Source organism: Colwellia sp. BRX8-7, from assembly GCF_014077275.1.
Taxonomy (GTDB): domain Bacteria; phylum Pseudomonadota; class Gammaproteobacteria; order Enterobacterales; family Alteromonadaceae; genus Colwellia_A.
In genome coordinates this window covers 1-57,671 of the sequence record NZ_JACGVP010000003.1, presented here as the reverse complement: position 1 = coordinate 57,671, position 57,671 = coordinate 1, and the positions used below count along the sequence as shown (strand labels likewise).

Here is a 57,671-nt window from a genome sequence, read left to right as displayed (position 1 = left end):
TACCATTGGTGGTATTGCTGAGCAGACTAACTTACTCGCTTTAAACGCGGCTATTGAAGCAGCAAGAGCCGGAGAGCAAGGTCGTGGCTTTTCAGTGGTTGCTGATGAGGTAAGATCATTAGCTTCTCGCACTCAGGCGTCCACCGCTGAAATACAAGTGATGATTAATAATTTACAAAAAGATACTACTATTGCGGTCAAGGCGATTTCTGAAGGCCAAACACAAGCCAGTGAATGTGTGGCTCAAAGTCAGCAATTAAGCCATGCCATTAACCAAATTGAGGACACCTTAAAAGCAATTGACTCGATGAGCAAAAGTATTACTACTGCAGCACAAGAGCAGTTGGTTTATAGTGAGCAAATAGAACAAACAATGAATGAAACGGCTGATGCGGCAAATAAGAATGCTATGGAAGCGAGTAATATGCACAAAAGAAGTGAAGATGTCAGTACTTTAGCGCATTCTCTAACCAGCTCAGTAGAGCGTTTTACACTTTAAGCGGCGGATTTATTAGCGCTAGTTAAAGTAGTGTCGAGCGTCATCATTAATAGCCAGAAGATGACGCCAACACAACTTTGTATGGTGTGGTTAACGCCACTTAATTCATGGTAACAAACTCTTCTGCACTTGTTGGGTGTATCGCAATAGTGTTATCAAAGTCGGCTTTAGTTGCGCCCATTTTCATGGCAACCGCAAACCCTTGCAACAATTCATCACTACCAAAACCAATACTGTGAATGCCAACAATTTTTTCTTCTTTACCAACACAAATAAGTTTCATACGCGTAGGATCACGATAATCTTCAGTCATCGCCTGATACAAAGCAGTGAACTGTGAATTGTAAACCTTAACCTCTTCTACGCCGTATTCGTCAAGCGCTTCTTTTTCTGATAAACCAACCGTACCAATAACTGGGTGACTAAACACAACTGTGGCAATATTTGAATAGTCTAAATGCTCGTCAGGTTTATTATTAAATAAACGTTCACATAAGCGACGACCTGCGGCAACAGCGACCGGTGTTAATTGTGCACGACCGGTATTATCACCCACTGCATAGATACCTTTAACATTCGTATTTTGGTATTTGTCTGTTGAAATAAAGCCTTGTTCATTCATTGCGACGCCAGCCAACTCAAGATTAATTTTATCTGTTGCTGGCTCTCGCCCTATTGCCCAAATTAAAGAGTCAACAGGCCCAACAGACTTACCATTTTCCAAATGGATGGTCAGTTGACCATTATCGTGTTTTTCAACATGACTGGGTGTACTGTGGGTATGCAGTGTTGGACCATGTTTTGCCATTTGTTCGACTAACGTGTCACTGAGCATATCGTCAAAACCACGTAGTGGCTTTTCTTTACGCACTAATAAATGTGAGGTGGTGCCTAAAGCATGAAATACACCAGCAAGTTCTACGGCAATATAACCTGCCCCAACAACCGCAACACTTTTCGGTTGTTCTGTTAATGCGAAAAAGCCGTCAGAATCGATACCATGCTCTGCACCTTCAATACTTGGAATGCTCGGACGACCACCGGTAGCAATAACAATATGGTCAGCGGTAATTTGTTCGCCATTAACTTCGACAGTGTTTTTATTGATAAATTTGGCAAAACCATCAATGACAGTAACACCGTTACTGGCAAAACCACGAGCATAGGCTGCATGAATGCGCTCTATATAAGCTTCCCTGTTTTTAACTAACGTGCTCCAATTAAAACCTTGTAACGGCGCATTAAAACCGTAATCAGCAGAGTAGTGTAACGCATCGGCAATTTGCCCGGCATACCACATGGCTTTTTTCGGCACACAACCCACATTGACACACGTGCCACCAATTTGTTTAGCTTCTATTACTGCTGCTTTTTTACCGAGCTTTGCTGCGCGATTTGCAGAAGCAATACCGCCACTTCCTGCGCCAATGGCAAGAAAGTCAAAATGTTGAGTCATGTTATTATTCCTAAAAAAATGTATGAGTTATATATGTGGCTAAACAAGCGTTATTCAAGCCAATTAGCTATTCTGGCTTATTCACTTTTATCGCGATAATGTCATCATGCAAAAATTGTTCAATTTTAGCAGCTCCAACTGGCTTACTATAAAGGTAGCCTTGGATAAGGTGACAGTGTTTTTCGCCTAAAAATTTCAGTTGTATTTCATTTTCTACACCTTCGGCAATACAAATCATTTTCAAGTTTTTTGCCAAGACTAACGTCGCAGCAACAATCGCTTCATCAGCAGAGTTAATGCCAATGCCAGAAATAAAGCTCCGGTCAATTTTTAATATTTTTAAAGGTAGCTTCTTTAAATAAGACAAGGATGAGTAACCGGTACCAAAATCATCTAAAGCAAGTACCACACCTAATTTATCAAGCGCGGTCATAGTTGCAATAGCTTTATCAGGATCAGAAATAAGCATGCTTTCAGTGACTTCAAACTTAAGCGCTTCTGGAGGTAAATCATGTTCTTGTAAAATATTTTTTAAATAATGAATTAAATTGTCTTCAAGAAAGTGCTGAACAGACAAATTAATTGATAAATAGATATCAGGGCGAATAGCTCGCCATTTTTTCAAATCTATCACACCACGTAAAATAGCCGCTTCAGTCATAGATATAATCAAACCCAGATCTTCAGAAAGTGGAATAAAATTATCAGGTAGAATTAACTTGTCGCCACTTTGCCAACGTAATAATAATTCGGCGCCAACGGCCTTACCTTGGTATGAGTCAACAATAGGCTGATAATAATTAACAAACTCACTGTTTTCAAAAGCGAGCTTAAGTGCAGACTCTGCATATAAACGTTCACTTGCTTCAACGTTCATACGTGGCGTGTAAAATTGAAAGGTATTACGACCCAGTTGTTTAGAATGATACATAGCGACATCTGCGTGACGAAGCAATTCATCACTATCTTTGGCATCTTCGGGAAAAAGAGCAATGCCAATACTAGCGCCCACACTAACGGTATTACCGTTTAATAGAACAGGCTCGCCAACGGCAGTAATCACCTTCTGTGCAACTCGACCCAGCTGACCATGGCCGCGAAAAGACTCTAGCAGAACAACGAATTCATCACCGCCAATGCGAGCAACGGTATCATCAACCCTCAGAACTGCTTTTAAACGCCTGGTGACTTCTTGTAAGAGCAAATCGCCACAGTCATGACCCAATGAATCATTAACTTGTTTAAACCTGTCTAGGTCAATAAAAAACAAAGCAATGGATTGTGACATGCGGGCAGAATAGTCCATTGCATGTTTTATTCTGTCGAGCAATAATGAACGATTAGGTAAATCCGTTAAATGGTCATAATTGGCTAAATAACGCAGCTCTTTTTCTGCATGCTTTTGCGCGGTTATATCGGTAAAAATACAAACAAAATAAATACTATTGGTTGACTCATTAAGGCTGGCACTGACCGTTAAAATAACATGGAATTCTTCACCAGCCTTTGTTGTTATTAGCTCTTCACCTCGCCAATCATCCCCAGCCTTTAAATGAGAAAATAAGGTCTTATAAAACTCAAAACGATCGTTTGTTAATCCAAATAATTTCGCATCGAAAGCGAACTCTTCATCTTGCCAAGCAAAAACCTCACGCAAGGACTCATTCGCGATAACCCGACTAAAATTGTCACTAATAATTAAGACCCAATCTTTGGTTTTCTTAAAAGCTTCACCATAGAAGTGAGCACGTTCGGCGTCAGCTAACGACTGGGTAATATTTGTATACGCGCCGGTAATTCTGGTTGGCTTGCCATTAATGTCAGTTGCCACAATTTTTCCAAGGTCTTTAAACCACAACCACTGACCATTGGATTTTTTCATTCGATAACTACATGAAAAGCTTACCTTAACATCAGCCGCACCCAAAAACTGTAACCATCGTGAATGAAACAATTCACGTTCATCGTTGTGAATTAACGACAAATGCTCATTAAAGCTATAAGAATATTTAAGGTCGCTATAACCTAATTCTTCAGAGGCTCGTTTAGCGAACATTAAGTTATTATCGCTTTGCCAATCCCACACTTCACTATTACTGCCGGTTAAGGCTAGCTGCAATCTATTTTCTCGGTATTTTACCTCTTCATGTGCGGCAAGTAATAAACGCGTATTTTGTTGGCGCTTTGCATACCACAGCATAAATAAAGTCAACAAGAGCACAATGTAAACTAAGTAAGCTAGCGGCGAAGACCAAAGAGCATATTTCACCACGAAGTTAATAACAAAAGCTTCAGAATATTTTTTAGTTTCAGCTGATTGGATACGCACTACCAGCGAATGCTCCCCTGAAGGTAAGCTCGGAAAAGTAATGTGATTTTCAGTGGTTAATGGATAACTTATGTTATCAGCACCTTGTAACTTGTATTCAAATAGGAAATTATTTGTGTTGTTGTAAGATAATGGCGAGAAGTCAATACGAATACCGACATCATCATAATTTAACTGAACGGTATCACCATTACTCAGCACAAAAGGCAAAGCTAAATCACGTGATAACACATCAATATTGGTGGCATGAACACTAAGCTGATCTTCATAATTTTTCTTCTTTAAGCTGAGAGGGTTAAAAATACTTACGCCATTCATCGCACCGTAAGCAAAATTGTGATTATCCATTTCATAGAAAGCGCCACCATTAAACTCTCTGCCAATTAATCCGTCACTTATACCAAAGTTACGAATATGGTGTGTTTTAATATCTATCATATAAATGCCATTATGACTGGCATACCAAAGGTCACCTTCAGGGTCTACCAATAAGCCATAGATATTATTGCCGATAATAGAATTACCTTTGTGGTAGAAATATTTTTGTTCGTAGGTTTTACTGTCTAAACCAACAAGCCCTTTGCCTGAAAAACTAAACCAAAGCATGCCTTTTTTATCAAAGGCTAAGCTTTCTATAAAGGTCCACTCGGTTTCTTTAATGCTAAGCTCTTGATATATAAGTGTATTTGTGCGAGTTTTCAGGTCAAAAAACCAAAGGGAATTATTGGTAGCAAAAAGCATTTTGTCACTATTAGGTAAATAGCCTAGAATACTAGAAATTTTATCTTCTGCTATTTTTTCGCTCATCTCATCAAGTGGGTCAATAATCCCCGTTGTCAGTGAAATACGATTGACACCTTTTTCAGTAATACTCCACAACGTATTATATCGATCATAAAAGAAAGAATACTGCTCTAACGCAAGGAGTTCTTTGACTTTATCGTCGTACGGAATATCAATAAGTTTTTTACTTTCTATATCAAATAACACCACGCCTTTTGCAGTAGAAAGCCATATACGTTGCTGTAAATCTTCATAGATACCTCGTATATGGCTAATATTAAAAGTGCTTTTGGGGTTGCTTGTTGTTAAATAGTGTAATATTTTTTTGTCACGCGTATTAAGTAAATTAAGCCCATTTCTTGTACCCACCCATAGCTGTTCAGGATCGCTACGTAGTGCGGTAATAAACCAAATAACATTGTCTGTTAGACTATTTGCATTGTCTTTTTTGTAACCATAATTACTGATTAAGCTCCGCTTAGGATCCCACTTATACAGGCCCGTTGCCGTTGAACCTAACCAAAATGAACCTCGTTTGTCTTTCATAATAGAAACAACATCATTGCTTTTAATATGGTCAAAAAATTCATTAAATGAGAAAAGAAATTCGGTGGTATCGGTGGTGGTATTAATGACTGACAACCCTAAGTGACTGCCTTGGTATAAATTATCGCCATCAGCATAAAGCTGCCAACTTGACACGGCATCAGTGATCACTTTATAAGCCGGCAATTGAAAATCGCCGGCTAAATAATTATTCACTTGATTAACGGCTAAGCTATAAACACCATGGTGTGTCCCTAAATAAAGCTCATTGGTTGCACTAATATGCAGGTTGTATACATTATTTGCACCGACAGCGCTGAAGCTGTCCGAACTAATTTCAGTCGACGTAACCGCAGGTAACTTTTTCCATGCTTTAGTTTCGGTGTTCAGCGCAAAAACACCAACACGTGTCGCAATGTATAAGATGTTTTTGTGTAACAATATTTCGAAAATATTATTAACCGCAGCAAGCTCATTTGATAAATCTAATAGACGCGTACTTTTTTGAGATATTTTGTTATACACGATGATAGTTTTTGCACTGGCAATAAAAAAGTCATTATTGTTGCCCTCGACCATATCAGCTATATAATAATCTTTATTGATCGGATCTGTTTGTAGAATTTTTTGGTAAGTATCTGTTTTTTTGTTGTAAGTAATTAGCCCTTTATCAACGATGTTGAACCAAAGTAGTTTGTCCTTATCTTGAATAATTCGGTACGTTTCATAATTTTCAAAATCATTATCTGGCCCAGATAAACTGCGAAAATTATAACCGTCATACATATTCAAGCCACTTTCAGTGCCAACCCAGATAAAACCTTCATCATCTTGAAAAATAGCTTTAACCGAACCTTGAGACAAGCCATGTTCAACTGACAAGTTTTCTAAATATAAATTGTTCACCTCTGCTTGTGCTGTATTTGTAAAAAGCATAGCGTACAGTAAAAAAAGTGAACATAAGGAATTCACAGCAAAAAAACGAAACATAACACCTCAAGAAACTCATGACGAAGACAAATCATATATTTTTAGTATAAGTAAAATACAATTAAAATAAATATTTATCCGATCTAAAATGGTAAATAAAGAGCCTAATTAACAATAACAAACAACGTATTAACATAGACAGTAGCATTTATTTTTTTAAGGTGATCAATTTTAAGTAAAATAGATTGAAAACAAAAAGCGCTACACCTTGAATCTTTCCCATTAAGGTCTTACATCTACATCATCATTTAATAAAGAATACCGCATTATGAGCAATCCATTATTAACAGTTTCAGATTTACCCCAGTTTTCTCAAATAAAGCCTGAACATATCAAGCCTGCTGTTGAGCATGCGATAGCAGAATGCAAAAAAGTGATTGCAGCAGTGCTTGAAGAAAAAACATTTACCTGGGCAAACTTAGTTATGCCTACGGACGAAGCTGACGATACGTTAAGTAAGCTGTGGTCGCCGGTATCCCACATGAATTCGGTGGTTAATAGTGACAAATTACGTGACGCATACGAGTCATGTTTACCACTGTTATCTGAATACAGTACTTTTGTGGGCCAGCATCAAGGGTTATATCAAGCCTACCAACAATTTGCCAACAGTGATGAATATTCACAATTAAATATTCCTCAAAAGAAAGTCATTGAGAATGCCTTACGGGATTTTAAATTGTCGGGCATCGCATTAAACGATAATGATAAAAAACGATACGGTGAAATCGTTACTCGTTTATCGGAGTTAAGCTCAACATTTGGCAATAATGTACTCGATGCTACGCACGCTTATAGCGTTAATATTACCGATAAAAGTGAACTTACTGGCTTACCTGACAGCGCTATAGAAGCCGCAGCAGAACTAGCAAAAGAACAAGAAAAACAAGGCTGGCTATTTACCTTAGATATCCCTAGTTATTTACCCGTAATGACTTATTGTAGCAATGCGACATTACGTGAACAGCTCTATCGTGGCTTTGTTACTCGCGCTTCAGACCAAGGTCCCAATGCCGGAAAATTCGATAACAGCGACATCATGAACGAGCTATTACTACTTCGTCATGAATTAGCACAGCTATTGGGCTTTAATAACTTTGCTGAGAAATCAATTGCTACCAAAATGGCATCATCAACCACTGAGGTTTTAGACTTTCTAGAAAACCTAGCGGTAAAATCGAAGGTTCAAGGTCAACAAGACTTAGATGAAGTTAAAGCTTTCGCTGAAAAAGAATTTAACCAAACAGACTTACAAGCTTGGGATCTGCCCTACTATAGTGAAAAATTAAAGCAAAGCCGTTATGCTATTTCAGACGAAGAATGTCGCCCTTATTTTCCAGAGGAAAAAGTTGTAGCTGGCTTATTTGAAGTTGTTCATCGTTTATTTGGCATGACAATTAACCAAGTAGCTAACATCGACACTTGGCACAAAGATGTGAAGTTTTATCAAGTATACGATCGCGATAATAATTTGCGTGGCCGCTTTTATTTAGATTTATACGCCCGCGCCCACAAACGTGGTGGCGCATGGATGGACGATTGTAAAAGTCGTCGTGAATTAGCCAATGGTGATATTCAATACCCTGTTGCCTACCTAACCTGTAATTTTAATAAGCCTATTGGTGATAAGCCTGCGCTATTTACCCATGACGAAGTGGTTACTTTATTTCACGAATTTGGCCATGGTATTCACCATATGCTGACACAAATCAACACCAGTGGCGTTTCAGGTATCGACGGTGTGCCTTGGGATGCAGTAGAGTTGCCTAGCCAATTTTTAGAAAATTGGTGTTGGCAGCCAGAGGCATTAGCCTTTATCTCAGGACACTATCAAACGGGTGAACCACTGCCACAAGCTATGCTTGATAAAATGTTAGCGGCAAAGAATTACCAATCTGCGATGCAAATGTTACGTCAATTAGAATTCAGTATTTTTGATTTTAAAATGCATAAAGATTACCAACCTGCACAAGATAACTCTGGGTATATTCAGCAAACATTAAATCAAGTGCGTGAAGAATATTCAGTATTGAAAGCCGCCGACTTTAATCGCTTTCAACATGGTTTTGGTCATATTTTTGGTGGCGGTTATTCGGCTGGTTACTATAGTTACAAATGGGCAGAAGTATTATCTGCAGATGCCTTTAGTCGTTTTGAGGAAGAAGGCATTTTTAACCCGAAAGTAGGTAATGATTTCTTAACTAATATATTAGAAAAAGGCGGGTCTCAAGAACCCAGTGTCTTATTTAAAGCCTTTCGTGGCCGTGAGCCTGAGATTGATGCTTTACTCAGACATTGTGGTATTGAAGGATAATGAGTGGCCCTAAATAATGGAAAAATTTGACTCACTTTATCAACGCGCCGCCGAACGTAAAGGTGGTGCGGCTATACTCAACCTCTTATTAGGTGATAACCAACAAGATCATTTAGTTGCCAAGTTAGGAGACGATAGAATTTTATCGGCCTTTAGCAAAAAGATCTTTCAAAGTGGTTTTGTCTGGCGTGTAGTAGAAAATAAATGGCCAAACTTTGAAGAAATGTTTTTTAATTTTGATCTCGCTAAAGTCTTAATGATGCCCGAGGAAATGCAAGAACGTAAAGCGGCGGATGCGCGAATTATTCGCAACTTTAATAAAGTAAAAACTATTCAAGCTAATGCCCATATGATGTTTGATGAAATACATAGCGATAATAGCCAGCACGATAGTTTTGCTAAATTTATTGCGGCATGGCCAAGCAATGACATGATAGGTTTATGGGATTACTTAAAGAAAAAAGGTCAACGTTTAGGGGGCAATACTGGCCCCTACGCTTTACGTGCTATCGGTAAAGATACCTTTTTACTTACCCGTGACATTGAAGCCTATTTCCGTGCCAATAAAATTATTGACGGCGGACTGCAAAGTAAAAAAAGCTTAGTTGCCATTCAAAATGCTTTTAATCAATGGCAAAGTGAAAGTGACTTATCACTGAGTCAACTCAGCCGCTTAGTTGCCTATGCAACCGGCGATAACAATGTTCAAGTAGAGTTTGATTAATGGATATGTCTAGAATAGCGGTTGGGTACCTTGATAAAACCGATGTTGATTTAGCTAAAAAAATTGCTAAAAAATGGCAATTAGCCTATATCGGTGACAGCGCTTCAGTTACTAAGCATCCAAACTTACTGTTTTTATTACAAGTCAACTTTCAAGAATTAGAACTGATCAAGCTTGATGAGCCTAAACTCGGCGGTATTAAAGTAGACTTTGTTGATGGCGCGGTTGCCCACCGACGAAAATTTGGTGGTGGACGCGGCCAAGATATAGCTAAAGCGATAGGACTAAAACATGGTTTTACTCCACATGTACTAGACGCTACCGCAGGCTTAGGACGAGACTCTTTTGTATTGGCTACCTTAGGTTGTACAGTAACCATGAAAGAACGTATGCCTATTGTCGCAGCACTGCTAGAAAATGGCTTAGAGCGCGCTAAATTGAACAGTGAGGTCAGTGATATTGCCAGTCGTATGTCACTAGTTCATGCGGCAACGATTGAAGAATTGGCATTCACCCAACAGCCCGATGTTATTTATCTCGACCCTATGTATCCACATCGTGAAAAGTCGGCCGCAGTGAAAAAAGAAATGCGCGTATTCCAATCACTCGTTGGTGAAGACTTAGATGCAGATGATTTGCTTGAACCGGCATTGAAATTAGCAAAGTACCGTGTTGTGGTTAAACGTCCAAGCTATGCGCCACCATTAAATAACAAAACGCCTTCAACCAGTATAAAAATGAAGAAGAATCGTTTTGATGTTTATGTGAATCAGGCAATTCCTAAAAACAATTAACCTTGTATCCCTCGTTTAAACAGTCGTTAAGATGAATAACGGACTACGCTGTATTTACGCAAGCCCTCGAAACGACTTTCACTGGGCTTGCGGTACATTTTAGCCTCTTGAGTTAAAATCAATCAGATCTAACCACAACACACTTCATACTTGTTCAGTAAACATTTGTCATAAAACCGCAACAAAGATCAGTAAGAATCGGCATTAATTTATCTGTGAATACCCTTCAAGGATTGACTATGCGAGTATCAAGTTTTTCACGACTGTCTGTTATTGCCATTAGTGTTTTTGCCATCATTTTCGTCGCAACTATGTATCATGTAGGAACTTCTCTTACATCAAGTCGAGGCCAGTACGCTGAATATCATGCATTAAAAACGTTAACCACCGTTAAGTTTTATCGCACCATTGCAACCTATCTACAAACTGGTGATGCCAGCATGCTTAACGCCGCACAAGAGCAACTCAACGAAATAATTACACGATCAACAAGCTTAGATATTGGTAACTTAAGCCATAACATTACTGAAGAAGCGGGCAAACTTAATAAAAATATTGAAACAAAGTATCGTGCCATGGGTAAGTTAAGTGGTAACCCACTCGCTTTGCTTCGTAACAGCGAACAGAATATGGTAGCTATTACTCACTCGCTGATAAAATATGCCTCTGAAAGTGAGGCGCTAGACGAACAGCAGCGCATAAATTATTTAGTAACAGTGAGTAATATTGCTCGCGCATTAAACCATTTAATCAACACGCGTGAAAAGTTGTTCCTTAGCCAAAACATTAGCGATACCGGCTTTAAAAATGCTTTACAAGAATTAGCACAACGGCATCAACAATTAACAAACTATCCTTTATTGGCTATTTTCCTTGAAAGCGACGGTAATACTGATGAAGATGACTTTTTTTCCAATGACGATGACAAAGAAGACATCAGTGAAGAAGCGATTGATGAACTCAATTCACTCATTAATCGTTATCAAAGTGAGTTTGAAAACACCCTAAACTCACAGAATCAGCGCACCGCTGGCTTAGCACTACTCAAGAAAAATGTTACTGCATTAGAAGATATTATTCTTATCGCTGAAACAGAAATACTAAAAAAACAACAAGTGTTGAATCAGCAACTTTATCGAATAGTTATTGGTTTGCTATCCTTTTTAATCTGTTTCTTAGTCGCCAATTACTGGTTGCAACGCAGTGTTATTTTAAATCCGTTACGTAAATTACGAAATGGCTTTGTTCAACTTGTTGAACAAGGAAAGGTTGATAACATTACTGATATTTCGGCGGAAACTGAGCTTGGAGAAATATCGTCCAGTTTTAATAAAATGGTCAACAAACTTGCACAAGATGATAAAGCAAAAGCACAACAGCTTGATTTGGTCGCCAAAGCATTAACAACCATGGAAAGCCAAGTTAAAAACATTTATCAATCGTCAAATAGTACCAGCACGCATGTGCAAGGTGCTCGTGAAATTATGAATGCATTAGGCCAAGCGACTGAAACGGTAAACACGTTGTCCGAGCAGGTTGTAAACAACGCACAAGCGACTCAACAGGCAATGGAAACAAGTCAAAGCCGAGTTGCACAAGTGCTCGCCGCAAGCGACTCAACCAGCATCGCGGCACAACAAAGTAAAAGCGCAATAACCTCACTCTTTCAATCTGTTGATAGTGTTACCTCTATTGTTGACGTTATTAGTGCCATTGCCGACCAAACTAACCTACTGGCTTTAAACGCGGCAATTGAAGCCGCAAGAGCGGGTGAACACGGCAGAGGTTTTTCTGTCGTTGCCGATGAAGTCAGGCAACTAGCCGGTAAAACTCAAGATTCACTTAAACAGATATCACAACGCTTAGACCAACTGCAAAGTGCCAGTAATTCAATTGAAAAAACAATTATTGATATAGAAACAGCATCCCTCAATCAAAAAACAATTGCTGACCAATTACAAGAAACTGCGTTAGAAGTGACCGGACAGGCTAAAATATCCGCCACGGTCGCACAAGACTCTCTGACGCAAATAACGCTGCAACGCCAACATTTTATCGCTTTTGAGCAAGCGATGAGTAATGTTGATGAAGAAGTGAGCAACTCTCAAAAGCTTGCTAATATCATTTCAATTGATGTGAATAACCATGTTAGCGATATTGGCTTGACGCTCGATAAAAGCGCATAACACTTAATCATGCCGCTAATTAATTTAACCGTTTTTAACGATAAATAGATGCATGTCGGTGCGCTATATCCTAAAATGAAACAAGTAATGAGATTCATTTTAGGATAGTTTATGGCAAAGGCGCTTTGTAAGTGGAAAAAAAAAGACATAGAAAAAAGTCTTCACGAACTTGCTCGTATTGTTGATAAACCATGTTTTATTTGTAAAGACTGTGCGCGTTCTGCAAACAGCAAAGATTTTTTATGTAAAGCGATAATACTTCCTTTACCCCATCAAAATAGTTAACGTTAAATGAGAAGAATTTTATGATTGAAGAAAATAAACCCATGCCTTCAGGCGAATTGTCACAGTTAAAAGACGGCAATATGATTACCCATAATACCGATGAGCTTTTTGCCAACAAAAAAGTGGTGCTATTTGCCGTTCCCGGTGCTTTCACCCCAACTTGTTCAGCCGCTCATTTACCCGGCTATGTGGTATCAGCGGATGAATTAAAAGCTAAAGGTGTCGATGCCATTATCTGTTTATCGGTAAATGATGCTTTTGTAATGAATGCGTGGGGCGAAGCACAAAATGCTGAAAATATTATGATGCTTGCTGATGGCGACGGCAGTTACACTAAAGCACTTGGTTTAAGTATGGAGACCGCAGGATTTGGTGGTTTACGTTCTCAGCGTTATGCTATGGTCATTGAAAACGGTACAGTAACGAATTTACATGTTGAAAAGCCTAAAGAATTTGAAGTAAGTACCGCTGAATCTATTCTAAAAACACTATAGATAAGATGTAATGATAATGATTTGTGTTATTTATCATATTGTTTTTTATGACTTTTAAATCTTACAAATCAAAAATGTTACACTTTATAGCTTGTGTCCCAGCCATAGAACAGGCAAAATTTACTGATATTTTTTAATGAGGTACCAACATGTTAAAACCTGAAATGGTCAAACAACTAAATAAACAGATCAACTTAGAGTTTTACTCTTCCAACTTGTACTTACAAATGAGTGCCTGGTGTGAAGAAAAAGGCTTTGAAGGTGCAGCAATATTTATGCGTAAACATGCGGCAGAAGAAATGGACCACATGACACGCTTATTTACTTATGTCAGTGAAACAGGGGCATTACCTATTATAGGTACCATAGATGCGCCGCCACACGAATATAAGTCATTAGCTGACGTTTTCGAAAAAACTTATGAACATGAATGTTCAATTACCGAACGTATCAATTCTTTAGCGCATCAAGCCTTTACTAACCAAGACTATTCAACGTTTAATTTCTTGCAATGGTATGTAGCTGAGCAACATGAAGAGGAGACTTTGTTTAAAAGTGTCTTAGATAAAATTAACTTAGTGGGTCAAGACGGCCATGCTTTATTTTTTGTTGATAAAGATTTAGCCGAAATGGCTAAAGTAGGTACTACAAGTATCATGACGGGCGCACCCGTTTAGTCACAATCAATAATATACCGCATAAAAAAGGCTTCTATATGAAGCCTTTTTAAATAATAACCTCTCATTATTCGTTAAAAAACATATCCTTCACCACGAAAAGTTTTAATCCGTGATTTGTCAGTGTTCACCAATAACTTTTTTCTGATGGTTGAAATATGCATATTAATACTTCGATTAGACTCGACCAGGCTACGCTTAAATATATGCTCAGCGATACTTTCACGGGTAACTAGTTGTGGAAAATCACTCATCAGCAACCACAATAAATTAAATTCTAATCCGGTCAGTGTAACCAACTGGTTGCAGCAATAAACTTCTCGACTACCCGGAAAAATTTCTACATCGGCGATTATAATTTTATCAGATACCAACATTATATTGTTTGATCAAACAAACTCACTTTATAACCAGTAGGAGCAGTATCATCAACTTCAACAACCATAAATTGTTCTTTCGATTCTTCATCTAGGATGAGTTCAAAAGCATTTAAGATAATCTCACTGCTGTTGTCTTTAGCAACCACATAAACTTGGTAGGTATTATTTTTTAAATACACGAGTTCGCTGTTGGCAAAGCTAACGGCTGTTTTATAAAAAGCACTTTCAATGGTTTCATCACTTCGGACAAAATAAATAGTAAACGCACCAAATTCAGTACTGTCGACAAGATTAACCATTTTAATTTCATGATCATAAATACTCGTTCTACTACTATTGCTAACGACTAACGAATGCACATCTAGCTGTATCTCATCAATATTACCATCACCGTCTTCATCAACATCACCATCTCCATCGTCATCGACCGCCACTTCATCAATATAAAAGAAAGCGGTTTTATGGCTATTTTCTCCTAAAGAAAGTAAATGGTTTTTCAACAATAGTTCATTTCCATCACCGACGACCAAATCGACACTGTAGTCACCTTTAGCAAGTTCAATCGGCTGACTTAGCTCACCTAGCGATAAGGCTTCAATTTCTGGCGAGTCGTCTACACCATTTAAATATAAGGAAAATTCACCTTGATAATCAGGTAGTAAATCATGCTTACCAATCGCATTGTACGCATTAAGTTTTGCTTCTGAGTCGGTATTAATAAATGATTCTATGAGTGAATTAGACATTTTATCAAGCATATATGGTGAGCTTCCCACGCCATTATTTTCGCGTATTGCGATGATATATTGGCTACTGTATGAAAAGCTTATATCATTCGATTGAAACAAAATTTCAGTGCTTCCTGGTGTCGTGATATAAAAAATATAATCATCTTGGTCAAATTTTTGATTAACCGACAATTCTTGATAACTATAGCTGCCAATAAAGTTAGCTTCATTGAAGGTTTCATCTGCTTTAGATAAATAGACATCGATACCTTCGCTATCGTCATGCATGTTCAGCACTCTAAAATTGAAGCGATCGTAGGTATCATCATCTTCATCATCAATAATATCTATATCGTAAGTGGTCACTGAAGGCGCTAAAATATCTTCTCCGATAACAATCAATTGAATCGCATCATTATTAATTTTTATACTATCGGTATAAACGACCGTTAAGTCGCTACTGTCTGTACTATCGCCATCTTGCCACGCCAGCTCATAGAAGTAAGAACCATTATCTACAATGTTTGCGTTTGATGCACTGCCATAAGGGACACCGTTATAAGTAAACTCAATTTCATCGTCACTTGTCGAAAAATCTTCATCTATCGTTAAATAGATCGCAGGAGAATTCTTTGTGGTGTTGTAGAGCTTCACATAACCTTCTGCATTAGAGTCACTATCAGACCCACCGCAGGCTGAAAGACTTAATATTACCGTCGTTACCATTAAAAACTTTATTCTTTTAATGCAAAGTATGTACTTTTTAGTATTCATTGACTCACCTAACTCTTTATTGTTGTCTGCGCTTTATTAGCTGTTTAAATATTGCCAATGAAATTTTGGCAGTTTCAATGGCAATAGAGTCACGTGCTGCTGATTAGTTCTGACCTTTACACAATCTTTGCATTTCTTTATCTTGGCGGCTTTTTGTTTAAACAACATCTCGTGTAATAACACGACTATTCAAGATATAATGATTTATAAGAAATAAAGTAAACTTAAAATCATAGGAAAATGCTTTGCAAATTGACGTGTTAGTTATTGGTGCCGGTGCTGCAGGATTGATGTGTGCCGCAACAGCTGGTTATCGAGGCAAAAAAGTCGTTGTCGTCGATATGGGCAAGAAACCAGGCCGTAAAATACTGATCAGTGGTGGCGGACGCTGTAATTTCACTAATGAAAATGCCGGTGCTGAACACTATATTTGCCAAAATCCTCACTTCATAAAATCAGCATTAAGTCGTTATTCAGCACAAGACTTCATTGAACTTGTTGAACGCCATGGCGTAAATTATCATCATAAAACATTAGGGCAGTTATTTTGTGATGACAGTGCAAAAGATATTGTTGACGTTTTGATGACCGAATGTGATTGGGCAGGCGTTGAAGTTAAAATGCGTAATGAAGTACTTTCAGTCGCTAAAACTGACAGTGGTTACCAAGTCCAAACAACAGAAGCGAGTTATAGCTGTAAATCATTAGTAGTCGCCTCTGGTGGCTTAACAATGCCAAAACTTGGCGCAAGTCCTATTGGCTATAAAATAGCAGAACAGTTTGGCTTGAATGTATTACCAACAACAGCGGCATTAGTGCCTTTTACTTTGCATGATCACGATAAAACCCGCTTCGATGGTTTATCTGGTATAAGTATATTTACCGAAGTCGCTAGTGACAGCGGCGAAACCTTTAAAGAAAATATTTTATTTACCCATCGAGGTTTGTCTGGCCCCGCCATTTTGCAAATATCCTCTTTTTGGCAAGCAGGTCAAGCAGTAACCATTAATTTGTTACCCGATCACAGCTTAAATGACATCATCGCTGAATGGCGCCAGCATCAAGCGCAAAAATCGCTTAAAAATTTGCTCGCGACCTTACTACCAAAAAGGTTCATTGAGTGCTTAATTGAAAGCAAAGATATTCCTGACAAAGCGGTTAACCAACTCAACCATGCAGAAATTCAAGCCATTCATGCTTTTATTCACCAATGGCAAATCAAGCCTAATGGCACTGAAGGTTATCGAACAGCGGAAGTTACACTTGGCGGTGTTGATACCGACGAATTATCTTCAAAATCTTTTGCTGCCAAAAAGAGCGATGATTTGTATTTTATTGGTGAAGTGATTGACGTTACGGGTTGGTTGGGTGGTTATAATTTTCAAGCGTGCTGGGCTCAAGGAGTGGCGACCGGCTTGGCAGTAGTGTGATGAATAATAGTATCTTAGTCTGCGCTATTCGGGTTGTGATTCTAACGTCTACTAAGAACTACGACCTATAAAACCACTACTCATCAGTAGATATGCAGATTTTTGTTAACCCCGTTCTTAACAAATCTGGTTACGACCATTACATTTCGCTTGGTATAAGCGTTTATCTGCATTATTCATTATTTGGTCAATCGATTTGATCTCATTTGAATTTTCTACCACACCCACTGATACCGTGATCTTTAATGATTGATTTTCAAAAGGAATAATAAGGGTTTCTATTGATGCTCTTATTCGTTCGGCAATGATACTGGCATTATTTTTGTCGGTATTAGGTAATAATATGGCAAATTCTTCCCCACCCACCCTAGCAAAAGTATCATAGCTTCTGAGGTGCGTCTGAACATTGTCTGCAAAACCCTTTAAAAATGCATCACCGGCAGCATGACCAAATTTATCATTAATATGCTTGAACTTATCTAAGTCCAAAAACATTATTGAAAATATTTTGTTTTTCCTGCTACTTCGATTGAACTCGGCCTCGGCTTTTTCATAGAAATAACGGCGATTATAAATACCGGTAAGAGAGTCGGTAGTAGCAAGCTTTTGAAATTGTTCAGACATAAGCTGTAACGCTCTCGCGTTTGCCTTTTTTTCTGTAATATCTGTGATGTACATATAAAGGTAATCATTGTGAACAATCTGTTCGGTAACGAGAAACCACTTACCTTCTTGGGTATCGACTTCAAACGATCGATAAGGACAACTTCTTCTCTTCGCTGAGGCATGAGATAACCAAGCTTCTAAAGTTGTAAATTCAATATTAATCCCTTTTGAACTATTGAAGCAGTCTGCACTTAGCTCAGAAAAGCTTTTGTTAAGCGCCTCTTTAGCAGACATACCAAATAATCGACCAATAGCATCATTACAATAAATGAGACGATCATCTCTATTGAAAATTCCTACTCCATCTTTAGTTAATGCTAAAGACTCAATGATTATCTTCTCAATTGAAATGTCCATCATTTACTTATCCCATTACAAAGATACGCTAACGTATCTTAGCTAACTCCCAGAGTGCCGTTAACTTATCGACAAATAATTTATCGCCTGCATTTGTCGAAGCAACAAACAGTTTAAAATTAGTGTCATCAAGACGAGTAACCGTCACTATGGTATTTTCATCTGTTGCTTTGCCATATGTAACACTGATGTCTTTAATCTCATGAAATTGGACTTTTTCAAGCTGGAAACCATCATTGTCATCTTGCCAATAAGAGAAAACTTCTTTATCGGTAAAGCCATTTCCGTCATCACGAATAGTTAGAAAAGCATCACTATAAAAATAATGGATCGTTTCATCGGCAGCAACAACATTCTGTCGATAAAGATATTTCATGTCGTGTTGCATAATTTCATTTTGCGAAATAACCGAATCACTTGGCAAAAAAGGCGTTTCTTGGGCGATGGTTAAACTCAGCAGTGGTAAACATAATATAATCGCAACAATGCTGTGTACATTCCATCTTGAATTGTACTGAATGGCCTCACTGTTTCGATCGTTAATACTATTAATGTATTTTACAAAAGGAATGAAGAGTAAAGGTAATAGCATTATCAATACATTCAAAACCTTTTGCTCTGTATAGTTACCCACTAATGAGAGTATTAAATATACTAATGCAAAAATTACCGCTATAAAAGGCAGCATCACTTTGTTTTTATCAAAACGTTCAATACTGTCATTTTTTAATGCTAAAAATAGTGGATAGAACCAAATGATAGAAAAGAAACCTCGTACGATTGGCATGATATCGCTTTGCTGCTTTTGTTTAATAACCTGCCAATTTCGATACATCCAATAGGCACTATAAAGTCCAAAGGTAAAAAATGACAGGGTAATAAATTTAACTAGTGCTACAGGAAAAAAATGACTATTAGCAAATACCGGTCGTTTATTAGACTCGATTCGCCAGCTAACAAGAAGTGCAACCAAGCCGATAGCATAAGTCCACATTGCGATAAGCATCCAACTCGCTAAAGGGCTTTCTTCATCGTCAACGTCAACCGTACTGGCTGTCTGTTTCGCATATTTAGTAATGCCGTAGTAAGCTTTACTTCTTAACGTTTTTCTTGCAGCAAGATAACTTTCCACTTCATTTGCCGGAATATGATCAGTCTTAGAGCGGTATTCAAAGGTTAAGTTTAAGATATTATCGGTAAAGGAAACATCGCGTTTAAAAAAGAAAAAATCATTGTCTTCAACGAAGCTATCATCATCAAATTCCCAGTTTTGTTCTTCGAATTCTAAGGTGATTTTATTAATAATATTATTTGGGTAAGCGAACCACAGCGGCGCAACTCTTGCGACTTGCTTGGGCTTATAAACAGCATTTCTGATATCCGTAGGATAGAAGCTTCTTTCATAATCAACCTCTCCTTTTTTCCAAAATTCGTTAATCGTGTAGCTTTCGGCTAATTTCAAAACGCCTGTTGAATAATCTGTTGTAATATCAACGGCGGAAGTAGCTGTTAATTTAGGATAAGTACTTTGATAAAAGGTTTCATAGTCTGTGGAAAGTTTCTTTTTACCCGCTTGTTCAATTTGACTGTGCTTAGTTTGCGCGGTATCACCTAAATATTCACTGACAATATAATAGGGTACTGCTTGCTCTACATTTTCGACAATAACATAACGGTCTTCAACATGAGTATAAGAATTTGACTGACTATTAGCCATTGATGTTAATGCTGTTTCTCCCGATTTAACTACCAAGGAAAATCCATAATCCGGTTGAAAAAGATAGGCTAAACGCCCTTCTTGATAACTTAACGTCGGATCTAACCAAATACGTTTACCATTAAATTCTAAGGTAACAATAACGTGATCAAACAAATTAACCGCAGGGAGTTGTTCAACAAGAAATTTAGTTTCTTCGGTATTAACTAAGGCGGGATATGCATCAATGCCCAATGCCTTCAACAGCGTAATAAACAATAAGGCTTTGTCTTTACAGTCGCCATATTTCAACGCTAAGGTTTCATGGGCCGGTGTCGGTAAATGGGAATTAACCCCCATTTCTAAGCCAACATAGCGTATATTGTCTTGCGTATATTTTAATGCTGCTGCAATTTGCTCTGCTTGGCTTTTATTTTTTTGCTGAAGCTCATTAGCAATTTCAATAATCGTTTTATGTTGTTCACTCGGTTGATATAAGGTTTCAGCCCAGACAGCAACATCGCCCCAGTTTTTACTTTCACTAAATGATACTAAGCCATAAGGTTCATACCAACCCGGCACTTCGCTTGCTGATGACAGTGTTTCAGCGTTATGCATATGCACTTGGTATTCGGTGTACTCACCCAGCTTTTTTTCTGTAATTGGCACTGACACATTGCGCGTGCTGAAAAATAAAGGCTTACTTTTCCCCCAAAGCACTCGAACAAATTGATCTCGTACTGGCACACTCCAACTCAGTGTTCGGCTATAAGCAAAAATACCTTTATAAACCGGGTTGTCGCCATAACGCGTAAAACTATAATCAAGGGTGTCACCCTCTTGAATATCGTCAATAAGGATATTGAGTGTTAAGGAGCCATTGTAAATTTGATTTTCTAATTCGGTTTCTCGGTTTAATAATGAAATCTTTGCACTCGACAATTTGTCAATACGTTGCCCATCTCGAATAACGAACAAGGTATTGAGTACCAGCTTTCGGTAAGTAGGGTCAAAATCGAGATTTATTTGCGAGATATAATCAACACCAGCTTGGTTTACAACTGTTTGAACATAGCGAGAATACCAAGCACTTTGTTGTTTTTCAGATAATTTCCTTTGTGAATCCAGTAATTGATAAAATACACCATCGGTTATTTCGTCTACGGGAATGTCTTTTGCTAGTGTGATATCACGAAACTCAACCCAAGTAGGGGCTGCTTCAATATAAATGTCATCATATTTTTCGCCGTGCGTTAAGCCGCTCAGTAAGAGTAATAAGGCACTAACGATAAATATTTTTATTGGGGGTAAAGAATTGAAAATACGCAAAAAAAATCCTTTTTGTTTTTATTATCTAGCTAGTTTGCCTTTAATGAGGTCAATAAAGCAACATTTTTAACAACATTAGCCATGCGAATCAAAAAACTACACTACTTATAAAAGTAAAGTCAGCTTAGGTTTTTCTTGCTATGCTTGTCGAGCTACACTGTCGCCCTACAATTCAAGCGTAAATAATCTATGACTATAAATATAGAGACCAGCAACTGCCCTCTTTGCCAACAAAAAAATCGTTGTGATGTCAATTCACCTCAGCAATGTTGGTGCACTTTAGAAAAAGTGCCCAAAGCCTTAATTCAACAAGTTCCTGATAAAGCCAAGGGTAAAAGTTGTATCTGCCAAGCATGTATTAGAAAATTTAATTTAACTGAAAAAGATAACTTCACCGCACTTTAACAAAATTCTCAACTCGCTAATCTTTTAAATATTTAGCACTGCAAGCACTTAATCAACAGAGAAAAAAACACTTTCCCTATTTACTGTAAATGTTACTACTGAGTGTTTTCTCTTTATGTCCTAATACCAAGGAAAAGCAATGTTAGCTGATGCACAAAAAATAGCGGTAACATTAACTGAAACTCGTCGCCCGTGGAGCGCTACAGCAACGTTAGGGTTAACCTTACTGTTTTTTATCCTCTACTTTATTATTTCGATTACTGTTCTTGCTATAGCCGCAGGCATAGAAGTCGCCGCACCAGGAATGAGCATAGATCGCGTCCTAACCGCTGGAGTAAAAATAAGTCAAAGATTAGCACTCGATGGTGACTTTAATGCGATTAACTATCTGATCACGGCTTTATGTTTAACCCCCTTGATCTTTTATTGCGCAGCAAGAAGAAAGCTAACAACAGCTGCGGCCTATTTAGGTTTTAACAAATGGCCAAATAAAGCCAACTTCATTAATTATAATGTTGTCCTAATAGGTTATTTTATCTTTTCTTACTTTGCCTCAGATGCCTTAGGTATAAAAACGCCACAAAGTATGATAAATATTTATAACACTACTGATTATCTATTCTTGCTCTTTATTGCCGTCGTGATAGCCGCCCCATTTTTTGAAGAACTTATTTTTAGGGGCTTTATCTTTAAGGGATTAGCAAGCTCGCCTTTAGGTGTTATTGTTACGATTATTATAACCAGTGTGTTATTTACTTTAATTCATGCGGGCCAGTACGATATAAACATACTCGTGGTATTATTTCCTTTAGCCATTATTTTAGGTGTATCACGCTATAGTAGCGGTGGTATTTACCTTCCGATTTACCTGCACTTTATAAATAATTTATACTCCAGTGTAACTATGTATTTATTCATGAACTAGCTAGATAGCGATAACATTAACCCTAGTGAGATTAATTCATTTCATTATTAACGATGAGCGTAGCAATGAACGAACTTTATCCAGAAATCACACCTTTTGATCATTTTTTATTACCCGTTGGTGACCAACATAAACTCTATGTAGAACAATGTGGTAATCCAAAAGGACAAGCCGTTGTTTTTATTCATGGTGGGCCAGGAGCTGGATGTTCAGCCAATGACCGACGTTTTTTTGATCCTGAGAAATATCTCATTATATTATTTGACCAACGTGGCTGTGGTCGTTCGTTGCCTTTTGGTAGTTTAGATAATAATAATACTCAGTTATTAGTTGCCGATATTGAGAAAATTCGTCTAAAGCTAAAGATTAAAAAATGGCATGCTTTTGGTGGTTCTTGGGGATCAACACTGGCTTTAGTCTATGCACAAACTCACCCTGAATCAGTGATCAGCTTGGTATTACGCGGTATTTTTTTAGGCCGTGCCGAGGATACTCGATGGGCATTTGAAGGAGGAGGTGGTACTCGAATTTTTCCTGATTATTGGCAAGAGTATCTTGATGCTCTGCCTAATGGTGAAATTCAGACCGGTGTTAAAACAGCCTACGACATTATGACAGGTGACGATAAAATAGCCGCAGAGCGAGTTGCACAAGCATGGGCTAAATGGGAGATCCGTTGTTGCACGCTAAAGCCTAACGAAGAGTTTGTTGCTGCACTCACCGGCGATGATTCTTCTTGGACTCTTTCTCGTCATGAGGCTCATTATATGGTGCATGGCTGCTTTTTATCGGAAAATCAGATACTAAAAAATTGTCATAAGATTGAAAATATTCCTATGGTTATTGTTCATGGCCGTTACGATATTGTCTGCCCTTTTGACAATGCTTGGCTCTTACATCAACAACTGCCAAATTCAACATTGTTCAGTACAATTGCTGGCCATGCTTCAATTGAACCTGAAACAAGAGATCAGTTAATTAATGCCACCAATAAAATGCTAACGCTATAATATTGTTTATTATGAGCTTTTTTTTAATGATATGGCTTGCTTACTTTCATTATTGTTAAAAGTACTACTGTAAAAAATAGTAATAATTCTCTACACTAAGCCAATAATTATACAATATAAAACGCTTAGGATTAAAAAATGAGAATTGCCCCCACAGTTCTTTTAGCATTAATAGTGGCTTTTTCAAGTCACTCATTACCTGTTAAAGACAACGTTATACATTATAAAGTGACTTTCGAAAACGCGGTTCATCATGAAGCGCGAATTTCGGTAACCTTTCCAGACATTGAAAGCCAAGTTTTGACCGTTCAAATGAGCCGCACCTCTCCAGGGCGCTATGCTTTACATGAATTTGCTAAAAACGTTTATAACGTGACTGCTGTAAACAGTATGGGCGAGCCCTTAGAAATTACGCGACCTAACCCTTATCAGTGGGCAATCGACAATCACGATGGTGAGGTAACCGTAACGTACACCTTATTTGGTGACCGCGCTGATGGTACTTATGCTCAAATAGACAGAACACATGCTCACTTGAATATTCCTGCTACGTTTATGTGGGCATCAAACCATGAGAAGCGTCCTATAAAAGTAACATTTGAACCTTTTAGTTCAACATGGAAAGTGGCCACTCAGCTACAAAAAACCCAAGATAAATATACCTTCACTGCCCCCAACTTAGCCTATTTTATGGACAGCCCAACAGAGCTTAGTGACCACCAAGTAAAAAGCTGGACTGTTCACTCAAGTGGCAAAGATTACCAAATTAACTTAGCTGTGCATCACAATGGTCTAGAGGAAGATTTAGTTGAATTTACCCGTCAAGCTAAAGCTGTAGTTGCTGAACAAATTAAAGTTTATGGCGAATTACCTGCTTTTGATTACGGAGAATACACTTTTATTGCCTGTTATTTACCCCACGTCAATCGCGATGGCATGGAGCATAGAAACTCAACAATTCTCACTAATACTCAATCATTAGATGAAGGGAATTTTTCACAATTAGGCACCTTATCACATGAGTTCTTTCATGCTTGGAATGTTGAACGCATAAGACCTAAAGCATTAGAACCTTTTAACTTCAGTGCTCATAACATGACAACAAACTTATGGTTCGCCGAAGGTTTTACTTCTTACTATGACAAATTAATGATCCGCAGAGCGCAAGAGTCTACGGTTGATGAATACTTAAAAGCTGTTACCAAGACGGTTAATCAGGTTGAGCAAGTACCTGGTCGAAAATTTTTCACCCCTGAAGGTGCGAGTATGCTGGCAACGTTTACCGATGCGGGTACTGCTATTGATAAAACTAATTTTAGTAATACCTTTTTCAGCTATTACAGCTATGGCAGTGCCATGGCATTAGCACTAGATTTATCTATTCGCCAGCAATTTCCAGGAAAATCACTTGATGATTTTATGAGAAAAATGTGGACAGATTTTGGTAAACCAGAAATTCCTTACACCCGTGAAGATTTGCGCCACACCTTAGGGACTTTATTAAGTAATGATACCTTTGCTAAGCAGTTCTTTGAGCAATATATTTATGGACAAGTAAAACCTGATTACGCATCACTATTAACTCATGCTGGCTTAAAAATAGTTAGTGCTCACCCAGGTGATGCTTTTTTAGGTCAGGTTAAATTTAATTTTAGTGGCGAAGCTGCCATTATTGAGAAACCAATAAAAATTGGCTCTCCTCTTTATCAAGCAGGTCTTGAACGTACTGACCAAATAGTTAAAGTAGGTCGAAGAACTATAGGTAACGACAGTCAATGGACAAGTGCATTAGAGCAATTTAAACCGGGTGAAAGTACAACGATTGAATACATTCAACGTGGCGAAAAACTATCAACCACGATTATCTTTATTGAAAATCCAGAAGTGAAAGTAATAGCCCTAGATGATGAAGAGATAAGTGAATCACAAAAAGCATTTTTATTGGCATGGCTTGGCGCAGATAAACCAAAAGAAAATAGCGATAAAAATAAATAGAGTCCTGACTCCTAACCTGTAAAAGTTATGCGAGAAGTAAAGTTAACCTAACCATTAACTTTACTTCTTTCAATTGCTTATTGTAAGTTTACATTTTAATCACTTTTATATTACATTTATTACAAATGATAATTATTACCAATAAAGGCTTTATTTTTATGGTGATTCAGTTGTAATATATCGGCTATAATTTGTTGTTATGCTAAGAGCTAGTTTCTTTTTAGCGTATTTTATAGGACTTGTTTGTGTCATATTGCCAAGAAAAAATCGAAGAGTTTACTCATCCCATAATTCATTTATTAGGCGAGCAATTAACATGGCGCTGGGAAGACAGATTTTCCGCTATGCTGTCTGAATTCTCTCGTGATAAAAAAGATAAAACGCTAGACGCACTTCGCCAACAATTTCAACATGAATGGAATAAAAAAACGGCAAAAAAAGCACCACAAGAAATTAAAGAATACTTAGGTCCCTTAATTAAACTTAACAAAGATCAACTTATTTTAGCTCGACCTGCCACAGATTCAACACCAGCGATTATAGCGTTATGGTGGCCTTGGGGACACGGAGGCACGTATTCATTGCGTTTAGCCGTATTAGATTCACCTTACGAATACGATGAGTCTGCGCAAAGTGATGGAAAGCTCCTTAGCCGCATAAAGAATATGTTTTCTTAATGAACATCGACAATAAATCTGATATTGCAGTCTCTTACTTTTAAATCTATACCCACCAAGTCTATTTAGGTTCTATTTGTCTATATGAAAATTAACACCTTGCTCTGATAATACCTTGATAAAGTCACTTTTACTGCACTGTGCAACTTGCTGGCAAACAATAAGGTATTTATCTATGGCGGGTTGGTGGTCTTGTAAGGCCGCTTCTTGTAACCAAAATAGTGCTTGGTTTAAGTCTTGCTCACCATGCTTACCATGCTTACCTGTGATGTAAAGTTCAGCTAAATTAACTTGCCCAAGCTTATAGCCTCTTTCAGCTGAGAGGTTGAATTTTTCAAAGGCTAATTCGATATGGTTATCTATATAGCTCGCTTCTAAAAAAGCTAAACCTGAATTGTTCTGTCTTGCGCCAGGGAAGTAAGTACTACTTAAAAAACGCTTTTTCGCGGTTACAACGGGCTTACCCCTTAATTCATTTTTAATCGGTCTTTCAACCCGATAAATAGCACCTTCCGTGCGCATTTTATGTAATTCAGCAAAACTGTAATGATATTCTTTTCTTGAAAAAAAACTAAAGTGAGTTACATGCCCGACTCTAATGCTTTCATCTGCACCATGCTGCATACGATAAAATAATCGGCTATAGACCACGGTTGCTACATCACCGGTAATATCAGTAACCTTCCCAACACGGTATTTTTCATTGGGTCGTAACTCACTAGAAAGATACCGAAAATCAACATGGTAGAAGTCATTAACAGCAGGGTTTTCGATAAACTGATCAGACAATTGATGTTGCTTGATTTCACCTTGTACTAAGTAACCTAGGAACATTAACGTTAAAAGCGACCCTAAAAATTTACTGGACAATCGCCAAGCGGGAAATAGATTTTTTGACAATTCTTTGACACGCTGTTTTGGTAAAGTAGCTGCATCGGTTTGAACCCAGCATTGCTGACATTGAATAATAGTACTTTTTTTAACCGGGTAAAATGGAATAGACTCAATAAAAAAGAAGGCATATTTAATCACGCCTTTCACCTGATGATGCTTACAACCACAATCAGGGCAAGTTAACTCATTGATTATACTACCTTCAATTATTGATTCACTGTATTCCATTTTATACTCTTTTTTTATTCCATTATTTTTTATACCATTGGTACGAAAATCATACAAGCATTAATTACGAAAGGATTGGTAGACGCATATAGAAATAAAGTCGTGATAGTGAACGTCATTATTAGCTACCCTTTAATGCATGGATCACAGGTTTGTTAATGTATTGACGCAAAGGAAAGTAGCAGGCAAATAACGACAGTATGCTGATCATCGCTAAGGTCACTATAAACACCGGCAGTAATTCTAAGGTGATGTAGTGGCTGACTTGTTCACTAAAACCAATGGTTAATAGAGACAACACGCCAACACTCAGCAGTACGCCCAATAATATTGCACTGGCATTGTCTTTAATAATCAATTTAATTAAGTCGCTTCGTTTAGCGCCAATGGCCATGCGTGTTCCAATTTCAAAACGGCGCATTTGGGTGCTGTAACTTAAAATGCCATACAGACCAATCGCTGATAAAACGAAGGTAATAACCGTGAGTGTTGCAGTAGTAATTGCCGCCGTATACTGGCTAAATAATCGTTGAGCCTTTTGCTGTGCTAAGGTTGAGAATTCAAATAAACTGATCGATTTACTGGTCGATTTAATCGCAAACACTAACTGTTCTCGCGTTAACGTTTGATTGTCTTTTAGTTTAATCAGTAAGTTAGAACGACTTAAATTAGGCATGTAAACACGCGTTGGAATAGATGTTTTTCCCGGCAATTTATGATCGTTAACGATACCTATAATGGTATACGCGCTAGGGCCACCAAAAGAAAGCTGCTTACCGAGTGCTGCACTTAAATTACCTTGTTCCTCGGTAACTAATTGCTTGGCGAGTTGCTCATTAATAATCAGTACTGGCGCTCGGTCAGTAAAGTGACTTTCAATGAAGTTATCGCCCATTAATAAATTCTGTCCCATTAATGAGAAATAATGACTATCGACGCTTTTACCCAGCGGTAATACGGTTTGATTAGAGGTTACTTCGGTTAGCGACCAAGTACCTTCACCATCGGTTAACGGTGAACTATTTCTACTCGCCACACTCACTTGCGGTAATTCTGAAATTTTTTGTTGAATCTCTGCGGTAATAGCAGAGCTCTCTGCGCGCGTTAATTCAACGGCATCAGATTGAGTCAGTACTACACTGCTTAATTGCTCAACGTTCATCACTGACGGATCGTAAATAGTTTGTAATGATGTTTTTAATAAATTTATATTAATAAAAATTAATACGGTAGCCACGGTAACTTGACTGATCACTAAGAAAGTACGCATCCCTTTCGACACTTGCAGCCCTGTTCCTTTACCGCTGGTTTGAATGCTGTTATTTAAGCGACGTAAGTCTATCGCTCGGTAACTTAACAAAGCAAATAGAATGGCTAAGAGCAAAGAGGTTATTACCGCACTGGTTAAGGTGAATAAGCCAAGGTTTAGCTCATTAACGCGAGGCAATACCTGTTGCAAGTTTGTTTGCAATACACCAAAACCTACTTGCGCAATAAGTAAGGCGAGTAACAATACACCAAACATCAGCAGAAATGATTCAGCAAAAAACACACTAAAAAGGTCTTTACGTTTAGCACCAACCGCTGCACGTAAAGCTAATTGGCTCTTTTTTTCAACCGTGCGTGACAGTTGTAAGTTAGCGATATTAATAAACGCGATGGCTAACAAGCCAATAACGCCTAATAACAATAAATAAGCGCTACGGCCACTATCACCTAAAATTACTAATTGAAATGACAATAATTCCACTTCGATATGCCAACCTTTGTTGTAGCCATTTTGGTCGATATTCTCTTGCCAGGTTTCATTCACTAGCTGGGTAACTTTCGCTTGCGCTTGTGCAACATTTTCATCTTTAGCAAGTTTGCCAATAAAGGTTAAGTTATTCGCCCTATCCCACCAACGTGCTCGATACGTTTCGCCGCCAGCATTAAAGTTAAAAGGTAACCAAACTTTGGTTTCTCGGCCAATGGTTGATATTTTAGGTTCAATAAACGCTGACGACAAAACACCAATAACCTGAAAACTTATACCACGAAAAGTCACTTTTTCATTGAGAATATCCGTTGCTTCAGCAAAGTCATTCACCCATGTTTGATAACTTAATACCGCAACAGGAATATTACTATTAATGTGCTCAGACTCAGAAAATGGTCGCCCTATAGCCATACTTGCCGCAGTAAGCTTAAACCATTCAGGGGTAACATAGGCGGTTGATAATGTTGGCTGCGTGGCGAGTGACGTTAGTACTTCATCGTCATAAATTGATAAAGCCACTTGGTCGAAAACCTGCTGGTTCTTCTCTTGTTGATGCCTGTATAAATGCACGAGACTCGGGTAACTAAAAGCAGTAACATTTAAAGCGCCAGCAGCATCAAACTGTTGGCTGTCGACACGGTATAATCGGTCTTGATCAGGATACGGCAAGGGTTTAATTAGCATTACATAGGCCAGTGTTAACACACATAACAAAGCACCTAAGGTAATCCCCATTGTTGAAACAACACTAAAAACAAAGCCCGGTTTTTTCTTCAAGCTTAAAAATGCTTGTTCTAGTTGATAGGTAAATAAGTTCATTATTCACTTCCTTGTAAGTTGCTTATCGCAGGAGAATTAATAAATCGTCTTAAGGGTAAATAACAAGCCAATAACGAAAGAGTAGAAATTAATACAAGTGTCACAAGAAACAACGGCGTTAATTGCGCTGTGATATAAGATGAAAGCTCTACACTAAAAAAGAAATACACACTCAATAAAATAACTAAGCTGAACAATACGCCAGCAATAATAGGCTTCACGTTTTCTTTTATAATCAGTAATATTAAGTCACCACGTTTAGCACCTATTGCCATACGTGTTCCAATCTCAAAACGGCGCATTTGGGTGCTGTAACTTAAAATGCCATAGAGACCAATACCCGCGAGGAAAAAAGTGATTAACGTTAAAGCTGTCGTTGTCACCGCGGTAGTAATTTGAGTAAACAAGTTTTGAGTAAGCATTTCATCTGCTGATTTGAAGCTAAATACAGAATATCTAGCGTCAACTTCGGCTAATAATTTGCCCAACTGTTGACGACTAATAGACTGGTCAGCCTTTATTTTAAGTATAAATTTGTTGTCGTTTAGATTATCAGGCACATAGGCCCTTGGTATAGGCGCAGCTACATCGTCGCTGCCAAACGGAGTATCGCCGGGAATAGCAATATCTTTAACAATACCTATTATTTTAAATTCAGGCTCATTTATCGATACTAGCCGCATACCTATGACATCACCGTCAGGTGTTAACTGCTTAGCAAACGCTTGGTTAACAATCATCGAATAGTTGTTATCTCGTCTATCTAGCTTGGTAAAATTTTCACCTTGTAATAGCGGTTGTTCAATTAGTTTAAAATATCTATGATCAATTCTTTTTAAATACGGTGAATGCCCTTCATTATCATCAAGTTTGGTTAGCAATTTAATACCAAAGCCATCTAAAGGTGAACTCCCATGCGCAATGGCTTCCACCTGTGGTAAGGCTTTAAGCTTTTCTATGATCTCAGCCATAATGGCGATGACCTCTTCCTGGCTAGATAATTGGGTTGAAGAGAAGTTTAGCGTTAAAATCGAGATATTATTGGTGCTAAAACCTATCGGTGCATTAATGGTTTTAACGGCATTTTTAAGTAAGCTCAAGTTGGCAAATACTAATAGCGTCGCTAATGCCACTTGGCTGGCGATTAAGACTTGGCGTGTCTTTATTGATACCTGTAAACCACTGCCCTTACCACTACTTTGTAAGCTAGCATTGAGTGCACGATAATTGATAATACGAGTACTTAATTTAGCAAAAAACAATGCAAGAATAATGGTTGCTAGTGCCGCACAGCTAAGCGTTATCGGATTAAGAGATAGCTCGTCAACTCGCGGTAATACCAAGGCCAAATATTGCTGCATAATATAAAACCCGCCCTTAGCAACTATCAAGGCGAGTATGATCGACATCAACATCAGTAAACTGGTTTCAGCCAACATCGCTTTAAATAAATGTTTCTTAGTGGCACCAATCGCTGCTTGAATCGCCATTTGACGTTGCTTTTCTGCAGTACGTGCGATAAACAAATTAGAGATATTTGCGCAGGCAATCAATACTAAACCAATCACACCCGCTAACAGCATTACCGCAATAGACTCACTATCCCCGAGCATAACGTCCTTCACTGAGCGGACTCGCATATCGATTGACCAATCATTGAAGAATTCCATATCAGCAACACCTTCTTGCCAGCGTTTACTCACTAAAGGGGTTAAAAGTTGTTGTGCTTGGCTTTTGCTAAGCCCTTTTTTCAATTGACCAATAAATTTAAAGTTACCTTTTATGCTCAAAAAACTTTTTCTGCTTACTTGGTCAGTCTGATTATAATCCCATGGCAGCCAAACTTGCGTTTCACGCCCAATTTCAGCTAATTCAGGTTCAACAAAACCTTCTGCCAATACACCAACAATGCGATAACTAACACCCCTGATATTGATTTTTTGTTCAAGAATATCCGCACTGCCATCATATTTTTGCTGCCAAGTATTATAACTGAGCATAGCTACTGGATTATTGGCATCCAGAGCTTCGCTAGCCGTAAACATTCGACCTGTTGCCATAGTCGACGCTAACAGTTGATGTAACTCCGGCGTGGTATAAGTGGTATTGACGAGTGGTTGGTTAAGGTGAGAAAGGATCACATCTTGGTCATAATACATGATGGCCGCTTGTTCAAATGCGGCTTTACTCTGGTATAAATGCACCAAGCCAGCATAACTATAAGCAACTGTTTTGGTCTCTTTTTTATCGCCAAGAACCTTATGCTCAGCAACAAAAAGTCGATCTTGCTCAGGGTATGGCAATGGCTCAATCAACAATAAATAGGCTAGTGTTAACACACATAACAACGCGCCTAACGTAACGCCCATGGTTGAAACAACACTAAAAACAAAGCCTGGTTTTTTCTTAAGGCTTAAAAATGCTTGTTTTAACTGATAGATAAATAAATTCATTATTCACTCCCCTTTAAGGCATGAATAACGGGGTTTTTAATAAACGGGCGTAACGGCACATAACAGGCAAGTGATGAAAGCAGTGATATTGCTCCCACTGTGAGAATAAATAACGGCAAAAGTTCTAAACTAATATAAGTATTTAAACTGTCACTAAAACCAAGATACAAAACAAGTAATACAACAAAACTTACCACTAAACCAATGCCTAATGCGCCAGCATTATCTTTAAAGACTAAGCTAACAATATCTTTACCCTTTGCACCAATAGCCATGCGAGTACCAATTTCAAAACGACGCATTTGGCTAGAATAGTTAAGAATACCGTACAAACCTAAACCTGATAGTAATAACGTTAAAATAGCCAATACTAGTGTCGTAACGGCTGTAGTTACTGAAGAAAATAATCGACGGCCTTTATATTCATTGAGTGATGTGAAGGTGAATAAACTTAATTTTTTATCAACGCTTTTCATCGCACTAATCATTTCATCACGATTAAATATTTGCCCTTGATGCTGTTCTATTAGCAACATATTTCTTGCCAAACTTGCGGGGTAATAAAAACGAGACTCTACTCTCTGTATGCCAGGCATATTAATACTTTTTACAACACCAATAACTTCAACACCATTTTTAAATTTAAAGCCAATCGCACTGCCATTTGGCGCTAATCTTTGTGCAAAAACATCATTAACAATCATCACTTTTCTGTCGTCTTTAATATCTGCAGCACTAAAGTTGTCACCTTCAATAATCGCTTGTTTGAGCATGCTAAAGTATTGATCGTCAATATCTTTCCCTAGCACAGTATAACGATTGTCTGTTTCCATAGCTGTTAATGCCAAAGTACCAAAGCCTGTGGGTCGCATCGCTTGGCTTACCTTTTTTATTTTCGGATGGGCTAATAACTCAGCTTTAAGGGCAGTGAGTTTTTGTGCTTTTATCTCGCTTTCAACATTGGGTAATGCCAATACGACCGAGGTAATGTTATTTGTTTGATAACCCAAAGGTTGGTTTACTAATTCACTGGCGTCTTTATACAAAACGACATTAATAAAGACTAAGGCGGTTGCTGTCGCTATTTGACTGCTAATTAAGATGTTTCGCACACGCTTTGATACTTGAATACCACTGCCTTTGCCACCTGATTGCAACGTAGCGTTAAGTGCATGATAGTTGATCATTTTCAAACATAAATGTGAGAAGGTAAGTGTTAACAAGACTAAAAGTAAAATAGAAGCTGAAAATGAAAATGCATTGAGTTCAAGTTCATCAATGCGTGGTAGAAAATCACCAAGGTAATATTGTAAAACACTAAAACCAACAAAAATAACAACCTGCGCGAGTATAATAGCGGCAAACATTAACAGCCCTGTTTCAGCTAAAATGTTGCGAAATAATTGTGCTTTAGAAGCACCAACAGCCGCAGAAATAGCAAGTTGCTGCTGACGCTCTACTGTTCGTGAAACAAATAAATTGGCGATGTTAGCGCAAGCAATAAACAGTAAACCTAATGATCCAATCAATAATAAGTAAACGCTACGTTCACCATCGCTAACAATAAAAGATTTTAATGTTTGTGTTTCAAGTACGATCGACCAATTTTTAAAAAAGTCATGACCCGATACCTTACTTTGCCAATTCTCATTGACGACCTTTGTTAGTATTTGATCAATTTGTGGCTTGGAATATTCCGCATATTGCTTATTCAGCTTACCAACATATATCAAACCGCTATCATCATTTCCCCAACGTTTTCGTTCTCTTTCACTTACCGAATTATAATCCCATGGAAAATATAACTCGGTTTTAAAACCAGCGCCGGCGAGTGGCGCTTCAATGTTATTTTCTGCGAGTACACCAATAATTCGGTAGTTATTTCCGCTTAACGTCAGGCTTTTTTCAAGTACATTAATGTCGCCATTAAACTTATTTTGCCATGTTTCATAAGTTAAAACGGCAACGGGGTTATAACTGTTAACTTTTTCACTTTCTGCAAATCCCTTCCCTAACTCCATTTTTGCAGAGAACAATGAAAACCATTGCGGCGTTATAAATGATATTGCCACCATGGGTTCGCTTGGCAAAGAAGTAATGACCCCGCCATCAACATACATTAAAACACTTTGCTCAAATAACGATTGCTGGTTATATAAATGCATTAAATTAGGGTAAGTAAAAGCGCGGCCATCAATAGCATTTTCATTACTGATTAATTGATGTTCAACATTATATAAACGCTCTTGGTCAGGATACGGTAAGGGTTTTATTAACATGACATACGCTAAGGTCAGCACACATAATAATGCACCTAAGGTTACGCCCATGGTAGAAACCACACTAAGCACAAAAATCGGTTTTTGCTTTAAGCTTAAATACGCTTGTTTGATTAAATAACTGTTCATTTTTCATGACCCTATTTTCTGACCATCACCCTGAATAAGGTTCAGGGTGAGTTATCTCGCTAGTTTTACACCCAGCGGGTCTAAAATAGCGTCATCCTGAACTTGTTTCAGGATCTGGTTTTTAAACTTTTCAACAACTTTAGATACTGAAATAAATTCAGTATGACGGTACAAAGTACTTATTGAGTTAGCCGATTTACCCGACTAGTTTTACACCCGGCGAGTCTAAAATAGCGTCATCCTGAACTTGTTTCAGGATCTGGTTTTAAACTTTTCAACAACTTTAGATACTGAAATAAATTCAGTATGACGGTACAAAGTACTTATTGAGTTAGCCGATTTACCCGACTAGTTTTACACCCGGTGAGTGTAAAATAGCGCCATCAAGAAGCTGTACTTTAGTACGCGCCATATCTGCATAGCGCGGATCATGCGTTACCATACAAATGGTTGTACCCGCTTTATTTAATTGGTCGAGTACATCCATAACTTGGTCAGCACTTTTAGAGTCAAGGTTACCCGTTGGTTCATCCACTAATAGCACTGCAGGGTCAGCAACTAACGCACGAGCAATAGCAACACGTTGTTGTTGTCCGCCAGAAAGTTGGTTTGGTTTGTGACTAATACGGTGTGACAGGCCTACTTTTTCTAAACATTCTATGACACGTTTTTTGATTGTCGCGTTATTGGGTTTATCAGCATGGTAGCGCAGTGGCAAAGCCACGTTGTCGAAAACTGAAAGCTCGTCTATTAAATTAAACGATTGAAATATAAAACCAATCTTTGCATTTCTAACTTCTGCAGCTTGATCCAGTGATAGGTCAGTAACATTGACACCTTCAATGAAATACTCACCACTGCTACTTACATCAAGTAAGCCCATAATTGATAAAAGTGTTGATTTACCACAGCCAGAAGGACCAGATATTGAAACATAGTCTCCTTTATTAACGGTTAAGTTAATTGATTTCAAAGCATGTGTTTCAAGTTCTTCGGTTTCAAAAATTTTACCGATATTTTTTAATAATAAAATGGCTGTGCTCATGTACCTATCCTTTTGTAATTTTATGACTCAATTATAAAATCGAAATTTTGGCTGTTTTATAGTTACTTAAATCTGAAATAATAAATTGGTCGCCCAAGTTGGCTCCCGCACTTATTTCAATAAATCGTCCAGTTTTTTCCCCAAAACTTATATCGACTCTTATAGCTTCAGACATTTCTTTATTAAGCCGATACAGCGAAGTTTCACTCTGCGCTTGCACATTGGCAGGTCGGTCGATGTAGTAAATGTTTTTGAGTACTTTAGCCGTGATCACCGCATCAATGTTTTGTTCGGGCCTTGCACTTTTAGGTAGTTTCCCAGGGAATGATATTTCAACCTCGACGGTGTTTTGGTCAACAATAGGGTCAATACGATTAACTTTCCCCTCAATGAGTTCTTGTCGGGTATCAACGATAACGTTCTGACCAATTTTAACTAATTGCACTTGGTTTTGTGGCACGCGGATCAACGCAATTAATTCGGTAACACTACCAATTAAGGCAACTTCTTGCCCTGGAGACAAGCTTTGCCCTAAATTTACAGATAAACGTTGTAGCACACCGTCAAAACCGGCCTTTACCACTAATTTATTTTTCCGCTCTTTAGCGATTGTTAGTCTTTGTTCAACTTGCTTAATTCGTTCTAGTTGTATATTTATCGCCTCTTTATGTACTTCTTTAAGCTGTTCATTACGTTCTTTAAAAATTTCAATTCGTTCTTTTAACTGATCTTCACGCAATATGCTTTCTTGATAGTCTATTTGTTTGACAATACCGCTTTTTACCAATTTATTTTGTGCCGTTAACGTTAAACGAGCCCCTTTATGCTGTGATACAAGTTCTAAATAATTTGACTTTTCGGTGAGTGTTTCGCGTCTTTGGTTTAATTTTAGTTGGCGTAAATTGGCTCTTGACTCAGCTACTGAATATTCAGCACTTTGCACTTGTTGCTGCAGTTCTGGGTTTGCTAATCTTACGATTACGCTTTCTTTGGTAACAGTAGCGCCAGGTTTCAATACGATTTCTTCAAGCGTTGCTTTGGTGAGGGTAGTAATTAATTGCAATTTATCTGAGGTTAATTTGCCGTATCCTTCTACGGTAACGTCTATATTTCCTTGCTTTACCGTTGCAAGCAATAAATCTTTTCTCGCTAGGCTGACACTATTAAGTGACGCTTTTGCATAACTTACCAATACAATAACAATAACAACGGCGATCGTTACTATTAGTCCTTTGTTATTGAGCAATGTTTTTTTAGGCTTCTGTTTTAAAATATCCACATTATTCTCTTGGTTGTTGCTTAACCGTCTTTCTATATATTGATATAGCTAATTTCGTGCCAATAATATTTCCTATATAAATCAATGTAAAACATTAAATCGACAACCTTATTTTCGTACTAGTTCGATAATGAACTCAAAATATTTCGTTATTGATGTGAAGTAATTCGGTGATTCCTTTTTACTTCATAATTTGTAGCCATTACAATTAATACTTTATTTCTATTTGGGATAGACTCTTGCTGAAACATGTTCTTATTTGGGATTTACCTTTACGACTTTTTCATTGGTTATTTGCCTTTACTGTTATTGCCTCTTGGTACACTTCTGATCAAGACAATGACCTGATTGATATTCATATGAAACTTGGCTATTTCGCTTTAGGCTTACTTGTTTTCAGAACTTTGTGGGGATTCTTCGGTACTAAACACTCGCAGTTTAGATCTTTTTTTCCAACACCTAAGCGCCTTATTAACTACATTGGTGATCTAAAAAACAATCAAGTTAAAAATAGTAGTGGTCATAATCCATTAGGCAGTTTGATGGTTTTTTTGATGATTTTTCTCATCAGTTTACAGGCAATAAGTGGTTTATTTATCAATGACGATGTATTTTCTTCTGGACCTTACTACGATAGTGTTAGCAAAGAAGTCGAACAAGTGATGATGTTTTTACATCACAATGTCTTTGATTTAATGATTGCAGCCATTGCTATGCACCTATTGGCAATCGCCTATTATGAGCGAGTGAAAAAGCAATCGATAATACTCCCAATGATCACAGGAAAAAAGCTTGCCGCTAAAGTAGATAAAACAAATGTGATCAAACACTCTAAGTTATGGATTGCGCTTTTAATGGTAATAGTGGCTGTGGTTTTTGTTTATTGGCTGGTGGTGCTGAATGCACCTGTTATAGAAGAATATTACTACTAATACATTTATTATTTTAACGATAGGTGATTACAGGATGTTTTACACCGCTGAAATCACTTATTAATTTATGTTAATAAACCCCTAAACCATCAGACTTTAAAGTACTAAAGTCGTTTAAATGGTCACGGGTTAAGCACTATTCTGCTTTAAAATCATCATGGCAGCCGCCGCAGGTTTTACCTACACCACCAATCGCTTTTTTAATAAGACTTTCATCTCCGCTTAAAGCTGCTTTTTGCAAATTAGCCGATGCTTGTGTTAAGTCATCAATACGTTTTGAAAATGCATCAGGTTGTTCCCAAATTTTGTCGAGTGCTTCAGTCTTCACTTTATGTGCCGAAGTGTTCGTGCGGGTATAGTCGGCAATCATCAGTGATAATTGATTAATGCGTAAAGCATGCGTTGATACTTTTTCCGCATCAAAATCAATTTTTCCTTTAGCCATACCGCCTAAAGGACCCATGTTGCTGCCCAACAAACTAAATATTGATTGGCGTAAATCAGTCGCTTTTTCTGCATGTTTTAAAGAGCTTGCTGAGTTAGCGATTGCACCTGTTGCTAATACAGTAAAAATACTCGCGGCTACTATTTTTGTAAATAATTTCATTTTATTTATTGTCCTTATGGTAATTTTATCACTATAGCAAAACTTCACTATCAAATGACAATAAATATTATTTACAAATCAACATATTGTTAAACCAGTTTCATTGGTTCAGCTTACTCAGATAAACAAAAGTTCATTTTCGAACTTTTACCTAGTTCATAATTGAACTCACTGCTAACCCCTGTTAATGTTGGGCTTAGGGAGAATCATCATTACGGTAACGCCTGATTGCAGTTGACCACTCTCGTTATTATTATGCAGTTCCATTACCCCATGATGCTGTTCAATGATATTACGACAAAAGCTTAACCCTATTCCTTGCCCTTGTGGTTTAGTTGAATAGAGCGGAACAAATAAGTTGTTCATGTTAGAGAAACCATGGCCATCGTCGGTAATTTCAATAATGTAATATTGATCTTCTAAAGCAAGGCTAACCGCTATTTCAGTGGCGCCTGCCTCTTTAGCATTTTTAAATAAGTTAATAAAAATTTGTTCTATAAACTCGCCATCTGCCCAAAATTCATTAACACGCGCGTTGAGGGTAATATTTATATCGGAGAACAAACCCGAAACAGACTTAATAACGTGCTCTACAGACAACCACTGGCAATTTATTTGTAATTTTTGTGATAACGACGAGTAACGGTTCACAAAAGATTGTAAATGCAAACAACGCTCGGTAATAACACCAAGCACCATTTTGTCTCTTTCGTTGCTTGCTTTGTCTGCTAGTGTCTCTGCCATCGAAGATACTGGTGTTAATGAATTACGGATCTCATGGCCGAGTACGCGAATGATTTGCTGCCAGGCATTTAATTGGCTTTCTCGCAATGCGGGTTCAATATCAATAAAAAGCAGCAGTTGATGATTTTCACCATCATCTATAAATTCACTGTGACGTATTTGCCAGCGGTTTTGTTTCGCTTGTTCTATGAACTTCCAGTGTCCGTCATTGTAATGTAAACCCAATAAATCGGCAGTGGCGTGACGAAACATTTGCCATGGTTGCTTAAACAGATAATAAAACGCTTCGTTACCAAGTGTAAGCTGTTGTTTTTCATTAAATATCAAAACTGGTGTATCTAACTGTGAGATCAATTGATAAACCAGAAAAGCCTGCTGATCATAATGAGACTTTTGTGTTTGTAACTTTTCACTCAGTTGTTTCAATTGCTGATGAAATTCGCTAACTTTACCCTTTGGGAAAGTTGATTTTCCAAATTGGTTATAATCTTCTTGAGTAATGGCATCTATATGTAAAGAAGCACGAGTAAAAGATCGCATCACACGCTGCTTTATTGACAAAGTAAAGCCGAAACAAATCGTAAAAAGCACTAATTCAACAATAACGATCCACTGCCACTTTATCGTTAAAAGCCAAAAAATATAACCACTTAACAACAAAATAACAGTACAGAGTATAGCAAGTTTTTTTTGTATAAAGCTTTCTAGAGAATTAGTTTTTAGCAAGGCCATATTTCTCCACACGTCGATACATCGACGCTTTTGTCAAACCCAGTAATAACGCGGCTTGAGGTACATTTCCTGCGCTTTGTTTGAGCGCTAATTTAACCATAGCAACTTCCGCTTCAGCCAATGTCATTAATGGTAATTGATTACTCGGCCCATTATTTTGAAGCGCATTATTGGCTAAGTTTTCGACTGCCCCCGCAGGACTGACATTTCTAATGTGCAAATCTTCTGCCAATAACTGTTCATGTTCAGCTAACAATACCGCTCGTTCAACTAAATGGCTCATTTCCCTCACATTTCCTGGCCAATGGTAATCAAGCATAGCTTGCTGTGCACCGTGCGATATAGAGCGAACAGACCTTTGATATTTTTTAGTGAATTTATCAACAAAGAATTGCGCTAACAATAAAATATCTTCCGTGCGTTCTTTTAACGACGGCACTCTAAATTCAATAGTATTAAGACGGTAATATAAATCTTCTCTAAATAGCTCAGTACTTAGTAACTGAGTAAAGTCACCATTAGTCGCTGATATTATACGAGTATTTGTTTTTTGTGTCAGGCTTGACCCAAGGGTTTCGTATTCTCCATTTTCTAATACACGTAGTAGTTTAGCTTGTTGGGAAAGTGGAATATTGGCGATTTCATCCAAAAATAAAGTACCATTTTCAGCGAGTTCAAAACGCCCAATACGGTTTTGTTTGGCATCAGTAAAAGCGCCTTTTTTATGGCCAAACATCTCGCTTTCAAACAGTGACTCGCTGATAGCGCCCATATTTACGGCAATAAAAGCTTCGTTATTACGCGGTGATTCTTGATGAATAAAACGAGCAAGTTCGCTTTTACCTGTGCCATTATCACCGGTTAATAAAATACTGACATCGGTATGTGCCACCGCTTTTACTTTTTTCAATAATTGCGTCATAACGGGTGATTGCCAGACATAATCGTCACAATTTTCATTGATAAGTTGTTGTTTTAATTTTTTATTTTGACTTGAAAGGTTTAAAAGATTGAGCTGCTGCGCCACGGTGTGTAATAAGTGTTTATTACGCCAAGGCTTTTCAATAAAGTCGTTGGCACCTAAGTTCATTGCTTTTACGACTAGGTCTGTGTTCGACCAAGCGGTCATTGCTATTGTTGGTGTATGTCCAAATGAAGAGTTTTGTAACCAGGTAAGAAAAGCTAAACCTTCTTCACCAGACGTTGTGTCTAATTGATAGTTCATATCAAGCAATATCAGGGATATAGCATGGTTTTTTAATTTCACTTGTGCAACTTGAGGGTTGTCGGCTTCAATAACGGTGTAGTGATGATCTTCTAACAATACCGCTAAACTTAGACGGATATCTGGACGGTCATCAATAACTAAAATACAGGGCATCTACTGATATTCCTTAGATAAATGTAACGAAAGCAAAATTATCTTAATAATACTTTCGGTGCTGAGCTTGCCATTTCGGCGCGCACCCAGTCAATAAAAACCTGAATACGTTTGCGCTTGGCTGAATTAGGATCGTAGGCCAAATAGCGTTTCCAAATCACTGGATGCTTAATTTTAAAAGGCACAACTAATTGCTTAGTCTGAATGTATTGTGAAAACATTGCACTGGCAGCAAGTGTAACGCCATGACCACTTAATACTGCATTTAAGGCCATATCGCTCGAGGTAACTTCTGTTTTCTTAGTCATGCTTTCAAAGCCTTTGACGCCTGCATGTTCAAACCATTTATCCCAAGTAACTACCTGCTCATTAGCTAAGCTAACTAAGGTGCAGTCTAGGAGGTCTTTGGGGCTTTGAAGCCACATATGTTGTAATAACTTGGGGGAGCAAACGGGATATACGACATCTTCACCAAAATCTTCCATGACGAGATTATCATCGTTAGACACTTGTTTTTTAACACCAAAGCGTATCGCCAAATCTATATTTTTTTGTTGTAAATCTTCTTTCTGATTTGAGCCTAATATGCGTACATTAACATCCGGGTGTACTTGAGAAAATTTATATAAACGAGGCATTAACCATAAAGAACAAAATGCTTGTGTTGACGTAATCGTTAAATCGCCAGCAATATCTTCTTGTTGAATACTGTTAAGCCCTTTTATTAAGGTGTTAAGCGCTTGATGTGTCGACTCATACAAAGTCTCACCGCTTGGCGTTAACAACATTTTACGGCCGGTACGAACGAATAATTTTACGGATAAAACGTTTTCCAATTGCCGCATTTGTTGGCTAACCGCCGCTTGAGAAACAAACAACTCCTCTGCCGCTTGACTATAACTTTTATGTCGAGCAGCACTTTCAAAGGTACGCATTGCATTTAAATACTTGAGTCGTTGATCCATCTTTACTTATTGGCCATAAGTTTTACTTATATTAAGTGTAAGTTTATATCGTTGGTTTGTCATTTTTTGTTTTGACAGAATAGTCTTACACCGATAAATAAGGATAGATAATGGAAAAGCCAACAAAAACATTAACCACTGATAATAAAGAAATTAACAAACCATTTATTGATAACAACAGTAATATACTAAAAAATAAAACAGCTACAATTCAACGACGTTTAGCTATTATTTCAAATAATTTAAACTTATGTCTTTTAATTCATTTTAAATAATGACTTTCGATAAAAAATTTTCGTAATAAACTTTTACATTTTACGATGAACCGACGCTTTTTACTTTGGTCTATACTCGCAACAATAAAAATTAATAAATGATTCTCTGAGGATAACCATGAAAGCTCTTAAAACACTATTTGGCGGATTCATCGCCTTGACCTTATTCGCTGCGACAGCGATTGCAGCACAAGACAGTAAATTTGAAGAAGGTAAGCACTATACGGTTATATCTGAACAAACGACCAACAAACCTGAGCTGCGTGAATACTTCTCTTATTACTGTCCTGCGTGTCGCGCTTATGAGCCCTATTTAAATGAATTCGAAAAGGTATTGCCCAAAGGGGTGAAGCTGGAAAAAACGCACGTGGACTTTATGCAACAAACTTCGCCAGAAATTCAGTTTATGCTAAGTAAAGCCCTTATTATTGCCGAGAAGACGGCTGTTGCTAAAAAATTCTCTCCTGCCATTTTTAACTATTTACAGACCGAGCGTGCAACGATAAATAGCGAAGAAGATATTCGTAACATTTTTGTATTGAGTGGCGGAGATGGTGCTAAATTTGATAAAGGCATGAAAAATTTTAGCATTATTAGTGAAGCTAAGCGTAATAAGCAGACTCAGGATAAGTTATCAGCGGCTCGTCAATTAACCGGTGTTCCGACTATGGTGGTTAATGGTAAATATTTGATAAATTCTAAAGCCCTTGATGATAAAAACTTTTTCGCTGACTACACCGCATTAGTCGCGCACCTCTTTACGCTTTAATGGTCAATTATTTACCTTCTCCATTATAAAAATCTATTAAGGTGAACTTAATAGATTTTACATTTCCGAACATACGCCTACCAAAAACGAACAGTTACTCACCTCTGTATTAAACTAAAATACATATTCAATTGATATATATAGAATTTAATTATTGGCACAACTCTTCCATTACACTATTCAACTTTATACTTATAGCAATAGACGTTCAATGGAAATAAAATTATTAAAACAAAAACCTTGGAAAAAATGGTTAGCCTTTAGTTTATTTATTGCACTTATTGGTTATGCTGCTTTCGCTGTGAGTAGTAAAGCGATCAAAGAAGTAGCTTATGGCACGTTAACTTTTCAAACCGTTGAGCAAGGTGCTATTGATGTTTACACAAATGCTTATGGTGAGTTTTATTCTGCCAAAGAGCGTTTACTCACGGCGCCAGCAATGGGTAAAGTCGCTGAGATTTTAGTTCGCCCAGGGACAAAAATAACGACTGAAACTATCATACTATTATTAACAAACCCTAAACTTGAGCAAGAAGTTAACCAAGCTAAAGGCTTGTTAGCACAACAACAAGCGCAACGTGAAGCCTTTAAATATGAGCAACAAAGTCTGCGCTTAAATTATCAAGGTCGTATCGCTGATATTGAGGCCGAAATTGAAAAAGCTCAACTTGAACTCTCTGTTAATGAAAACTTAATGGATTTAGGCGTTTCCTCACAAATAGATTTGCAACGCGCTAAATTATCAGTGAAACAACAAACCAAGCGATTAAAGTTTGAAAATGAAAAATTAATACAATTTGTTGAAATGCAAGGATACCAATTAACCCAACGCGATATCACGATTACTCAGCAAGAATCTCAAGTGGTTTTATTAGAAAAACAACTTGAAGACATGCATGTAAAAGGTGGGATTTCCGGTTCATTACAAAGTTTAGAAGTTGAATTAGGCCAAAGTGTTCAGTTGGGCCAATCACTTGCGAAAGTAGGTAGTGATTTAGCGTTAATCGCGCGTTTACGCTTGCCTCAACAGTTAGCAGATCAAATTGATATTGGTGCCCTCGTCACGATTAACACTCAAAAAGGCTCAGTCAAAGCACATATAAGCCGTATTGAAAGTATTGTAACGAATGGCTCTGTATTAGCTGAGGCGGTAATTGACAGCGAACTGACTTCGAACGCTCGCCCCTCTTTGTCAGTGTCTGCACAAGTATTTGTAAAACACGAAACCAATGCCACTTTTATCAAGCAAACATCGGGGCTTCGCCCACGTTCAAAACAAAGTGTATTCGTAAAAACTAACAAAAATACTGTTGTGCAACGAGAAGTTGTTTTCGGAGAACTTTCTCAAAACAAATTGATGATAATTGAGGGGTTAAGTATTGGCGATGAAATTATTAGCAGTGATACTCGCCATTATGAAAGATTCAAAGAATTAACCCTTACTTATTAACGTAATTCTAAGTATTGATTATAAAAATGTAGTCATTAAAACAATCATAAAAATAAGGAAATAATAATGAAAACTATAGTTAACATGAATAACGTTCATAAACGTTTCGATAGCAAACAAATTGAAACGCATGCACTACAAGGTGTGTCTTTAGATATTAATCAAGGTGAGTTTGTTGCTATTACCGGACCTTCTGGTTGCGGAAAATCAACATTATTGTCAATTATGGGGTTAATGGATAACGCCAGCGAAGGTGAATATATAATAGCAGATATTAATACCCAAGGTTTGAAAGTTGACCAGAGAACACAAATAAGAAACCAGCATATTGGCTATGTATTTCAATCATTTAATTTAATCGACAGTTTGACCGTTTTTGAAAATGTCGCTTTGCCACTTGAACACAGGAAAGTAAAAAAGGCAGAAATCAAGCAACGTGTTGAAGAAGTATTAGCACAAGTTGATATGGCACACCGTCAAAGTTATCGACCTAATCAGTTATCAGGTGGTCAACAACAACGTATCGCCATCGCTCGTGCGTTAGTTGGGAAACCTGATTTAATTTTAGTGGATGAGCCCACCGGTAACCTAGATAGTAAAAATGGTGACCAAGTTATGGCTTTATTGGAAACACTGAATAAAGCAGGCTCTACGATTGTTATGGTAACCCATGATTCTCGCTATGCACGTTGTGCAAGTCGCCAAATTCAGCTACTTGATGGACAAATAGTTTCACAAGCAAATACAACCCCACCTAACTACGCCGAAAAAAATAGAAAATTGCAGGGGGTTGCATGAGCTTAGTCAGAAAAGCTTTTTATAGCGGCATCGGACGGGTATTTTCTTTACCTCGTTTAAGTGTACCGCTTATTCTAACATTAGGGCTAACACTTGGTGCGGTGTTAACGGTAATAGCGATTTCATCGACTCTTTTTTTGCAGCCGTTACAAGGTGTGCCTAATGAGGATAAGCTTCATACTTATTCAATAAATGTTCCATTTAGTGATGATTTTATTGTGCCTTTTTTTGAAATGAAACGTCTAGCTCACTTTTATGATGATTATTCAGCATTAGGTGAGTGGGCAAGTATTTCTACCCAAACAGCCAAGATTTCCATCAATAATACTCAATATGAGGTAAATAAGCATAAAGCGTCTAGTAACATTCTAACCGTATTGGGATCAAAATTAATTAAAGGCCAAGACGTTAATATTACTTCACCTGAACGCTTTGTTTGGATCTCAAATAGCTTATGGCAAAGTGCATTTTCGAACAAAAATTCTGCCTTAGGATCAATAATTCAACTAGAAGATAAAAATTATACCATTGCAGGTGTTATTGAAGACGTGACAGCAATAAAAAGTACGGGAATTATCAATTCAAAACAAGTGTGGCAGATAAGTAACTTACCACAGAAAAAGTCTGAGCCTGAGTCAAACGCACTTAATGGCGACTTAGAAAATATTATTGTTTTACAAAAAGATAATCGTAGAATTTTAACTGAAAATGAAATTAAAGAATGGAGTACAAGATACGTAGAGAACAACTTTACTGCTGAGGCAGCAGCCACATTCAAAATGTTTACTAAAAACTTCGAACTAAACATTAGTAATAAAAACTACCGTAAAAATTTACTAGGCTCTTCAGTCTCACTTATTGTCACCTTATTGATAACGGTTGTTGGTTTATTATTAATGGCGGCGCTTAATTTATTGAATTTGTTTATCGCACATTATCAGGCGAGAAGTAAAGAATTTGCAATTCAGTTAAGTTTAGGCGCCAGCCTAAATAAATTACGGCTATTAATTTTTTTAGAAAACCTCCCTTGTTTCTGTTTAGCAGCCATGACTGGCTTATTGTCAGCAGGCTGGATAATCAAACTATTGCCTATATTAGCTGGCAACAATTTACCTTTATTAGCAACAATAAGCCTTGATTTTCCAACGGTGATCGCCGCTTTATTAATTGTAATGTTATTGACACTAATTTTTAGTTTACTCGCGACTATTGACGTTAATAAACATAGCTTAGTAGATAATCTAAATAGCAGCGGTAAAGGTATACAGGCACAAAACAACCAAACATTAAGTAAAGTATTAATGGTACTTCAGCTATCTTTAGCTTCTATTTTATTAACATCAAGCGTAATGCTCGCACTGCAAAGTTATGAAGAGGTCTTTGGTGAGGTCGGTTATACATTAGGTAATAGCTATCAGATTAATATGGAACCTAAAACGAAGGGACCTAAAAACGTTCTATATGAACACCTTGAAACGATGGTATTAAGTAATCATGACACAACAATGATGACGTTTATTGAAAGCAATGTAAGTGGCAGCAAAGTTATTGTTCCTTCGTCTGGGCCACTTAATGGAAGTTTCACAATACAAACGTATAAAGAAGAGAATACTAATTTTTCAATAAGCTATGAAAAAAAATATTTCAACGAAGGTTACTTTTCAGCCTTTAAAATCCCCTTGATAGCAGGGGAAAACATTACAAAAGAACAAATAGAAAATGATGAGCAAATAGTTATTGTAGACGCCGCGATGGCAAAAATCATGTACCCCAAGCTTTCATTTAATGAAATTATTGGTAAAAAACTAAGAGTTTCAGACGCGATTATCCAAGGCATTGTGCCGACACTTAAAAGCCTACCAGGACACTTGAAAACACATCAGCTACCCATTGTTTATAACGTGGAACCCAGTTCATCAAATTATTTAACCTACACGGTTATGATGCCTGAAGGAAAAAAACTAACGACTTCAATGATAGAAGATAAGTTCAAAGCGCAATTCCCTCTGTTCAAAAACTTAGAAATTACCGCATTGAATGATACGTGGGCTGAAATGACTCAAATGCATCGTACTAGTTTATGGATAATAGTCACGGTGACACTACTGACCATAATACTTGCCGCTATTGGTGTTGCAGGTTTGACTCAAATGACAACAAACCATCGTAAGTATGAATTAGCCGTACGCATGGCGACTGGCGCGAAACAGTCACTATTAGTACGCTTTATTTTAAAAGATGCTTTGTGGATGTTGGTATTGGGTTTAGGACTAGGCTTTGCATTTTCAGTTTTTGGTTATGAGCAACTTCAAAAGCACTTAACGATGTTACCTGAATTTAATGACGTCGCTATGACGATATTAGATTTAGGTTTGATTTTTATTGTGTTCTTGTCTGTCATTATTCCTGCTTGGCGCGTAATAAGTGCTGACCCAATGCAAGCATTACGTGAAGAGTAACATTTTTTCATACTTAAAATTACGTTATCATTAGGTGAATTGATAAAGTTAAGTGAGGGTTGACCAAGAGTTCCTCACTTTGTATATGTCTATTACTGCCTCAACATTAACAATATAAATAGTTAAGGATTTTTTGTTGGATTATAAAAATAATGCCACGATCCTCATCGCCGATGATGATGAAGATATTAGGTTAGCCCTAACGTTACTATTACAAGCGAATGGCTTTCGTATAATTGAAGCCGAAAATCCTAAAGAAGTGATTATTCAAGCAGAACGACAAAAGCCTGATTTAATTTTATTAGACATGAACTTTAGCCGTGATACCACCAGCGGAAAAGAAGGTTTAGAAATTCTCACTCAACTCCATAAAAATAAAATTCCCGTTATTTTAATGACCGCGTGGGGCAGTATTGAACTTGCCGTTAAGGGTTTAAAACAAGGTGCGTGCGATTTTATTGAAAAACCATGGCAAAAAGAGAAGCTCCTCAATAGCATTCATCAGCAGCTTAATGTGGCTAAACTTCAGCAAGAAAATCAAGGCTATCGTGCTTTATTAAATTCAGCAGTAGAAAATAAGACGCCATCGACATGGATTTGCCAATCACCTGCTATGATTGCCATCGAGCAACTAGTTAAGCAAATAGCTCCGATCGATGCCAATGTACTTATTTTAGGTGAGAACGGTACAGGAAAGTCGCTTCTGGCAGAACGTATTCATCAACTTTCAACACGTCATAATGCCCCCTTAATTTCAGTTAACATGGCAGCGATACCTGAAAATTTATTTGAAAGTGAATTATTCGGTCATCAAAAAGGTGCATTTACTGATGCGAAACAAAATAGAATTGGCCGTTTTCAATTAGCAGATCAAGGCAGTTTGTTTTTTGATGAAATCGGCTCTTTACCCCTTATTTTACAGCCTAAGTTATTACGCGTTTTAGAAACGGGTCAATATGAAATATTAGGTTCAAGCCAAACACAAAGTGCTAATGTTCGTTTGATCAGCGCAACCAATGCAAATTTACACTATTTGGTTACCGAAGGTGGCTTTCGACAAGACTTACTTTACCGATTAAATACGTTCGTAATCACCTTACCACCTTTGCGAGAACGCCTTGCTGACATGGCGCTATTAACAGTAAACTTTATTAATACGTTTTGTAAAAAATATCAGAAGGACCCCATAACCTTATCTGACTCTGCTTTAACTAAACTTACTCGACATAACTGGCCGGGTAATATACGCGAATTGAGTCACGTTATTGAACGAGCCGTATTAATGGCAACCAGTAATGAAATAACAGATTTACAGTTATTACTTGAAGTTCCACAAAATGAACAAAATCATATTGTTCTACAACCGTTAGAAGTAGCCGAGCAGCAGCTTATCGACAAGGCGATGACGGTTACACAAGGTAACGTTATTGAAGCTGCTAAAATTTTGGATATTTCGCGTAATGCGCTTTATCGACGCTTAGAAAAATTTGCTAATAATGAACACATCTCTAAAGAGTAAGCATATGAAAGCAGGTACGGTTAAGTGAGCAATGAAAAAAACTTAGTCATCGCGTTAAGTTTTGTGGTTTTATTAATAATAAGTTTGGTTGCCGCACTCACCTTAACTTTAGGTTGGAGCTTGCTCGGTATAGCCACATTATTATTTGCACTTGCCTACCCATTAATCTGGGTAGCATGGCGTTGTTATTCATTTTGGTGCCAAGCCATTAGGCAACTGACTACTTTCACCCAAATACTTAAGGAGGGTGAACAGAACCTTCGCTTTAAACAACAACATCCCGATAATTTACTGCTTGCTTTACAAAAAGAAATTACCGGATTAGCTCAAGTAAATTTGACCAAATCACGTAATCATCAAAGCTTAGACAATTTATTAAATCACATTCTCGATGCTTGGTCTGTACCTGTATGCTTGTTCGACGAAAACCAACAACTCACCTATCGTAATACAGCAATGAATGAACAGATCCAACAACCTATGCTAGTAGGAAGTTTTGCAAGCGACTTAGGTTTCAAACATCAAAATGGACAGTTAACTCACCCCAAGTTTGATCAACAATGGCAGTGTCAAAGTATTCAATACAAGCAAGAGAACCAAGATCATTGGCTTTTTTCTGCTATCAACATTTCTCAATTATTAAATAAGAATAGTAGCGTAACCCAACAAAACCTAATACGTGTTTTAGGGCATGAATTACGTAACTCTCTTACTCCGATGGCTTCTATGACAGATACTTTATTATCTGCTGATGAATTAGATGAGCAACAAACGCGTTTAGTACTTTCTCGTATCCATAAACGTAGTAATCGATTATTGTCTTTTATTAGTGAATACAGCAAATTAACTCAACTTCCATTACCTAAGCTTGAGTGGTTTAATTTAAGTGAAATTATTGATGAAACGAAATTATTAGTTAATGAGCAGCTTTGTGCTATTGAATTCCAAGGTAATCAACAATGCTTCGGTGATGAAGAACAAATAGCTCAAGTGATTATAAATTTAGTAAAGAATGCTCAAGAAGCAAGTGAAAATATCCAAACTAAAATAGTCATAAAAGCATTTTATAAACAAGAGCAACAAATAATTGAAGTTGAAGATAACGGGCCAGGTTTTGCTAATCTCAACAATGTATTAACCCCTTTTTATACCACTAAACCTGGAGGATCTGGCATAGGTCTATCGTTATGTGCTGAAATTATAAAAAATCACTTTGGCCAGCTTAGTGTTGAAAACAGACAAAATAAAAGCGCCACTGTTGGCGCTAGCATATTAATGAGTTGGCCCATTGTCAGTTAGTATTTAGGTTAGTTGACAAAGATAAGTTTAACGGCGCCCATATTTACTTTCTGTACTTGTTCGTTTTTTCGAGCGTGCGCTTTGACCTAACGCTTTTTTCCTATCGCGCTGTTTTTGGCCACCTTTACGGGCGGGCTTTTCTGTTTTTGTTAAGTCAGGTTCATAACCAGGATACCATTGCTGCAATAAGCGCGTATCGAGTACCTTTTCAACCGCTTCTAATAACCACTCTTCGCTAGGGCTCATCAACGAAACAGCTACCCCTTCATTACCTGCTCGACCCGTTCTTCCTATTCTATGAATATAATCTTCAGCAATATAAGGGAGTTCGTAGTTAATGACATAGTTTAAGTTTGCAATATCTAAACCACGAGAAGCAACATCTGTGGCTACTAAGGCACGGGTTTTTCCTTCTTTAAATTCTGCTAAGGCTTTTTCTCTTGCGCCTTGAGATTTGTCGCCATGAATCGATTGCGTTTTAATACCGTCTTTACACATTTCTTTCGCTAATGCGTCGGCAGTTACCTTAGTACGGGTGAAAATAAGGACTTGTTTCCAATTCTTTGAACCGATTAAAAATGAGGTTAATTCACGCTTTCGATCACTATCAACGGTATAAAGAATTTGTTCTACTTTTGCCGCCGCAGCATTTCGCTCACTGACTTCAATTAACTCAGGATCGGTTAATAAGTTTTTACTCAGTTTAAAAATTGCATCGTCGAAAGTTGCTGAAAACAAAAGGGTTTGGCGCTTAAGTGGTACCCGATTTAAGATACGGTCTATCTCATCTTTAAAGCCCATATCTAACATACGGTCAGCTTCATCAAAGACTAAAAATTCCAGTTCCGTTAACGCTAAAGAGCCATTAATAATATGGTCAAGTAATCGTCCGGGGGTTGCCACTAAAACATCCACACCTTTGTTTAATGCAGTGATTTGTGGGTTAATACTGACACCACCGTAAGCAACGGCAATATTGAGTTCTGTGTTTTCAGCATAACTAACAAAGCTTTTATAGACTTGTTGAGCAAGTTCACGTGTAGGCGTTAACACTAAAGCTCGAACAGGACGATTTTCAGGAAGTGTTGCCATTAACTTTTGTAAAATAGGTAAAGCAAAGGCCGCTGTTTTTCCTGTTCCTGTTTGCGCTCCAGCCATAATATCTTTTCCAGCTAAGATCGCAGGAATAGCTTTTAACTGAATAGGGGTGGCCTCATCATAACCAAGTGCTTTTACAGCGTTGGTTAGGCTCTTATCTAATGCTAAAGAAGTAAAACTCATGTAATTAACGCTGACCTTTGGCTGATTGATTTTTTTGTTTGTTTTTTAGTTCTTGTTCAAGCTCATCTGGGTAAAAAACTAACCCTTGCTCATTTTGACTAGGAAACACCACTAAGGCTAATTCATCGTCTGCCAAACCATGCGACCAGTGACTAAACCATTTACTTAATGAAATAGCTTCTGGCTGACATTCTTGCCATTCATCTGTGGCCCAAGCCTGGGCAAATTCTTTATTTGGCCAGACAGGTACGCAATCTTCATCTTCGGTATTAAGCATCACACAGCCGTGCTCGTCTTTTAATATCCAAATTTCATTATTTACGACAACTTCTTTCAGAAAGTAATTGGCTCGTTGAGCATCATCGTAATTTAAAACAAGTTTGATTTGTTGTTCGTCTAGAGCTTGCACTATAAAATATTCCTATCAGATTTGTATTAGGTTACATACTATTCTACAAAGATTTGCATTTCTTCGCCGATGAGTTTACGCATTTCCATTAATTTTATCGCTGACTCATTTTGTTTAATATCTTCTGGCGACTCAGGGATCCATTTAGGGATTTTTTCTGACTTACCGTTTTCGTCAACAGCCACCATAATAACAATACAATGGGTTGTTAATGTGCGATTAAGTAACTTTGGATCACAGGCATTTACTTCTAACGCGATATGCATTGATGAATTGCCGGTATAAATGACTTTAGCCTCTACTTCAACTAAGCTGCCAACATGAATTGGGGCAATAAAACGTATCCCCCCTGCATAAGCAGTTACACAATAACGACCACTCCAACCGGCTGAACATGCATAAGCGGCTAAATCGATCCATTTCATTACGGCACCACCGTGAACTTTACCACCAAAATTTACATCTTGTGGTTCAGCTAGAAATCTTAGGGTAATATCTCTTTGTGGTTTGTTCATTGGTTAACTCTCTTGTTAAATATTTTTATCGTACTAAGCAGGTATCGTTCCAGCTTGGTATATATATTATTATCTGAAATCTATTAGGTATAACAGCAATCATCAGATTAAAATAGCAATAGTTTGCACCTAACGAGTGCAAAAAATAAATGTAATAGGGAATATAATGAAAATTTGGGTCGATGCCGACGCTTGTCCAACCGTTATTAAAGAAATATTATTTCGTGCTGCTGAACGTGCAAAGATTGAAACAATCTTAGTCGCTAATCATTTCATTAAAACGCCACCCTCAAAATTTATTTCTTTTATACAGGTTAATGCTGGTTTTGATGTTGCCGATGATGAAATAGTTAAGCGTTCAGCAAAGCATGATTTAGTGATCACAGCAGATATTCCCTTAGCAGCAGAAGCTGTAGAGAAAGGCTGTTTAGCCCTAAACCCTCGTGGCGAACTTTATACCGAGAGTAACATCAGGCAAAGACTCAACATGCGTGACTTTATGGATACTTTACGTTCTAGCGGTATTCAAACTGGCGGTGCACCCCCGATCAGTCAAGCTGACAGACAGGCATTTGCAAATAACCTAGATCAACTATTAGCAAAATTAAATAAGGCTCATTAAGAGCCCTAATTTAATTTTCTAAACTAGCGTGACGCAGAGTATGGGTCGCTATTACTTTTTGGTGCTGTACTTGCTGGGTTTTTACGACGACCACCTGCATTCGAATCTTTATTCGCGTTACTGTCATTTCTATGACGAGGATTTTTACTTTGCGGCTTATGACCTCGTGCATTATCGGCAGAACGTTGTCCGTCATGATGTTCAGTTTTTGCTTTTTTAGGCTTATTTGCTTTTAAAGGTCTTAAAGGACGTGATTCTAATAAAAAATTAAAAGGTTCAAATCCTGGCACTATTTCACGAGGTATATGGGTTTGAATTAAATGCTCTACATCGTTTAATAAATCAATTTCTTCTGAACAGACTAATGAAACCGCTTTACCACTTGCACCCGCTCGACCAGTTCTACCGATTCTATGAACATAATCTTCTGCAACGTTAGGTAATTCAAAGTTAACAACTTGTGGTAACTGGTCAATATCAATACCGCGCGCTGCAATATCGGTAGCAACTAAAACATTCACTGTACCATCTTTAAAGTTAGCTAATGCTTTAGTTCTAGCTCCTTGGCTTTTATTACCATGAATAGCCGCTGCTCTTATACCTTCAGCCTCTAATTGTTTGGTTAACTTATTTGCTCCATGTTTAGTTTTCATAAACACTAAGACCTGTGGCCATTCATTATCTTTAATGAGTGCTGTTAACAAGGCTGGCTTTTTCTTTTTATCAACAGGATAAATTACCTGTTCAACTTTTTCAGCGGTGGTATTTCGTGGGCTAACAGAGATCTCAACAGGATTATTTACTAACCCTCGCGCAAGATCACGGATATCTTCTGAAAAGGTTGCAGAGAATAAAAGATTCTGACGTTGCTTAGGTAAGACCGATAATACCTTTTTAATATCGCGAAGAAAGCCCATATCTAACATACGGTCCGCTTCATCTAACACTAGTATTTCAAGTTGCTTAAAGCTGACTGCTTTTTGATTATATAAATCAAGCAATCTTCCTGGTGTTGCCACCAATATATCGACACCTTGGCGAAGGCGCATCATTTGTGGATTAATTTTCACACCACCAAAGACCACTGTCGCAGTTAAAGGTAAGTACTTACCGTACATTTCAACATTTTCATATATCTGTGCCGCTAACTCTCGTGTTGGCGTTAAGATTAGTGTGCGTACTTGATTAGCCTGTGGCTTGTTGCCACCTGATAAACGTTCTAATATTGGTAGTGTAAACCCTGCTGTTTTACCGGTTCCCGTCTGTGCTGCTGCCATGACATCTTTCCCACTTAGTACGGCGGGAATTGCTTGTGCTTGAATTGGTGATGGTTCGGTATAACCTTTTTCAGCAATCGCTTTTTGAATCGGGGCAGATAAGCCCAACGAGGTAAAACCCATAGATAAATCTCTTTATAAAAAGTGGAAGTTAGCCAATGTACAGCGGCGTTGCAGAATACAGTATAGCTATTATAAGTGCAATTACGAGAAGGGTTATCTGCAAGCAAATAAGCTATATATCCTAATATTTAATTATTGTCAGTTGCAAAGCTAGACAAGTGGTTTTAATTCCGCTAAAAGTCTCTACAGATAAAAGAATATTCAAGGGAGTTTATGAACAAGATTGCATACAGCAAGATGCGTTTTTTAATCGTTGAAAGTATCAGCCAATCACGTGATGCATTGAAATTATTCGCTTACACGCTTGGTGCTCTTAGTGTTGATACGAGTAACCGCGCCTCAGATGTATTAATACTTTGTGAAAAAATTCAGTTTGACGTTATATTATTAGGTTATGACCTGGGCGAAGATAAAAAAAATGGTCAACATATTCTTGAAGAATTAAGGTCTAAAAAGTTTATCTCACGTCATTGCGCTATCGTTATGATAACCGCTGAGGTTTCACAAGCTATGGTGTTAGCTGCCCTCGAACATAAACCCGATGAATACCTTGCTAAGCCATATACACTTAACGATCTTAACATTCGATTAGCGCGATGTTTCGCTAAAAAAACAGCTATGCTTGATATATATAACGCTATGGATAACAACGACTCCCAACAAGTTATTTCATTATGCCAAGATATTATCTCCATAAATTCAATTTATAAAAATGAATGTTTAGGAATTCAATCTAGACAATACTTTGAGTTAAAACAATTTGATAGGGCCCGAGATATTTACGAGACTTACGCTTGTTCTCCTAATTGTCAGTGGGCGGCAATTGGCCTAGGAAAGATAGCATTACTCGATCATGATTATAACTTGGCCGCTGATTGTTTTAATACGGTAATAGAAAATAATCCACTTTATTTGTCAGCTTACGATTGGCTAGCCAATACCTACCAATTAAATAAAGAACCTCTGTTAGCAGAAGCAATTTTAGAAAATGCTTTGGTTGTTTCACCTCTTTCTGTACCACGTCTAGAGAAATATGCAGACTTATGTTTAACAAATCAGAACTTCGATAAAGCAACACAAGCTTTTGCTAAAACTGCAGCGCTTGCCTTTCACTCTGTTCATAGAAAACCTGATAACACCTTACATTTTGTCGAAGCGCTACTTGAGTCCATGACAGATCTAGAACCTCAAAAATCACGCAGACTAAGTAACAAAGCTTTTAAATTACTTACTGATATGGTCAGGGACTTTAATACCATAGAGATTAAGATTCATAGTAAATTATTAGCAGCAAGGTTGTATGATAAAATTAAAGATCCAAGGCTTGCTAAAGAAGCACTAAAAGAAGCTGAGTTGTTACTAATAAACTGTAAACATCAAATATCATCAGTAGGTACAATTGCAATAGCCAAATCACTCATGGCTATGGGAAAGAAGTCTTATGCTGATAACCTACTAACTGAGCTAGCTCATGTAAATCAAGATAATTCCCCAATACTGACACAAATAAACACTATTGCAGATAAGCCTTATTCTGACCATGAAAGGATTGCGGCACAAAGCGCATTAGAGTTAGGTGTTAGTCTATATAAGAAGCATAAATACAGTCTGGCGATTGATAAACTCAATGATGCACTGGTTCATTTTCCTAATCACACTGGGATTAAGTTGAATTTATTGCAAGTGTTACTTGTTTCGTTTGAAAAAGATAATGAGAGGGTTGGCGATCTAGCACAGGCTGAGATATTAATTAAAGCATTAACCTTGATCGATTCTACTAGTGAGTTTTATATTAGGTTTAAAAAGTTAAGTGATAAGTATTCAGATATGATAAAAATTAGCTAAGCGCTAATATTATTAAATAGTAAAGATTTATGTTTGAATAAAGTGGTGGAGGGAGGTGGATTCGAACCACCGAAGGCTGAGCCATCAGATTTACAATCTGGTCCCTTTGGCCACTCGGGAACCCCTCCACGGGGCCGATAATTCAACTTGTTAGTTGTATTATCTTAAACAGCCGCTTAACAATACCATCTAAGTGGTTATTATTAAACTTAATTAGGAGCCTAGCAATGTCCTACTCTCACATGGGAACTCCCACACTACCATCGGCGCTACTGCGTTTCACTTCTGAGTTCGGAATGGGATCAGGTGGTGCCACAGTGCTATTGTCGCTAGAC

The 57,671-nt window shown here is 37.6% G+C and carries 44 protein-coding genes, 1 tRNA gene and 1 rRNA gene (1 of these 46 running past the window's edge); 24 read left to right on the top strand and 22 right to left on the bottom strand.

Going from position 1 to position 57,671, the window contains the following annotated elements; translation table 11 throughout:
* On the top strand, positions 1–499 hold the end of the coding sequence (locus tag H4J57_RS03860; RefSeq protein ID WP_182242014.1) for a methyl-accepting chemotaxis protein. It extends 1,529 nt beyond the left edge of the window; the window shows 499 of its 2,028 coding nt (coding positions 1,530–2,028); its start codon lies off the left edge, out of view; the stop codon is at positions 497–499.
* A 100-nt stretch (positions 500–599) separates the two neighbouring features.
* Here the strand turns inward: H4J57_RS03860 and gorA are convergent, their stop codons facing one another.
* Positions 600–1,955: a glutathione-disulfide reductase gene (gene gorA / locus H4J57_RS03855; RefSeq protein ID WP_182215330.1), complete on the bottom strand. Its 1,356-nt coding sequence runs from the start codon at positions 1,953–1,955 to the stop codon at positions 600–602.
* A 67-nt stretch (positions 1,956–2,022) separates the two neighbouring features.
* Entirely contained in the window at positions 2,023–6,549 is a 4,527-nt protein-coding gene (locus H4J57_RS03850) for an EAL domain-containing protein (protein WP_182242013.1), read from the bottom strand.
* Between the two features lie 322 nt (positions 6,550–6,871).
* Between H4J57_RS03850 and prlC the strand changes: the two genes are divergently transcribed.
* The 7 genes from prlC to ftnA all read left to right on the top strand — a co-directional run bounded on the left by prlC (position 6,872) and on the right by ftnA (position 14,077).
* Positions 6,872–8,917 (top strand): oligopeptidase A, encoded by a 2,046-nt coding sequence (gene prlC, locus H4J57_RS03845; RefSeq protein ID WP_182221430.1) that lies wholly within the window; start codon positions 6,872–6,874, stop codon positions 8,915–8,917.
* Positions 8,918–8,933: 16 nt separating this feature from the next.
* On the top strand, positions 8,934–9,641 hold the full coding sequence (locus H4J57_RS03840; RefSeq protein WP_182215325.1) for a DNA-3-methyladenine glycosylase I: 708 nt from the start codon (positions 8,934–8,936) through the stop codon (positions 9,639–9,641).
* 5 nt (positions 9,642–9,646) lie between these two features.
* Positions 9,647–10,435, top strand: a complete 789-nt coding sequence (locus H4J57_RS03835; RefSeq protein WP_182242114.1) for a class I SAM-dependent methyltransferase — start codon at positions 9,647–9,649, stop codon at positions 10,433–10,435.
* A gap of 239 nt (positions 10,436–10,674) precedes the next feature.
* The gene (locus H4J57_RS03830) at positions 10,675–12,621 is read left to right on the top strand and encodes a methyl-accepting chemotaxis protein (RefSeq protein WP_182242012.1); all 1,947 of its coding nucleotides are present in this window, start codon (positions 10,675–10,677) and stop codon (positions 12,619–12,621) included.
* Between the two features lie 111 nt (positions 12,622–12,732).
* Positions 12,733–12,906 (top strand): hypothetical protein, encoded by a 174-nt coding sequence (locus H4J57_RS03825; RefSeq protein WP_182242011.1) that lies wholly within the window; start codon positions 12,733–12,735, stop codon positions 12,904–12,906.
* 20 nt (positions 12,907–12,926) lie between these two features.
* Positions 12,927–13,400 carry a peroxiredoxin gene (locus H4J57_RS03820; RefSeq protein ID WP_182242010.1) on the top strand — a complete coding sequence of 158 codons (474 nt, stop codon included), beginning with the start codon at positions 12,927–12,929 and terminating at the stop codon, positions 13,398–13,400.
* A 149-nt stretch (positions 13,401–13,549) separates the two neighbouring features.
* Positions 13,550–14,077: a non-heme ferritin gene (gene ftnA / locus H4J57_RS03815; RefSeq protein WP_182215314.1), complete on the top strand. Its 528-nt coding sequence runs from the start codon at positions 13,550–13,552 to the stop codon at positions 14,075–14,077.
* Between the two features lie 74 nt (positions 14,078–14,151).
* Here the strand turns inward: ftnA and H4J57_RS03810 are convergent, their stop codons facing one another.
* On the bottom strand, positions 14,152–14,454 hold the full coding sequence (locus tag H4J57_RS03810) for a winged helix-turn-helix domain-containing protein (protein ID WP_182215312.1): 303 nt from the start codon (positions 14,452–14,454) through the stop codon (positions 14,152–14,154).
* Complete coding sequence (locus H4J57_RS03805; RefSeq protein WP_182242009.1) at positions 14,454–15,959, bottom strand: hypothetical protein; 1,506 nt, start codon at positions 15,957–15,959, stop codon at positions 14,454–14,456. The genes H4J57_RS03810 and H4J57_RS03805 overlap by 1 nt, the downstream gene beginning before the upstream one ends.
* A 245-nt stretch (positions 15,960–16,204) precedes the next feature.
* Between H4J57_RS03805 and H4J57_RS03800 the strand changes: the two genes are divergently transcribed.
* Positions 16,205–17,389, top strand: coding sequence for an NAD(P)/FAD-dependent oxidoreductase (locus H4J57_RS03800; RefSeq protein WP_259366786.1), 1,185 nt, complete (start codon positions 16,205–16,207; stop codon positions 17,387–17,389).
* A gap of 117 nt (positions 17,390–17,506) precedes the next feature.
* Here H4J57_RS03800 and H4J57_RS03795 read toward each other — a convergent pair whose 3' ends face one another.
* Positions 17,507–18,415: a diguanylate cyclase gene (locus tag H4J57_RS03795; RefSeq protein WP_182242008.1), complete on the bottom strand. Its 909-nt coding sequence runs from the start codon at positions 18,413–18,415 to the stop codon at positions 17,507–17,509.
* Positions 18,416–18,440: 25 nt separating this feature from the next.
* Positions 18,441–21,437 carry a DUF3857 domain-containing protein gene (locus H4J57_RS03790; protein WP_182242007.1) on the bottom strand — a complete coding sequence of 999 codons (2,997 nt, stop codon included), beginning with the start codon at positions 21,435–21,437 and terminating at the stop codon, positions 18,441–18,443.
* Positions 21,438–21,626: 189 nt separating this feature from the next.
* Between H4J57_RS03790 and H4J57_RS03785 the strand changes: the two genes are divergently transcribed.
* The 5 genes from H4J57_RS03785 (at position 21,627) to H4J57_RS03765 (ending at position 26,449) form a co-directional block, all read left to right on the top strand.
* Positions 21,627–21,842 carry a cysteine-rich CWC family protein gene (locus tag H4J57_RS03785; protein WP_182215305.1) on the top strand — a complete coding sequence of 72 codons (216 nt, stop codon included), beginning with the start codon at positions 21,627–21,629 and terminating at the stop codon, positions 21,840–21,842.
* 139 nt (positions 21,843–21,981) lie between these two features.
* Positions 21,982–22,767, top strand: coding sequence for a CPBP family intramembrane glutamic endopeptidase (locus tag H4J57_RS03780; RefSeq protein WP_182170533.1), 786 nt, complete (start codon positions 21,982–21,984; stop codon positions 22,765–22,767).
* Between the two features lie 65 nt (positions 22,768–22,832).
* Entirely contained in the window at positions 22,833–23,777 is a 945-nt protein-coding gene (gene pip / locus H4J57_RS03775; RefSeq protein WP_182242006.1) for a prolyl aminopeptidase, read from the top strand.
* Positions 23,778–23,915: 138 nt separating this feature from the next.
* A complete protein-coding gene (locus H4J57_RS03770; RefSeq protein WP_182242005.1) occupies positions 23,916–25,772 on the top strand; it encodes a M61 family metallopeptidase in 1,857 nt (618 codons plus the stop codon).
* 245 nt (positions 25,773–26,017) lie between these two features.
* A complete protein-coding gene (locus tag H4J57_RS03765) occupies positions 26,018–26,449 on the top strand; it encodes a hypothetical protein (protein ID WP_182215298.1) in 432 nt (143 codons plus the stop codon).
* 72 nt (positions 26,450–26,521) lie between these two features.
* Here the strand turns inward: H4J57_RS03765 and H4J57_RS03760 are convergent, their stop codons facing one another.
* The 6 genes from H4J57_RS03760 to H4J57_RS03735 all read right to left on the bottom strand — a co-directional run bounded on the left by H4J57_RS03760 (position 26,522) and on the right by H4J57_RS03735 (position 37,334).
* Entirely contained in the window at positions 26,522–27,571 is a 1,050-nt protein-coding gene (locus tag H4J57_RS03760; RefSeq protein WP_182242004.1) for a tetratricopeptide repeat protein, read from the bottom strand.
* Positions 27,572–27,692: 121 nt separating this feature from the next.
* Complete coding sequence (locus H4J57_RS03755; RefSeq protein WP_182242003.1) at positions 27,693–30,149, bottom strand: ABC transporter permease; 2,457 nt, start codon at positions 30,147–30,149, stop codon at positions 27,693–27,695.
* Positions 30,149–32,602, bottom strand: a complete 2,454-nt coding sequence (locus tag H4J57_RS03750) for an ABC transporter permease (RefSeq protein WP_182242002.1) — start codon at positions 32,600–32,602, stop codon at positions 30,149–30,151. The genes H4J57_RS03755 and H4J57_RS03750 overlap by 1 nt, the downstream gene beginning before the upstream one ends.
* Positions 32,602–35,010, bottom strand: coding sequence for an ABC transporter permease (locus H4J57_RS03745; protein WP_182242001.1), 2,409 nt, complete (start codon positions 35,008–35,010; stop codon positions 32,602–32,604). The genes H4J57_RS03750 and H4J57_RS03745 overlap by 1 nt, the downstream gene beginning before the upstream one ends.
* 340 nt (positions 35,011–35,350) lie before the next feature.
* Positions 35,351–36,055, bottom strand: a complete 705-nt coding sequence (locus tag H4J57_RS03740; protein ID WP_182242000.1) for an ABC transporter ATP-binding protein — start codon at positions 36,053–36,055, stop codon at positions 35,351–35,353.
* A 31-nt stretch (positions 36,056–36,086) separates the two neighbouring features.
* Positions 36,087–37,334, bottom strand: a complete 1,248-nt coding sequence (locus tag H4J57_RS03735) for an HlyD family efflux transporter periplasmic adaptor subunit (RefSeq protein WP_182241999.1) — start codon at positions 37,332–37,334, stop codon at positions 36,087–36,089.
* A 239-nt stretch (positions 37,335–37,573) separates the two neighbouring features.
* Between H4J57_RS03735 and H4J57_RS03730 the strand changes: the two genes are divergently transcribed.
* Entirely contained in the window at positions 37,574–38,266 is a 693-nt protein-coding gene (locus H4J57_RS03730; RefSeq protein ID WP_220467876.1) for a cytochrome b/b6 domain-containing protein, read from the top strand.
* A 136-nt stretch (positions 38,267–38,402) separates the two neighbouring features.
* On the opposite strand, the gene H4J57_RS03725 is transcribed toward H4J57_RS03730, so the two are convergent.
* From H4J57_RS03725 to H4J57_RS03710, 4 genes are all read right to left on the bottom strand, one after another.
* Positions 38,403–38,873 (bottom strand): cytochrome c, encoded by a 471-nt coding sequence (locus H4J57_RS03725; protein ID WP_182215286.1) that lies wholly within the window; start codon positions 38,871–38,873, stop codon positions 38,403–38,405.
* A gap of 174 nt (positions 38,874–39,047) precedes the next feature.
* On the bottom strand, positions 39,048–40,349 hold the full coding sequence (locus tag H4J57_RS03720) for a PAS domain-containing sensor histidine kinase (RefSeq protein WP_182215284.1): 1,302 nt from the start codon (positions 40,347–40,349) through the stop codon (positions 39,048–39,050).
* Complete coding sequence (locus H4J57_RS03715; protein ID WP_182241998.1) at positions 40,330–41,730, bottom strand: sigma-54 dependent transcriptional regulator; 1,401 nt, start codon at positions 41,728–41,730, stop codon at positions 40,330–40,332. The genes H4J57_RS03720 and H4J57_RS03715 overlap by 20 nt, the downstream gene beginning before the upstream one ends.
* 38 nt (positions 41,731–41,768) lie before the next feature.
* Entirely contained in the window at positions 41,769–42,695 is a 927-nt protein-coding gene (locus H4J57_RS03710) for a LysR substrate-binding domain-containing protein (RefSeq protein ID WP_182241997.1), read from the bottom strand.
* 110 nt (positions 42,696–42,805) lie between these two features.
* Here H4J57_RS03710 and H4J57_RS03705 point away from each other — a divergent pair, with 110 nt between their 5' ends.
* The 7 genes from H4J57_RS03705 (at position 42,806) to H4J57_RS03675 (ending at position 51,264) form a co-directional block, all read left to right on the top strand.
* Positions 42,806–42,970: a hypothetical protein gene (locus H4J57_RS03705; RefSeq protein ID WP_182241996.1), complete on the top strand. Its 165-nt coding sequence runs from the start codon at positions 42,806–42,808 to the stop codon at positions 42,968–42,970.
* A gap of 118 nt (positions 42,971–43,088) precedes the next feature.
* Positions 43,089–43,739, top strand: a complete 651-nt coding sequence (locus tag H4J57_RS03700) for a thiol:disulfide interchange protein DsbA/DsbL (protein ID WP_182241995.1) — start codon at positions 43,089–43,091, stop codon at positions 43,737–43,739.
* 211 nt (positions 43,740–43,950) lie between these two features.
* Positions 43,951–45,189: an efflux RND transporter periplasmic adaptor subunit gene (locus tag H4J57_RS03695; protein WP_182241994.1), complete on the top strand. Its 1,239-nt coding sequence runs from the start codon at positions 43,951–43,953 to the stop codon at positions 45,187–45,189.
* 66 nt (positions 45,190–45,255) lie between these two features.
* Positions 45,256–45,987 (top strand): ABC transporter ATP-binding protein, encoded by a 732-nt coding sequence (locus H4J57_RS03690; protein WP_182241993.1) that lies wholly within the window; start codon positions 45,256–45,258, stop codon positions 45,985–45,987.
* Positions 45,984–48,446, top strand: a complete 2,463-nt coding sequence (locus H4J57_RS03685) for an ABC transporter permease (RefSeq protein ID WP_182241992.1) — start codon at positions 45,984–45,986, stop codon at positions 48,444–48,446. Before H4J57_RS03690 ends, H4J57_RS03685 begins: the two co-directional genes overlap by 4 nt.
* A 136-nt stretch (positions 48,447–48,582) precedes the next feature.
* Positions 48,583–49,965 carry a sigma-54 dependent transcriptional regulator gene (locus H4J57_RS03680; protein ID WP_220470260.1) on the top strand — a complete coding sequence of 461 codons (1,383 nt, stop codon included), beginning with the start codon at positions 48,583–48,585 and terminating at the stop codon, positions 49,963–49,965.
* A gap of 24 nt (positions 49,966–49,989) precedes the next feature.
* A complete protein-coding gene (locus H4J57_RS03675; protein ID WP_182241991.1) occupies positions 49,990–51,264 on the top strand; it encodes a PAS domain-containing sensor histidine kinase in 1,275 nt (424 codons plus the stop codon).
* Between the two features lie 27 nt (positions 51,265–51,291).
* On the opposite strand, the gene H4J57_RS03670 is transcribed toward H4J57_RS03675, so the two are convergent.
* The 3 genes from H4J57_RS03670 to H4J57_RS03660 are packed head-to-tail and all read right to left on the bottom strand — an operon-like array spanning position 51,292 to position 53,469.
* A complete protein-coding gene (locus H4J57_RS03670; RefSeq protein WP_182241990.1) occupies positions 51,292–52,545 on the bottom strand; it encodes a DEAD/DEAH box helicase in 1,254 nt (417 codons plus the stop codon).
* A gap of 4 nt (positions 52,546–52,549) precedes the next feature.
* Entirely contained in the window at positions 52,550–52,957 is a 408-nt protein-coding gene (locus H4J57_RS03665) for a DUF2750 domain-containing protein (protein WP_070375250.1), read from the bottom strand.
* Positions 52,958–52,992: 35 nt separating this feature from the next.
* On the bottom strand, positions 52,993–53,469 hold the full coding sequence (locus H4J57_RS03660) for an acyl-CoA thioesterase (protein WP_070375251.1): 477 nt from the start codon (positions 53,467–53,469) through the stop codon (positions 52,993–52,995).
* Positions 53,470–53,635: 166 nt separating this feature from the next.
* Here H4J57_RS03660 and H4J57_RS03655 point away from each other — a divergent pair, with 166 nt between their 5' ends.
* Positions 53,636–54,091, top strand: a complete 456-nt coding sequence (locus H4J57_RS03655; protein WP_070375252.1) for a YaiI/YqxD family protein — start codon at positions 53,636–53,638, stop codon at positions 54,089–54,091.
* A 23-nt stretch (positions 54,092–54,114) separates the two neighbouring features.
* Here the strand turns inward: H4J57_RS03655 and H4J57_RS03650 are convergent, their stop codons facing one another.
* Positions 54,115–55,491 (bottom strand): DEAD/DEAH box helicase, encoded by a 1,377-nt coding sequence (locus H4J57_RS03650; RefSeq protein ID WP_070375253.1) that lies wholly within the window; start codon positions 55,489–55,491, stop codon positions 54,115–54,117.
* Positions 55,492–55,704: 213 nt separating this feature from the next.
* On the opposite strand from H4J57_RS03650, the gene H4J57_RS03645 reads away from it, so the two are divergent.
* Entirely contained in the window at positions 55,705–57,336 is a 1,632-nt protein-coding gene (locus H4J57_RS03645; RefSeq protein WP_182230612.1) for a tetratricopeptide repeat-containing response regulator, read from the top strand.
* Between the two features lie 43 nt (positions 57,337–57,379).
* On the opposite strand, the gene H4J57_RS03640 is transcribed toward H4J57_RS03645, so the two are convergent.
* Together H4J57_RS03640 and rrf are read right to left on the bottom strand one after the other, a co-directional pair.
* Positions 57,380–57,464, bottom strand: a tRNA-Tyr gene (locus tag H4J57_RS03640).
* 91 nt (positions 57,465–57,555) lie between these two features.
* Positions 57,556–57,670: ribosomal RNA gene (gene rrf / locus H4J57_RS03635) — 5S ribosomal RNA — on the bottom strand.
* Between the last annotated feature and the right edge of the window lies 1 nt (position 57,671).

What these genes read in the sequence shown, in the direction of transcription:
- H4J57_RS03830 (WP_182242012.1), top strand. Translation starts at nt 10,675, where the DNA reads ATGCGAGTATCAAGTTTTTCACGACTGTCTGTTATTGCCATTAGTGTT.
- H4J57_RS03820 (WP_182242010.1), top strand. Translation starts at nt 12,927, where the DNA reads ATGATTGAAGAAAATAAACCCATGCCTTCAGGCGAATTGTCACAGTTA.
- H4J57_RS03780 (WP_182170533.1), top strand. Translation starts at nt 21,982, where the DNA reads ATGTTAGCTGATGCACAAAAAATAGCGGTAACATTAACTGAAACTCGT.
- H4J57_RS03705 (WP_182241996.1), top strand. Translation starts at nt 42,806, where the DNA reads ATGGAAAAGCCAACAAAAACATTAACCACTGATAATAAAGAAATTAAC.
- H4J57_RS03660 (WP_070375251.1), bottom strand. Translation starts at nt 53,469, where the DNA reads ATGAACAAACCACAAAGAGATATTACCCTAAGATTTCTAGCTGAACCA.
- H4J57_RS03710 (WP_182241997.1), bottom strand. Translation starts at nt 42,695, where the DNA reads ATGGATCAACGACTCAAGTATTTAAATGCAATGCGTACCTTTGAAAGT.
- H4J57_RS03750 (WP_182242002.1), bottom strand. Translation starts at nt 32,602, where the DNA reads ATGAATTTATTTATCTATCAGTTAAAACAAGCATTTTTAAGCCTTAAG.
- H4J57_RS03685 (WP_182241992.1), top strand. Translation starts at nt 45,984, where the DNA reads ATGAGCTTAGTCAGAAAAGCTTTTTATAGCGGCATCGGACGGGTATTT.
- H4J57_RS03755 (WP_182242003.1), bottom strand. Translation starts at nt 30,149, where the DNA reads ATGAACTTATTTACCTATCAACTAGAACAAGCATTTTTAAGCTTGAAG.
- H4J57_RS03650 (WP_070375253.1), bottom strand. Translation starts at nt 55,491, where the DNA reads ATGGGTTTTACCTCGTTGGGCTTATCTGCCCCGATTCAAAAAGCGATT.
- H4J57_RS03695 (WP_182241994.1), top strand. Translation starts at nt 43,951, where the DNA reads ATGGAAATAAAATTATTAAAACAAAAACCTTGGAAAAAATGGTTAGCC.
- H4J57_RS03690 (WP_182241993.1), top strand. Translation starts at nt 45,256, where the DNA reads ATGAAAACTATAGTTAACATGAATAACGTTCATAAACGTTTCGATAGC.
- pip (WP_182242006.1), top strand. Translation starts at nt 22,833, where the DNA reads ATGAACGAACTTTATCCAGAAATCACACCTTTTGATCATTTTTTATTA.
- H4J57_RS03725 (WP_182215286.1), bottom strand. Translation starts at nt 38,873, where the DNA reads ATGAAATTATTTACAAAAATAGTAGCCGCGAGTATTTTTACTGTATTA.
- H4J57_RS03805 (WP_182242009.1), bottom strand. Translation starts at nt 15,959, where the DNA reads ATGAATACTAAAAAGTACATACTTTGCATTAAAAGAATAAAGTTTTTA.
- gorA (WP_182215330.1), bottom strand. Translation starts at nt 1,955, where the DNA reads ATGACTCAACATTTTGACTTTCTTGCCATTGGCGCAGGAAGTGGCGGT.
- H4J57_RS03715 (WP_182241998.1), bottom strand. Translation starts at nt 41,730, where the DNA reads ATGCCCTGTATTTTAGTTATTGATGACCGTCCAGATATCCGTCTAAGT.
- H4J57_RS03850 (WP_182242013.1), bottom strand. Translation starts at nt 6,549, where the DNA reads ATGCTTTTTACAAATACAGCACAAGCAGAGGTGAACAATTTATATTTA.
- H4J57_RS03840 (WP_182215325.1), top strand. Translation starts at nt 8,934, where the DNA reads ATGGAAAAATTTGACTCACTTTATCAACGCGCCGCCGAACGTAAAGGT.
- H4J57_RS03745 (WP_182242001.1), bottom strand. Translation starts at nt 35,010, where the DNA reads ATGAACAGTTATTTAATCAAACAAGCGTATTTAAGCTTAAAGCAAAAA.
- H4J57_RS03785 (WP_182215305.1), top strand. Translation starts at nt 21,627, where the DNA reads ATGACTATAAATATAGAGACCAGCAACTGCCCTCTTTGCCAACAAAAA.
- H4J57_RS03720 (WP_182215284.1), bottom strand. Translation starts at nt 40,349, where the DNA reads ATGGCCTTGCTAAAAACTAATTCTCTAGAAAGCTTTATACAAAAAAAA.
- H4J57_RS03740 (WP_182242000.1), bottom strand. Translation starts at nt 36,055, where the DNA reads ATGAGCACAGCCATTTTATTATTAAAAAATATCGGTAAAATTTTTGAA.
- H4J57_RS03810 (WP_182215312.1), bottom strand. Translation starts at nt 14,454, where the DNA reads ATGTTGGTATCTGATAAAATTATAATCGCCGATGTAGAAATTTTTCCG.
- H4J57_RS03670 (WP_182241990.1), bottom strand. Translation starts at nt 52,545, where the DNA reads ATGAGTTTTACTTCTTTAGCATTAGATAAGAGCCTAACCAACGCTGTA.
- H4J57_RS03655 (WP_070375252.1), top strand. Translation starts at nt 53,636, where the DNA reads ATGAAAATTTGGGTCGATGCCGACGCTTGTCCAACCGTTATTAAAGAA.
- H4J57_RS03825 (WP_182242011.1), top strand. Translation starts at nt 12,733, where the DNA reads ATGGCAAAGGCGCTTTGTAAGTGGAAAAAAAAAGACATAGAAAAAAGT.
- H4J57_RS03770 (WP_182242005.1), top strand. Translation starts at nt 23,916, where the DNA reads ATGAGAATTGCCCCCACAGTTCTTTTAGCATTAATAGTGGCTTTTTCA.
- H4J57_RS03835 (WP_182242114.1), top strand. Translation starts at nt 9,647, where the DNA reads ATGTCTAGAATAGCGGTTGGGTACCTTGATAAAACCGATGTTGATTTA.
- H4J57_RS03760 (WP_182242004.1), bottom strand. Translation starts at nt 27,571, where the DNA reads ATGGAATACAGTGAATCAATAATTGAAGGTAGTATAATCAATGAGTTA.
- H4J57_RS03795 (WP_182242008.1), bottom strand. Translation starts at nt 18,415, where the DNA reads ATGATGGACATTTCAATTGAGAAGATAATCATTGAGTCTTTAGCATTA.
- ftnA (WP_182215314.1), top strand. Translation starts at nt 13,550, where the DNA reads ATGTTAAAACCTGAAATGGTCAAACAACTAAATAAACAGATCAACTTA.
- prlC (WP_182221430.1), top strand. Translation starts at nt 6,872, where the DNA reads ATGAGCAATCCATTATTAACAGTTTCAGATTTACCCCAGTTTTCTCAA.
- H4J57_RS03645 (WP_182230612.1), top strand. Translation starts at nt 55,705, where the DNA reads ATGAACAAGATTGCATACAGCAAGATGCGTTTTTTAATCGTTGAAAGT.
- H4J57_RS03700 (WP_182241995.1), top strand. Translation starts at nt 43,089, where the DNA reads ATGAAAGCTCTTAAAACACTATTTGGCGGATTCATCGCCTTGACCTTA.